The organism is Cohnella ginsengisoli, from assembly GCF_029525555.1.
GTDB classification, from domain to species: domain Bacteria; phylum Bacillota; class Bacilli; order Paenibacillales; family Paenibacillaceae; genus Cohnella; species Cohnella ginsengisoli.
In genome coordinates this window covers 977,188-1,024,442 of the sequence record NZ_JAPDHZ010000004.1, presented here as the reverse complement: position 1 = coordinate 1,024,442, position 47,255 = coordinate 977,188, and the positions used below count along the sequence as shown (strand labels likewise).

General features: G+C 53.5%; 46 protein-coding genes, 2 rRNA genes and 1 pseudogene (1 of these 49 running past the window's edge). 11 read left to right on the top strand and 38 right to left on the bottom strand.

Translation table 11 applies throughout. The annotated features are described in order from the left end of the window. The 6 genes from OMP38_RS25990 to OMP38_RS25965 all read right to left on the bottom strand — a co-directional run. Positions 1-2,520, bottom strand: a 23S ribosomal RNA gene (locus OMP38_RS25990); the annotation flags it as partial. Between the two features lie 233 nt (positions 2,521-2,753). Then, a 16S ribosomal RNA gene (locus OMP38_RS25985) occupies positions 2,754-4,307 on the bottom strand. Positions 4,308-4,870: 563 nt separating this feature from the next. Next, positions 4,871-5,656, bottom strand: a complete 786-nt coding sequence (locus OMP38_RS25980) for an SDR family NAD(P)-dependent oxidoreductase (RefSeq protein ID WP_277567606.1) — start codon at positions 5,654-5,656, stop codon at positions 4,871-4,873. Positions 5,657-5,690: 34 nt separating this feature from the next. After that, positions 5,691-6,452 carry an SDR family NAD(P)-dependent oxidoreductase gene (locus OMP38_RS25975; RefSeq protein WP_277567605.1) on the bottom strand — a complete coding sequence of 254 codons (762 nt, stop codon included), beginning with the start codon at positions 6,450-6,452 and terminating at the stop codon, positions 5,691-5,693. Positions 6,453-6,473: 21 nt separating this feature from the next. Further along, positions 6,474-6,902, bottom strand: coding sequence for a cupin domain-containing protein (locus OMP38_RS25970; protein ID WP_277567604.1), 429 nt, complete (start codon positions 6,900-6,902; stop codon positions 6,474-6,476). A gap of 24 nt (positions 6,903-6,926) precedes the next feature. Beyond that, positions 6,927-7,883, bottom strand: a complete 957-nt coding sequence (locus OMP38_RS25965; RefSeq protein ID WP_277567603.1) for a C-terminal binding protein — start codon at positions 7,881-7,883, stop codon at positions 6,927-6,929. 180 nt (positions 7,884-8,063) lie between these two features. On the opposite strand from OMP38_RS25965, the gene OMP38_RS25960 reads away from it, so the two are divergent. Continuing rightward, entirely contained in the window at positions 8,064-8,744 is a 681-nt protein-coding gene (locus OMP38_RS25960) for a GntR family transcriptional regulator (protein ID WP_277567602.1), read from the top strand. A 26-nt stretch (positions 8,745-8,770) separates the two neighbouring features. On the opposite strand, the gene OMP38_RS25955 is transcribed toward OMP38_RS25960, so the two are convergent. Continuing rightward, positions 8,771-9,049 carry a helix-turn-helix domain-containing protein gene (locus tag OMP38_RS25955; protein WP_277567601.1) on the bottom strand — a complete coding sequence of 93 codons (279 nt, stop codon included), beginning with the start codon at positions 9,047-9,049 and terminating at the stop codon, positions 8,771-8,773. Further along, positions 8,976-9,635, bottom strand: coding sequence for an AraC family ligand binding domain-containing protein (locus OMP38_RS25950; RefSeq protein ID WP_277567600.1), 660 nt, complete (start codon positions 9,633-9,635; stop codon positions 8,976-8,978). The genes OMP38_RS25955 and OMP38_RS25950 overlap by 74 nt, the downstream gene beginning before the upstream one ends. A gap of 117 nt (positions 9,636-9,752) precedes the next feature. On the opposite strand from OMP38_RS25950, the gene OMP38_RS25945 reads away from it, so the two are divergent. Further along, the gene (locus OMP38_RS25945; RefSeq protein ID WP_277567599.1) at positions 9,753-10,700 is read left to right on the top strand and encodes a phytanoyl-CoA dioxygenase family protein; all 948 of its coding nucleotides are present in this window, start codon (positions 9,753-9,755) and stop codon (positions 10,698-10,700) included. A gap of 91 nt (positions 10,701-10,791) precedes the next feature. On the opposite strand, the gene OMP38_RS25940 is transcribed toward OMP38_RS25945, so the two are convergent. The 13 genes from OMP38_RS25940 to OMP38_RS25880 all read right to left on the bottom strand — a co-directional run bounded on the left by OMP38_RS25940 (position 10,792) and on the right by OMP38_RS25880 (position 24,023). After that, positions 10,792-11,559, bottom strand: a complete 768-nt coding sequence (locus tag OMP38_RS25940) for a hypothetical protein (RefSeq protein WP_277567598.1) — start codon at positions 11,557-11,559, stop codon at positions 10,792-10,794. Positions 11,560-11,674: 115 nt separating this feature from the next. After that, a complete protein-coding gene (locus tag OMP38_RS25935; protein WP_277567597.1) occupies positions 11,675-13,018 on the bottom strand; it encodes a hypothetical protein in 1,344 nt (447 codons plus the stop codon). 227 nt (positions 13,019-13,245) lie between these two features. Continuing rightward, the gene (locus OMP38_RS25930) at positions 13,246-14,406 is read right to left on the bottom strand and encodes a mandelate racemase/muconate lactonizing enzyme family protein (RefSeq protein ID WP_277567596.1); all 1,161 of its coding nucleotides are present in this window, start codon (positions 14,404-14,406) and stop codon (positions 13,246-13,248) included. Between the two features lie 95 nt (positions 14,407-14,501). Further along, complete coding sequence (locus tag OMP38_RS25925) at positions 14,502-16,103, bottom strand: hypothetical protein (RefSeq protein ID WP_277567595.1); 1,602 nt, start codon at positions 16,101-16,103, stop codon at positions 14,502-14,504. Positions 16,104-16,204: 101 nt separating this feature from the next. Then, positions 16,205-16,909: a PIG-L deacetylase family protein gene (locus OMP38_RS25920; protein ID WP_277567594.1), complete on the bottom strand. Its 705-nt coding sequence runs from the start codon at positions 16,907-16,909 to the stop codon at positions 16,205-16,207. A gap of 29 nt (positions 16,910-16,938) precedes the next feature. Continuing rightward, positions 16,939-17,790 carry a glycoside hydrolase family 32 protein gene (locus OMP38_RS25915; protein ID WP_277567593.1) on the bottom strand — a complete coding sequence of 284 codons (852 nt, stop codon included), beginning with the start codon at positions 17,788-17,790 and terminating at the stop codon, positions 16,939-16,941. A 114-nt stretch (positions 17,791-17,904) separates the two neighbouring features. After that, positions 17,905-18,507, bottom strand: coding sequence for a glycoside hydrolase family protein (locus OMP38_RS25910; protein WP_277567592.1), 603 nt, complete (start codon positions 18,505-18,507; stop codon positions 17,905-17,907). A 39-nt stretch (positions 18,508-18,546) separates the two neighbouring features. Beyond that, positions 18,547-20,205 carry an SGNH/GDSL hydrolase family protein gene (locus OMP38_RS25905; protein WP_277567591.1) on the bottom strand — a complete coding sequence of 553 codons (1,659 nt, stop codon included), beginning with the start codon at positions 20,203-20,205 and terminating at the stop codon, positions 18,547-18,549. 28 nt (positions 20,206-20,233) lie between these two features. Then, positions 20,234-21,310, bottom strand: a complete 1,077-nt coding sequence (locus OMP38_RS25900; protein ID WP_277567590.1) for an alpha-galactosidase — start codon at positions 21,308-21,310, stop codon at positions 20,234-20,236. After that, the gene (locus tag OMP38_RS25895; protein WP_338130638.1) at positions 21,222-21,722 is read right to left on the bottom strand and encodes an alpha-galactosidase; all 501 of its coding nucleotides are present in this window, start codon (positions 21,720-21,722) and stop codon (positions 21,222-21,224) included. Before OMP38_RS25895 ends, OMP38_RS25900 begins: the two co-directional genes overlap by 89 nt. Continuing rightward, positions 21,697-22,323, bottom strand: a complete 627-nt coding sequence (locus OMP38_RS25890; RefSeq protein ID WP_277567589.1) for a hypothetical protein — start codon at positions 22,321-22,323, stop codon at positions 21,697-21,699. The genes OMP38_RS25895 and OMP38_RS25890 overlap by 26 nt, the downstream gene beginning before the upstream one ends. Before the next feature lie 136 nt (positions 22,324-22,459). Beyond that, positions 22,460-23,074: a type 2 periplasmic-binding domain-containing protein gene (locus OMP38_RS25885; protein ID WP_277567588.1), complete on the bottom strand. Its 615-nt coding sequence runs from the start codon at positions 23,072-23,074 to the stop codon at positions 22,460-22,462. Beyond that, entirely contained in the window at positions 23,061-24,023 is a 963-nt protein-coding gene (locus OMP38_RS25880) for a type 2 periplasmic-binding domain-containing protein (protein ID WP_277567587.1), read from the bottom strand. The genes OMP38_RS25885 and OMP38_RS25880 overlap by 14 nt, the downstream gene beginning before the upstream one ends. A 19-nt stretch (positions 24,024-24,042) precedes the next feature. Between OMP38_RS25880 and OMP38_RS25875 the strand changes: the two genes are divergently transcribed. Further along, complete coding sequence (locus OMP38_RS25875) at positions 24,043-24,276, top strand: hypothetical protein (RefSeq protein ID WP_277567586.1); 234 nt, start codon at positions 24,043-24,045, stop codon at positions 24,274-24,276. Between the two features lie 71 nt (positions 24,277-24,347). Here the strand turns inward: OMP38_RS25875 and OMP38_RS25870 are convergent, their stop codons facing one another. The 6 genes from OMP38_RS25870 to arfA form a co-directional block, all read right to left on the bottom strand. Then, positions 24,348-26,078 (bottom strand): ABC transporter permease subunit, encoded by a 1,731-nt coding sequence (locus OMP38_RS25870; protein WP_277567585.1) that lies wholly within the window; start codon positions 26,076-26,078, stop codon positions 24,348-24,350. Between the two features lie 218 nt (positions 26,079-26,296). Beyond that, on the bottom strand, positions 26,297-27,478 hold the full coding sequence (locus OMP38_RS25865; RefSeq protein ID WP_277567584.1) for a sensor histidine kinase: 1,182 nt from the start codon (positions 27,476-27,478) through the stop codon (positions 26,297-26,299). Positions 27,479-27,503: 25 nt separating this feature from the next. Next, a complete protein-coding gene (locus OMP38_RS25860; RefSeq protein WP_277567583.1) occupies positions 27,504-28,133 on the bottom strand; it encodes a hypothetical protein in 630 nt (209 codons plus the stop codon). Continuing rightward, positions 28,105-29,748, bottom strand: a complete 1,644-nt coding sequence (locus OMP38_RS25855; protein WP_277567582.1) for a response regulator — start codon at positions 29,746-29,748, stop codon at positions 28,105-28,107. The genes OMP38_RS25860 and OMP38_RS25855 overlap by 29 nt, the downstream gene beginning before the upstream one ends. A 96-nt stretch (positions 29,749-29,844) precedes the next feature. Next, the gene (locus OMP38_RS25850; protein ID WP_277567581.1) at positions 29,845-31,056 is read right to left on the bottom strand and encodes a hypothetical protein; all 1,212 of its coding nucleotides are present in this window, start codon (positions 31,054-31,056) and stop codon (positions 29,845-29,847) included. 65 nt (positions 31,057-31,121) lie between these two features. Next, positions 31,122-32,627, bottom strand: a complete 1,506-nt coding sequence (arfA, locus tag OMP38_RS25845; protein WP_277567580.1) for an arabinosylfuranosidase ArfA — start codon at positions 32,625-32,627, stop codon at positions 31,122-31,124. 200 nt (positions 32,628-32,827) lie between these two features. Between arfA and OMP38_RS25840 the strand changes: the two are divergent. The 7 genes and pseudogenes from OMP38_RS25840 to OMP38_RS25815 all read left to right on the top strand — a co-directional run. Then, positions 32,828-33,601 (top strand): annotated as a pseudogene (locus tag OMP38_RS25840) (spore germination protein); the annotation flags it as partial. A gap of 112 nt (positions 33,602-33,713) precedes the next feature. Then, a complete protein-coding gene (locus tag OMP38_RS25835) occupies positions 33,714-34,352 on the top strand; it encodes a spore germination protein (protein WP_420869753.1) in 639 nt (212 codons plus the stop codon). Beyond that, positions 34,349-35,575, top strand: coding sequence for a Ger(x)C family spore germination protein (locus tag OMP38_RS25830; protein WP_277567669.1), 1,227 nt, complete (start codon positions 34,349-34,351; stop codon positions 35,573-35,575). The genes OMP38_RS25835 and OMP38_RS25830 overlap by 4 nt, the downstream gene beginning before the upstream one ends. 77 nt (positions 35,576-35,652) lie before the next feature. After that, positions 35,653-36,684 (top strand): GerAB/ArcD/ProY family transporter, encoded by a 1,032-nt coding sequence (locus tag OMP38_RS25825; protein ID WP_277567579.1) that lies wholly within the window; start codon positions 35,653-35,655, stop codon positions 36,682-36,684. A gap of 145 nt (positions 36,685-36,829) precedes the next feature. Further along, positions 36,830-37,348, top strand: coding sequence for a GerAB/ArcD/ProY family transporter (locus OMP38_RS25820; RefSeq protein ID WP_277567578.1), 519 nt, complete (start codon positions 36,830-36,832; stop codon positions 37,346-37,348). Then, a complete protein-coding gene (locus OMP38_RS36230; protein ID WP_420869731.1) occupies positions 37,278-37,598 on the top strand; it encodes a GerAB/ArcD/ProY family transporter in 321 nt (106 codons plus the stop codon). Before OMP38_RS25820 ends, OMP38_RS36230 begins: the two co-directional genes overlap by 71 nt. Next, the gene (locus OMP38_RS25815; protein WP_277567577.1) at positions 37,564-37,917 is read left to right on the top strand and encodes a GerAB/ArcD/ProY family transporter; all 354 of its coding nucleotides are present in this window, start codon (positions 37,564-37,566) and stop codon (positions 37,915-37,917) included. The genes OMP38_RS36230 and OMP38_RS25815 overlap by 35 nt, the downstream gene beginning before the upstream one ends. 7 nt (positions 37,918-37,924) lie before the next feature. Here OMP38_RS25815 and OMP38_RS25810 read toward each other — a convergent pair whose 3' ends face one another. The 10 genes from OMP38_RS25810 to OMP38_RS25770 form a co-directional block, all read right to left on the bottom strand. Continuing rightward, positions 37,925-38,812, bottom strand: a complete 888-nt coding sequence (locus OMP38_RS25810; RefSeq protein ID WP_277567576.1) for a Ger(x)C family spore germination protein — start codon at positions 38,810-38,812, stop codon at positions 37,925-37,927. After that, the gene (locus tag OMP38_RS36680; protein WP_477100084.1) at positions 38,700-39,143 is read right to left on the bottom strand and encodes a Ger(x)C family spore germination protein; all 444 of its coding nucleotides are present in this window, start codon (positions 39,141-39,143) and stop codon (positions 38,700-38,702) included. Before OMP38_RS36680 ends, OMP38_RS25810 begins: the two co-directional genes overlap by 113 nt. 6 nt (positions 39,144-39,149) lie before the next feature. Further along, positions 39,150-40,733 (bottom strand): spore germination protein, encoded by a 1,584-nt coding sequence (locus tag OMP38_RS25805; protein ID WP_420869752.1) that lies wholly within the window; start codon positions 40,731-40,733, stop codon positions 39,150-39,152. Between the two features lie 125 nt (positions 40,734-40,858). Then, complete coding sequence (locus OMP38_RS25800; RefSeq protein ID WP_277567575.1) at positions 40,859-41,452, bottom strand: TetR/AcrR family transcriptional regulator; 594 nt, start codon at positions 41,450-41,452, stop codon at positions 40,859-40,861. A 38-nt stretch (positions 41,453-41,490) separates the two neighbouring features. Beyond that, the gene (locus OMP38_RS25795; RefSeq protein WP_277567667.1) at positions 41,491-42,402 is read right to left on the bottom strand and encodes an SDR family NAD(P)-dependent oxidoreductase; all 912 of its coding nucleotides are present in this window, start codon (positions 42,400-42,402) and stop codon (positions 41,491-41,493) included. A 184-nt stretch (positions 42,403-42,586) separates the two neighbouring features. Continuing rightward, positions 42,587-43,963, bottom strand: coding sequence for a fibronectin type III domain-containing protein (locus OMP38_RS25790; RefSeq protein WP_277567574.1), 1,377 nt, complete (start codon positions 43,961-43,963; stop codon positions 42,587-42,589). Then, positions 43,935-44,801 (bottom strand): hypothetical protein, encoded by an 867-nt coding sequence (locus OMP38_RS25785; protein ID WP_277567573.1) that lies wholly within the window; start codon positions 44,799-44,801, stop codon positions 43,935-43,937. The genes OMP38_RS25790 and OMP38_RS25785 overlap by 29 nt, the downstream gene beginning before the upstream one ends. Before the next feature lie 190 nt (positions 44,802-44,991). Then, complete coding sequence (locus tag OMP38_RS25780) at positions 44,992-45,216, bottom strand: COG4705 family protein (RefSeq protein WP_277567666.1); 225 nt, start codon at positions 45,214-45,216, stop codon at positions 44,992-44,994. Continuing rightward, a complete protein-coding gene (locus OMP38_RS25775) occupies positions 45,137-45,403 on the bottom strand; it encodes a hypothetical protein (protein ID WP_277567665.1) in 267 nt (88 codons plus the stop codon). Before OMP38_RS25775 ends, OMP38_RS25780 begins: the two co-directional genes overlap by 80 nt. After that, positions 45,294-45,695, bottom strand: coding sequence for a COG4705 family protein (locus OMP38_RS25770; protein ID WP_277567572.1), 402 nt, complete (start codon positions 45,693-45,695; stop codon positions 45,294-45,296). The genes OMP38_RS25775 and OMP38_RS25770 overlap by 110 nt, the downstream gene beginning before the upstream one ends. A gap of 497 nt (positions 45,696-46,192) precedes the next feature. Here OMP38_RS25770 and OMP38_RS25765 point away from each other — a divergent pair, with 497 nt between their 5' ends. After that, on the top strand, positions 46,193-46,924 hold the full coding sequence (locus tag OMP38_RS25765) for a methyltransferase domain-containing protein (protein WP_277567571.1): 732 nt from the start codon (positions 46,193-46,195) through the stop codon (positions 46,922-46,924). 90 nt (positions 46,925-47,014) lie between these two features. Here OMP38_RS25765 and OMP38_RS25760 read toward each other — a convergent pair whose 3' ends face one another. Continuing rightward, on the bottom strand, positions 47,015-47,255 hold the 3' portion of the coding sequence (locus tag OMP38_RS25760) for a GT-D fold domain-containing glycosyltransferase (RefSeq protein WP_277567570.1). Its footprint extends 173 nt past the window's final position; only the last 241 of its 414 coding nucleotides appear in the window; its start codon lies off the right edge, out of view; the stop codon is at positions 47,015-47,017.

Genomic DNA, 47,255 nt, shown 5'->3' with positions numbered 1-47,255 from the left:
ACTTGTAGGTCTCGCAGTCAAGCTCCCTTATGCCTTTGCACTCTTCGAATGATTTCCAACCATTCTGAGGGAACCTTGGGCGCCTCCGCTACGCTTTAGGAGGCGACCGCCCCAGTAAACTGTCCGCCTGACACGGTCCCTTCACCGGATTCACGGTGACAGGTTAGAACCTAGATACGATCAGGGCGGTATCCCAACGGCGCCTCCACCTAAGCTTGCGCTCAGGCTTCCTAGGCTCCCACCTATCCTGTACAGACCGTACCCAAGTTCAATATCAAGCTACAGTAAAGCTCCATGGGGTCTTTCCGTCACGTCGCGGGTAACCTGCATCTTCACAGGTACTAAAATTTCACCGGATCTCTCGTTGAGACAGCGCCCAAGTCGTTACGCCATTCGTGCGGGTCAGAATTTACCTGACAAGGAATTTCGCTACCTTAGGACCGTTATAGTTACGGCCGCCGTTTACTGGGGCTTCGGTTCACAGCTTCGGGTTGCCCCTAACCGCTCCCCTTAACCTTCCAGCACCGGGCAGGCGTCAGCCCGTATACTTCGCCTTACGGCTTCGCACAGACCTGTGTTTTTGCTAAACAGTCGCTTGGGCCTATTCACTGCGGCCCCCTCGGGCTATTCACCCTACCGAGGCACCCCTTCTCCCGAAGTTACGGGGTCATTTTGCCGAGTTCCTTAACGAGAGTTCTTCCGCGCGCCTTAGAATTCTCTTCTCGCCTACCTGTGTCGGTTTGCGGTACGGGCACCTTCTCCTGGCTAGAGGCTTTTCTCGGCAGCGTGAGCACGGAACCTTCGGTACTGTAATTTTCCCTCCCCATCACAGCTCAAGGTATTAGTGTGCGGATTTGCCTACACACACCCCTCACTGCTTGGACGAGCTATTCCATCAGCTCGCGTTCTTGCCCTCCTGCGTCCCCCCCATCGCTCGTAACGGATTACGGTGGTACAGGAATTTCAACCTGTTGTCCTTCGACTACGCCTTTCGGCCTCGCCTTAGGTCCCGACTTACCCTGAGCGGACGAACCTTCCTCAGGAACCCTTAGGCTTTCGGCGGACAGGATTCTCACCTGTCTTTTCGTTACTCATACCGGCATTCTCACTTGAATGCAGTCCACCGGTCCTCTCGGTCCGACTTCAACCCGCATTCAACGCTCCCCTACCCAAGTGCCCTTTTTTTTCTTTTCTTTTTTTGGTTTTTTTTTTCGGGGCGTTTTTTTTGATACCCCTAAACCACCTTTGGGGTTTTTTTTGACGAAATGTCCCGGTCTTCCACCAGAACAAAGTGAAGACTACGACATGCCATAGCTTCGGTGGTGTGTTTAGCCCCGTTACATTTTCGGCGCAGAGTCACTCGACCAGTGAGCTATTACGCACTCTTTAAATGGTGGCTGCTTCTAAGCCAACATCCTGGTTGTCTTCGCAACTCCACATCCTTTCCCACTTAACACACACTTGGGGACCTTAGCTGATGATCTGGGCTCTTTCCCTCTTGACGACGGATCTTAGCACTCGCCGTCTGACTCCCGAGCATACATCCATGGCATTCGGAGTTTGACTGGACTTGGTAACCCTTGGCGGGCCCCGCACCCAATCAGTGCTCTACCTCCATGATGCTAAATCTCGAGGCTAGCCCTAAAGCTATTTCGGGGAGAACCAGCTATCTCCGAGTTCGATTGGAATTTCTCCCCTACCCCCACGTCATCCCAGAGCTTTTCAACGCTCACGAGTTCGGGCCTCCAGTAAGTGTTACCTCACCTTCACCCTGCACAGGGGTAGATCACCCGGTTTCGGGTCTACGACTACGTACTAAAGCGCCCTATTCAGACTCGCTTTCGCTGCGGCTCCGTCTCTCCGACTTAACCTCGCACGTAAACGTAACTCGCCGGTTCATTCTACAAAAGGCACGCCATCACCCCTAGATCGGGCTCTGACTTCTTGTAAGCGCACGGTTTCAGGTTCTTTTTCACTCCGCTCCCGCGGTGCTTTTCACCTTTCCCTCACGGTACTGCTTCACTATCGGTCGCCAGGGAGTATTTAGCCTTGGCAGATGGTCCTGCCGGATTCCCACGGGGTTTCTCGTGTCCCGCGGTACTCGGGATCCGTCTCGGAGGGGATAGACTTTCGGCTACAGGGCTTTTACCTTCTATGCCGGACCTTTCCAGATCTCTTCGCCTAACCTATCCCTTTGTAACTCCATGTGAGACGTCCCACAACCCCTGAGAGCAAGCTCTCAGGTTTGGGCTAATCCGCTTTCGCTCGCCGCTACTGACGGAATCACTCTTGTTTTCTTCTCCTCCAGGTACTTAGATGTTTCAGTTCCCTGGGTGTGCCTCCTTATGAGCTATGGATTCACTCATAGGTGACTGGGCATGACCCCAGCCGGGTTTCCCCATTCGGACATCCCCGGATCAAAGCCTGCTTACGGCTCCCCGAGGCAATTTCGCTGTTCGCCGCGTCCTTCTTAGGCTCCTGGCGCCTAGGCATCCTCCGTGCGCCCTTAATAGCTTAACCTGTCGGCTAAACCACACAAGGCATTGCATGAGAATTTCTAATTTGCGCATTTCGTTTCGCTATCCGGTTTTCAAGGTGCAAACGAGCGATCGAAGATCGTCTCGTCCGTGCCGCAAGAGGCAGCGTTTCGCTAGAAACGCGTTCGTACGGTACGCACTGAAGGATTTCTCCTTCAAAACTGAACTCGAGCGTTAAACCAAACGGACTTCGTAATGCCCCGAAGGGCTCCTTAGAAAGGAGGTGATCCAGCCGCACCTTCCGATACGGCTACCTTGTTACGACTTCACCCCAATCATCTACCCCACCTTCGACGGCTGGCTCCCTTGCGGGTTACCCCACCGGCTTCGGGTGTTGTAAACTCTCGTGGTGTGACGGGCGGTGTGTACAAGACCCGGGAACGTATTCACCGCGGCATGCTGATCCGCGATTACTAGCAATTCCGACTTCATGCAGGCGAGTTGCAGCCTGCAATCCGAACTGAGACCGGCTTTGGTAGGATTGGCTCCGTCTCGCGACTTCGCAGCCCGTTGTACCGGCCATTGTAGTACGTGTGTAGCCCAGGTCATAAGGGGCATGATGATTTGACGTCATCCCCGCCTTCCTCCGGTTTGTCACCGGCAGTCGATCTAGAGTGCCCACCCAAAGTGCTGGCAACTAAATCCAAGGGTTGCGCTCGTTGCGGGACTTAACCCAACATCTCACGACACGAGCTGACGACAACCATGCACCACCTGTCTCCTCTGTCCCGAAGGAAAGGTCTATCTCTAGACCGGTCAGAGGGATGTCAAGACCTGGTAAGGTTCTTCGCGTTGCTTCGAATTAAACCACATACTCCACTGCTTGTGCGGGTCCCCGTCAATTCCTTTGAGTTTCAGTCTTGCGACCGTACTCCCCAGGCGGAGTGCTTAATGTGTTAACTTCGGCACCGAGGGGTGGACCCCCCCCAACACCTAGCACTCATCGTTTACGGCGTGGACTACCAGGGTATCTAATCCTGTTTGCTCCCCACGCTTTCGCGCCTCAGCGTCAGTTACAGTCCAGAGAGCCGCCTTCGCCACTGGTGTTCCTCCACATCTCTACGCATTTCACCGCTACACGTGGAATTCCGCTCTCCTCTTCTGCACTCAAGTCTCCCAGTTTCCAGTGCATCACGGGGTTGAGCCCCGCACTTAGACACCAGACTTAAAAGACCGCCTGCGCGCGCTTTACGCCCAATAATTCCGGACAACGCTTGCCCCCTACGTATTACCGCGGCTGCTGGCACGTAGTTAGCCGGGGCTTTCTTCTCAGGTACCGTCATCGAATGAGTAGTTACCTCATCCTTATTCTTCCCTGGCAACAGAGCTTTACGACCCGAAAGCCTTCCTCACTCACGCGGCGTTGCTCCATCAGGCTTGCGCCCATTGTGGAAGATTCCCTACTGCTGCCTCCCGTAGGAGTCTGGGCCGTGTCTCAGTCCCAGTGTGGCCGTTCACCCTCTCAGGTCGGCTACGCATCGTCGCCTTGGTGAGCCGTTACCCCACCAACTAGCTAATGCGCCGCAGGCCCATCCCAAAGCCACAGCTTGCACCGTGTTTCTCAGCCCGGTCATGCGACCCGGCTGCCTATCCGGTCTTAGCATTCGTTTCCGAATGTTATCCCGGTCTTCAGGGCAGGTTGCCTACGTGTTACTCACCCGTCCGCCGCTAACTCAGTTTGTAGCAAGCTACAAACTAAATCCGCTCGACTTGCATGTATTAGGCACGCCGCCAGCGTTCGTCCTGAGCCAGGATCAAACTCTCCATAATAGCGTTTTTGACGAAAGACGTTTCGTTAGAAACGACGATAGTCAAAAGACGCACAGGTAGTTCGACTTGCTCATGATAAAGCTGGTATAACTTTTGCTTCAGCCCCGAAAGGCTTCAGCGTCCGTTTGTTTTAACGCTCGATGTTCAGTTTTCAAGGAGCAATCTTTTAAAGCTTGTCCGCTTCGTTTCCGAAGCAGGAATTACATCTTATCAATTCGATTGGCTTTCCGCAATGATCAATTTTTTCCATTTCCCTATTCTTCATTCGTTTAAGGGAACTGTACTGCATGTAAGGACCTGCGGGATACTTATGATATCATTCACGCATCGCGAATGCCACATTCAAATGTTGGATCGATTTCCATGACAGAAAACGAAGCTTATGGATTGCAGCTCTCCAAAATGAAACGAGGTAAGTTTACACTAGCTTACCCCGCTTATCTTCTAGAAGCAGCACCAGACCCTTGTCGGTGTCGACAGCTTCGATCAGGACGATTATGGTACGACCGAGGTCTTTGCCGCTTTGAGCCAAAAATCGTCAGACGCCGCTCCACGCCGATAGATCATGATGGAAAGAAGGCACTTGCTCCGGACCCTGGTACGCGGAATATCCCCCCATCGACGTAAAGTACCGTACCCGTAATGTAGTCCGCTTTGGAGGAGCACAGAAACAGAACGGCGTCGGCGATATTCTCCGGCGTGCCTAGGCGCGCTTGCGGCGTTCTCCGCACCATATCGTCTTCCTTCAAGATACCGGCGACGAACGCCTGATTTAATCCATCTGTTCGAATATAGCCGGGGGCGACGGCATTCACCCGAATCCCGTCTAGCGCCCATTCGCAGGCGAGCGTCCGGGTGAAGCTATCCACCGCCGCTTTGGAGGACGCATACGGAAGGCGCCGGCTGACCCCGCCCGTGCCAAGAATGGAGGAGATATTCACCACCGAACCGGCCCTCTGTTTCAGCATCCATTTACCGGCTGCCCTCGCGCACAAAAACATCGATTTGACGTTCGTATCGTAAATAAAATCCCATTCATCCTCGGTAAAATGAACCGTAGGTTTACGGATCGTCGTGCCGACATTGTTAATGAGTACATCAAGTCGGCCGTATACCCGATGGATCTCCGAAAAAAGGCGTTCCACATCCGCGGCGGACGAAACATCCGTCCGAATGCTCATTGCCGTTCCTCCCATGTCTTCGATCTCGCGCGCCGCTGTTTCCGCAGCGCCGCCATCAATATCCGAGATCACGACGGATGCGCCTTCCCTGGCGAACGCGAACGCAACGGCCTTCCCGATTCCGTTGCCAGAACCGGTTACAAGAACGACTCGATCTGCAAATTCCAACTTAATCATCCTTTCGATACGTTTGGCGATTCCTTCAGGTTCTTAGGAAAAACCGCGTGCTGGATCCGCCATCGACGGTTAACACTTGCCCGGTCACGAAGTTCGAGTCCGAGGATGCGAAAAACGCGGCGACCTTGGCCACGTCGTCCGGGTAACCGATCCGGCCGAGCGGAATCTGTTCGCCGATCGCTACCGGATCGTGCCCCGGATCCTCGTGAAATTTCTCTACGTCCGTGGCTCCCGGAGCGATCGCATTGACCTGGATGTTGTATCGTGCCAGGTCGAGCGCAAGCTGCCGGGTCATGGCGTTAATGCCGCCTTTGGATGCCGCATAGGCAGAATACTTCGGCATCGTCGTATTTCCGTGAACGGAGCTGATGAAAATGATCTTTCCCCCGCCCTTCTTGACCATGTCTCTCGCGCAAGCTTGAGCGCAAAAGAAGCCGCCCTTCAGGTTCGTGTCCAGCACCTGATCCCAGCGTTCTTCGGTGACTTCGAAAAAATCGAAAGTCGGATCGATGGCCGAGTTGTTGACCAGAATATCGACGCCGCCCCATTGCTCGCGGATGGCCTCCATCATCCCGTCGATCTGCCTGACCTCGGAGAGGTCCGCCCGAAGGAGCAGCGCTCTTCTGCCCATGGAGCGGATCTTTTCCGCCGCTTCGACGGCCTGGCGTTCACTGCTGCGATAATGGATGACGACGTCGGCGCCTTCCTTGGCCATTTCCAGCGCGATTCCACGTCCGATGCCTCTTCCCGCTCCCGTGACGAGCGCGACTTTTCCTTGCAGCTTCATCGAGCAGCGCCTCTTTCTACATCAAATGGAGTCATGGATCGTCACGTAAGACTTGCCCCACTCCCGAATGCGCTGATCGTATACGGGGTTGGCGCCTTCCTCCGGATGCTTGGGCCAAACCGTAAAAATGACCAATTCCTCCGTATCGCTCTTATTGGCAATGGCGTGGTAGGAGCCGCCCGGAATGAACGCGACGTCGCCTGGCAGCAGATCGTACTCCTGACCATCGAGACGCACCATTCCTTGGCCTTTTATGACCAAGTAAAATTCGTCATAGTCGGTCGGGTGATTATGATCGGGATGACTGGCTCCCGGCGCCACGATTCCCATGTTGATCTGGGTATTATGCGTATCCGAATTCGTACGGTCGATGAGCATTTTGGACGCGTACGTTTCGTCGACGAACAACGTTTTCACTTCGGATGCGCGGATCACGTTTGCTTTACGCATGGGTCATTCACTCCTTATTCGTCATTAAAATTTGTTCACGATCGAGGGGACGGGCCGGCCTTCCAGATAATCCATCATGCGAACGGCAAGAAAATCCCTTAACCGGTTCTCGGATTGCTCAGAGTACCAGGCCGCGTGTCCGGTAACGAGCGCCATAGGGTGATGGAGCAAAGGGTGATTCCTTTCCGGCGGTTCCGTTTCCATGACGTCCAGCGCCGCGAAGGACACGATGCCTTCGTCCAATGCGACGAGCAAGTCGCGTTCGTCGACGATCGGCCCCCGCGAGACGTTGACGATGGCCGGCTGCTTCCGCATGCGGGCGAACGTTTCGGCGCGGAACATGCGCCGGGTTTGTGCCGTCAGCGGACAATGGATCGTGATGATATCGGACCGTGCAAGCAGTTGATCGAATCCGGTCATTTCCGCGTTCTTCGGCAGATGCGCATGGGCGAGGTAGGGATCGCAAATCAAAATTTTGCAGCCGAATGGGGCCATCATCTCGATTACTTTCATGCCGATTCGCCCGGTTCCGACGACGCCGAGCGTCGTCTCTTTGATCGCGCGAATCGGCTTGAGCGCTTGCACTTTGCCCCAGTCGCCTTGTCTAGGCAACGACGAAGCGATCTGCAATTTTCGGTTGGCCGCAAAAATGAAGCTGACCGCATGCTCCGCGACTTCGTCGACGCAATAATCCGGCACGTTGATAACCGCTATTCTCCGCCTGGATGCGGCTTCGAGATCGATATTGTCGACGCCGACGCCGTATCGTCCGATCACTTTTAAAAACGGCAGACGGTCCAATAATTCATCCGAGACTTGTTCGAGATTCACGATCAACCCTTCGACATCCGTTAGCGCGGCCGCAAGAGCCAGCGGGTCGTCGCCTTCATAATAGTCGGCTTGATAACCGGCGGGCTCGAACAGTTCTCGTTCCCTGCGGTCGCCGAAAATACCCGCACCCCATATCGCAAGCTTTCTCACTTCCCGCTCTCCTCTCCCGCGTGGTTCTTCCAAAGCGCAACTCGCAAATAAAATATACAACACATTTAATTTGTATACAATATTAAAATATAGTATTCAAAATATCTGTGTTGAATTCAATCCGCCTACCGAAGTACAATCCTTTTATGGTGAAAATTTTGAGCGGGAGAGGGTTAGGAAATGAGCAAAGTAGACGATCCGCTTGCGCGTTCGCTTCAGGCGAAGGAGATCGTGAAGCGGCTGAGGACCGATATCATTCTCGGCGAATACAAATCCGGTTCCCGATTGATCGAATCGAAAGTCGCAGATCGGCTCGGCTGCAGTCGGGCGCCGATCCGGACGGCTTTCCAATTGCTTTCGCAAGAGGGGCTGGTGCTGAACCTATCGAACGGCGGCACCGAGGTCATCGGCTTCACGTCCAAACAAGCCCGTGATTTATTCGAGCTGCGTCTGCTGCTCGAGCAAAAAGCGCTCGAACAAATATTGGCCAATCGTTCCTTCCACTTCCGTCCGCTTTTGGAATCCATGGAACACCTGGAACAACGTCTGTCCGTCCCCGAGATCGCGCCTTCGAGCGCGGAGACATCCATTCTCGACATCCAATTTCACCGCAGTCTGGTGATGATGGCCGACAACAGCCCCCTGCTGGCGGCATGGAATACGATGGCGAACGTGTTCCAGGCGATATTGGAAATCACGAATATGACCAGCGCGACCTACCGGCAATTTTACGAAAGCCACCGCCGGTTGGCGGACTTGGTCATCCAAAGGAATCCCGACGCAGCGGACGAGCTGACTCGGCATATCGTGAATGCAAAAGAGATTATCATCGCTCGGCTGGAACAGAACATGAAATCGTAAGCCGCATCGCCATCTTTCCTGAGCGGTTACAAAAATCGGCTTCTTTTGCGGTAAGCCCCGGGCTGCAGACCCGTATTCGTTTTAAACCATTTGCAAAAATGATGAACGCTGCCGAACTTCATCCGCTCGGCGATCGCGGTGGAGCTAAGCTCCGTCTCTTCGAGCAATCGTTGGACTTGGGCCAATCTCGCCTGATTATGATAGTCGCGCGGAGATTGCCCGAAACATTGCTTAAACAAACGGGAAATATAATCGTGGCCGTATGGCAGCCCTTCCGTTATCCATTCGGTCCGATAGCTCTCCATTGCCTTGTTCTGCAAGCTTTCTTTTACGCGGAGGATTCGTTTGTCCTGCGGCATCGCCGTAGACGGCTTGTCGATAACCCATCGTGCGACTCTGGCCAGAAGCTCGGTGATCAGTCCCCTTAACACCAGGGCGCTCAGCGTCCGGTTCCCCCCGATACTCCTCGACCAGCCGTTCGAAGTAGGGCAGCGGCCAAGCGCCCGTCTCCATTCTTGCGGGGAACGGGACGGAGACATCGGGGTTTGTTTTTTCGAAGCGATCCCAATCCACGTCTTGGATCATGCGCAGCACATCGTCTAGGCCGGCGTGTCCGGCATAACCGAAATGCAATCCATACAACACCAGCGGATCGTCGTCGCTCGAGCGGAACCAATGCGGCTGACCGGGACCGTAGGCGAACAAACAACCGGAATAGACGCGGTACGATTGGCCGCCGATCCGCGCGCTGCCTTTTCCGCTCCTCACGAAGATCCATTGGTAATCCCCGATCGTCCGCGGCCCGAAGGATTCGCCCGGACTGCTGACCCACCGATTCGCAAAATGAACGACCGGCTGCGCGTTTTCGACAGCCTTGATGAACGATTCCAACCGTGGACCCCTCCCTTCTTCCATTCCGGTAAATGACAAACCTGTGCGCTGCCATCTAAATGATTTTGGCGTTCCCGATGCTATGATGACAACATCAAGAGAGGAGGAACACACCCAATGAATATCGCAATGGACAACGATCGAAAACCCGTCTCCGGCACGTTCGCGGACGCAAGCCCGCTCCTTGGCCAACCCGATCGACTGCGCGCCAGGGCAAACGAAGATGGCGTTCTGTTCTTCAAAGGCCTTCTCCCGCGCGCTCGCGTGCTCGAAGTTCGCCGGGGCGTCTTGGACATCTTGGACAGCTTCGGCGTGATGGATTCGAAGTTCCCGTTGATGGACGGGATGGCCGACGTCGAAGCTGTCAATCGGTATTCTTCGGAAGAGCTGCAATGGAACGGCGTAGGCGTCACGTTGGAGATGTACCACCGGATTCAAAAGCTCGAAGCGTTTCATGCCTTGGCGCACTCACCGGAAATCCTGGCGATCTTCTCCACCCTGTTCGATGAAAAGCCGTTCCCGCATCCGCGGAATATCGGCCGGGTCATGCTTCCGCATCGCGAGGCGAAAGTTACGCCCTCCCATCAGGACTTCCTTCATATCCAGGGCGCGTCTAACACCTGGACTTGCTGGATGCCGCTGGGCGACGTGTCGAGACAACTGGGCGGCTTGGCCGTGCTCAAAGGAAGCCATCAAGCCGGGCTGCTCGGCGTATCGAGCAATCCTGGAGCCGGCGGACTGGAATCGATCCTGTGCGGACTCGATTACGACTGGCAGACGATCGATTACGAGGCCGGAGACGTGCTCGTTTTTCACAGCCACACCGTTCACAAATCGATGCCGAACCAGATCCCGGGTCAAATCCGGCTATCGTGCGATTACCGCTATCAGCCGGTTAGCGAAGTCATTGAACCTTCTTCTTTGATGCCCCATGGCCCTTATGAATGGGATGAGCTCTACGAGGGCTGGGCCAACGAGGAGCTGAAACATTATTGGGAGAGCCATGAATTCCGGTTCACGGAATTCGACCACGCGATCCGATGGCAAAAAGAAAAAATATGCTGATTGCTGAGAAGCTGCGAACCGAAAATTCGGCGTCGCAGCTTCTGTCTGCGCTTACAACAGAATCGGTTTCAGTATTGGCGTCAAGGCGTCGCTAAGCCATCCCCTCTTCTGCGGACAGCTGCAAGCGCATTTTCAACTCCCGTTTTGGGTTCGGAAAATGCAGCTTATCGCCGCTGATGGTTCCCTTCCATTCCGGATCTTGACCGTCGCGAATATGATCTTCCCCATACAGCATGTGAACCTTTCGGATGGCGTAGCCGTTCTTCAACACGATCGTGACATCGATCGCTTGAATCCCATCCGGGAGCTGAGCTTCGACCTGCATCGTATCAAGCGAGCTTCTGATTACCTTAAATGAAAGCTCTCCGAGATAGGTCGCTACCCGGTTCACTTCGATCCGCTTCCCTGGATCCAGCCATTCTGCAGGCGCACAGGGCAGCAGCTTCATCGTACGATCTTCCAGCATGTAAAGCGAATTCAGAATCATCTCCATAACGCGGCCGTTGCCGCTTCCGTTCGGCTGCCAGGGCGACAGCCAAGGCAGCTGCGGACAATAGCGTTCATGGACGTGAAGGGTGTCCAGCGTCGTCGAAAAGGCCATCGTCGAATAAAAATAGCGAAGCGCCTTCTCCCGTTCTCCGCGCAGGGACCATACCCGATGCCAGATCCGCTCCGCCTGGTTGACGTAGTATAAGTCGATCGGCGAGCCCGCATATTGCTCCTGAAGCTTGCCAAGCACCGCGTCTTCCATTTCAGGCAATTTCACCGCGAACAAGTCGCCCATGGAAAAATAGCGGCGCATATAATACTCGATCTCCGGAACGATTGAATCTTCTGCGCCGATGATACCCGTGTCCAACAGGCAGGCTGGTCCGTCGATCGCATATACGGCCTTCCTATCCCCCGGCTTCGTATACGCTTCATTAGAAATCCACCGGATCTGCTCGCCTGGGGGATACGAAAAGGTGGCCCGCCTAACCGCCGCTTCCAGACATGCCCGATAATCCTGCGCTTCCGCCGTGTAAATCGCCTCGTCCGTATAGCCCCAATCCTTCAGCGCGAGCGCCGTCAGATGCAGGCCATGCCACGTATGCGCGTCCGAGAAAAAGAAATGCCCTTGATCCGGCCAATCGTGAACGCGTCCTTTCGGCAGCAGGCCGTAGTGCGCCGCTCTCGTGCCGTCTTCTTGAACGATCTTGGTCGCGCTGCGTTCCTTTTTTGATCCACTCGCAAGCTTGAACGATAGCCGGCAGATGCTCGCCGAACCACGATCGATCCTTCGTCGTCAAGTAATAATCCGCCAGCAGCCCAAGTACCGCTCCCGTCTCGCACATCCAGAAAATATGCGCCCGAAAGGAACCATCGGGAGACACGATGTCCCCGGCAGGCCCCTTGCTGCCGGCCTGCGTGCTTAAAAAATACTGAAGCGTTTTTTTAACCGTATCCCCGTAGCCAAGCCGATTCAGCATTTTCAAATAGCCGGATACTTCCCAGGAATACACGGCCGTATATTCGTTGAACCCGCCCTGTCCGGGCAGCGCGGATCCATCCGCCCTCTCCGCGATCAACTGCAAGGCGTTGGCTTGGGCCGTATCGAATATATCCTGAATCATCGGCTCCGGTACTTGAATGTTTGCTTTGCCCATTAGCGCCAAGTTCCATATCTGCCGGCCTTGTTCAATCGCCGTTGCTTCATCTAAGAAGCTCTCATTTTGAATGGAAGCCATTTCATTCGTTCTTCCGGTGACCGTATCGAAAATTTCGATATGGATTTTCTTTGTCTCACCGGGAGCAAGCTCCATATTAAATTGAAGAATGTTGGCGAATTCGCCGGCTTGTGCCTCATACGACACGTTCGTGCGAGGCGCCGCGTCATACCGGAGGATCGCAACGCCCCGCCCATCGCGAAGGAGCCCGCTGAAGGACCCGGTTGCCAGATGCTCAAGCGCCATTCCCTTCAACCATGGCGCAAGGACTTGATCGTAAGGGACATAATCTTCGTTGATATCGACATAAAAGCGCTCATGCATGTCTTCAACGCTCGCAAAATACCAATCCGCCGATCTGGCGCGGGTCGGATGCAAATTGGCTATCGACAGATAGAGATGGACGCGGGCGCCGCCATCCGGCTCCGGTACGGTCAAGCTCGTTAATCGATGGTCAAAGCCGGATTGCGGCAGCGATGAGAATAAAATCGGTTCCTTAGGAGACAAGTACGCTTGCTCTACGTTGCGAAAATCGAAAAATTGCGGAGGCCCGCCTGCTGTCGCGCTTAGAAAAAAGCCGTGTCCTCTTCGGAATTGGCCTTTCCGTGCCAATGCATCCTTTACGATTAGCGTTAAATCCGGTCTGACTTCTACCAACGAATCGGCCAATGGCGGATGAATATAAATTCGTTTGGAGCGCGTCCTAGGGTACCGCCCCGATATTTGCGACCAATTGGGTTCGTGCGGACGGGCAAGCGTCATTTCTATTCCCTCGTTGTATAAGTATTCGGTCTTGGGATTCGTCGGGACGAAGCCGTTCATGCGACCGCCTCCATGGGTTAGAGCAATTGGCCGATCCGCGGCTGGAATTGCGGGTCCTGCGGATCGTAGAACACCATCTCGCGTTCGAAATTCGCGCCGAAACGGTCCAGCTTCGCGATGTCCAGATCGATGCCGAAGCCGGGGCGGTCCGGAACCGTTATTTTCCCGTCGTTGAAAACCAGCTCCTCGCGCAGCAGGTCGCCCGTCATGAACTTCAGATGCGTGTCGTTCGCAAACGGGAAGTTCCGCGAGGAAGCGACCATATGCACGTTGCCCAGCGTCCCGATGCCCGTCTCCGCCCAGCTTCCCGTAGCGCACCAGACGCCGGCGTGGTTGGCCAGGTCGACGATCTGCCTGGCCTTCAGGATGCCGCCGGCTTCGGACGGATAGACGAGGAAGCAGGCGCAGGCGCGCTTGTCGATCAGACGCAGCGCATCTTCATAGGTGGCGCAGCCTTCGTCCGCGATGATCGGCACGTCGACGGCGCGCGCGACGGCGGCCATGCCGTCCACGTCGTCGAATCGCGTCGGCTGCTCGACCATTTGCAGATCGTACTTCTCCATCTTGCGGATCGCCTTGATCGCGGTCGGCACGCTCCAGTTCTGATTGGCGTCGATGCGAATCTTCATCGCCGGCCCGACCGCCTCGCGCACGGCTTTGACCCGCTTCGTATCCAGGTCGATGTCGCGGCCGACCTTCAGCTTCAATTCCGTGTAGCCGGCGGCGGCGAACTTGCGCGCTTCCTCGGCATTGACTTCGGGTTTGTCGATGAAGATGTAACCCGAGAACGCCACTTCCTGCTTCACCTTGCCTCCTAACAGATTGTAGACGGGCGTGTTCAGGATTTTGCCGCGAAGGTCGAGGAGCGCCATCTCGATGCCGGCCAAGCCGTAGTTGCCGATCTGCTTCCAGTTGACGCAATATTCCTCGAGTCGGTGAAGAATCGATTCCAGCTCCATTGGATCGCGGCCGATGACGAACGGAGCGAATTCCTTGTCTACGACCGATTGGATGACCGGAATCGTCGGTCCGACCGACTCGCCGATCCCGATCAAGCCTTCGTCCGTCTCGATCTGCACGATCAGCGAAGGCGCGCTGTACCTTGTCCCCCCGGACCATTTTTCGCCTTTGAAAAAGGGGATTTTGATGGCTTTCGTATGGACGGCGACGATTTTCATTGTGATTTCCTCCCTATTCGTGATTGAGGACAGCCTTTCTTGAGGCGCATGGGTCGAATACCGGCTGTCATCCGGCTACCCCGCCGATGCTTCTCTTAGCGCGCGAATGCCGTATCGTATAACGTCAAGGCGCCCGTGCCGTCAAGGATCGCAAAGGACAAGGGCGCAAGCCGAATGGGATACTGGCGGTCCGCCCACCGGACGATCCCCTGATTTTCCGTTTCCAGCAAGTTAAACAAGATGCACTTGTCGCTTTCCTTGAGCCACACCAAGCCGATCTGATTCCCCTCTTCGAATCGCGGGAAAGCCCAGGAGCCCTCCGCCAACAGCCGCTGTAGCGAAGAGATTTGCCTGGCGGCAGGCCTTGCCGCCGCTCGATCATCCCAGAAGGAAATGTTGTCGGCGGAAGTCTGCAGCCGCTCCAGGACATCCTTATTTTTCATGGATGCCGCTTGGTCAAACACGACCTGTTTATAGCGAGGCAGGTGCGCCTGCCATTCCGCCCCTAAAAGATAGTCTCCGAAAAATAGCAGCAGCTCTCCGCCCTCGCCGCTCTGGTCCGCACGGACGGCCTTGACCGGCAATCCCGCCAGCAAAGGCAAACTCGTCGGCACGAACGCTTCCGCATAAGCGCCATGCGTACCGTACGCCAGATGTACCGGAAATTCTCTAGGCACCTCGGCAGTCTCCCGGTCCAGCTCGCGCAAGACCGGCAGCGCATCCGCGATCGCTTGCCAATAGCTCTCGTCCAGCACCCACGTACCGCTCATGAACAGCACGTTCTCGAGGCCCGCCGCAATGGCCAGCTTCGCTTTATAGACTAGGTTGTGCGCCTTTAACGAGCGAGGCGGAAAAATCGTCGATTCGCTATACGCGTATTTCTTATCGATAAAGCTCAAGTGATACAGAATGCCGAGCAGTTCTTCCGCTTTCGCATGAGACGTCGTGAATCTGGCATCGTTAAATTGGTACTCTCCCACCCGGAACAGCGCGTGCGGCATTTGCTCGCGAATCGAAGGAATATCGATCCCGTGCCGCTCGTCTCCGAAGTGCATCACCATAATGCCGGGCTGGACGCCTTCGATATCCGTTGCCTTCACGACGTCCGTCACTTTAACGCACTGGAACGCGACCCAATCCTCCATGATGGCCGTGTTCCGCCGCTGCGTCATATGAACGAGCAACGATTCCCTCGTCTCCTGACGACCGTAGGCGCGGTTGAATTCCGCCACGCAAGCATCGCAGTAACAGCCTTCGATAAATTCGTTGAAGTTGCCGGCTCGCAGATCGTCGTCCAGAAATACCTCTTTGAAACCCGCATCGCGCAGCTGCGTGGCCGCTTTGCCGTTGTCCTCGATCAGGCACTGATCGATGGCTCCGCAATAATAGACGGTCTGGCCATGGATATCGACCCGATAGTGCCAATGCTTGGGGATCTCCAGATCCAGGTCGGGATCCTCCGGATTCAGCGCGTTGCCGGGGTGACCGATCGGGATCGTGACCGCGCCGACCTCAAGGCCGTGCAGCTCGGCGAACGCCTTTGCCTGTTTCAGCTCCTCGATGTCGACCATCTTGCCGGAGAAAAATCCCGCGATCCAAATCTTCTCGATGCCGGCTCTTCTGATATTCGCGATCAAGTCATCCCGCGTTGCCGCGTCCAGCAAAGGTTCATGCGCCATACTATACTGCAGCTTCATCTTTTTCACTCCTATGAAATGGCTGTCTAAGCCGGCTTCCCCGGCTTTACTTTAGCATCGGGAACCTCCGGTCTTCTTGTCGTTGCGAGCCGACGATCGCCTTAAGGAAGCAGGTGCGGACTTCCCGGTATAGGGAACATGGGCAAGCTGCGGAAGCCTTCCGCATATTTGTAGCCCGGCGCAACGCCGCGCATGGAGGCGACTCTCGCCATGTTCGAGACGATATCGGCGCCGTACACGTGCTGCATCCAGACATCCTGGCTTTCATGGCATTGAAGCATTTTTGATTTGACCTCGAACGCATCGGTAATATCTACGTATACCTCGGGTTGAAAATCGACGGCGCCGACGTTCTCGTATAAGAAAACATGCGGCACTTTCGTCATCGCCGGATATTCCGTGACGATCAACGGTACGGTCACCGGGATGCGGCAGTCGATCGATATTTCCGAACAAATACGGTGGTCGGGGTGATAATCATTGGGACTGTGCACGAACATCACGTCCGGATTCGCTTTGCGGATGGCATTGATGAAGGTCATTCTGGATTCGCGGTCGTGGAACAAGAACTCGTCGTCGTAATCAAGCCAGATCAGACCGGCTCCGATGACGTCCGCTGCGGCTTGCGCCTCTTTTTTGCGAACGGCCGCGATTTCTTCCTTGGTGAGCGTCGGCGAGCCGACATTCCCGTTGGTGGCCACCATAATCGTCACTTCGTCACCGCGTGCCGCGCACTTCGCCAACGTGCCGCCTACGCAGCATTCCACATCGTCCGGATGGGCGCCGATCGCTAAAATCCTCATCATCCGTTACCTCCTTGTGTTTCTATTTAACGTTAATAGGAATTCGACGGCATCATTTCCCATACCTGTATCGTGTCGAAGGAAGCCGTGCCGCCCTCGGTGAAGAGGTAGACGCCCGTGCTATCCGATCTCTCGGGGTACACCCGTCTTGTTATCGCTTGGCGTTCATTGGCGAAGATCTCGATCACGCCTTTATCGATATAAACCGTTAATTCGAGCTGCTCGGATTCCTTCAGTTGAAAAGGCGCGGCTTCCCTTGCCTTCCAGCCCCCGGCGCCGCTGCGCGTCGAATCGAATACAAGCTCTTTCGTGGCGGCATCGTAGTAGAGCAGCGTGACTTCCTCTTCGTCCGGGGAAGTACGCACCTTCAGTCCGGTCTTCCGGGCGGCTCCGGGTACGATCGTCAGCTTAATCTCGGCGGATTCGCCGTTGATGCCATCCAGCTCCAGCTTTTCGCCTGCGGGGAGTTCGACGGACGGGAAGCGCTTGCCGTTATATCTCAGCATGGCAAGTTCGTCTACAGGCGCCATCCGCAGCGTATCGTCCTCTCCTAACCACAACGTTCGCGGCACGCTGTACACGCCGGACCATCCAAAGCTCGATTCGTCTTCCAGATTATCGATGATCCACACCCATACGATCTGCCGGCCTTTATCGTCCATCAACGCTTCGGGAGCGGCGAACGCCCTGTCTACCCAGGTCATGCGTCCGTGACTTTCCGGCCATAATCGATCGTCGCGGTATTCCCCCGATGTAATACTGGCAGCCTTTGTTATGCGAAATGAAAAGCTGCAGGTATTTGCCGCTCGGCACTCCCCCCATGCCTGCTCAGCGGAAGCGGGAAAAAGCTCGCGCACATGTCGTCTTCCGATTCCAGCGTCCATTGGTTCGAACGATCTCTTTCGTAGAATCGACCGGCGTATTCCCAGTTCTTCAAATCCGTCGATCGGAATAAATCCGTCCAGTCGCCTCTCGCCTCAAGCGGAGAATCTTCGCTTCTACCGTAGTCGCCGAGCACGCACAAATTTCCGGTTTGCATATAATACACGCCGTCTTTTTTCCAAATGTTGCTTGGGTCGCAGCTCCCCCGCATATACGCGCTCGCCGTTTTTGCCGACGACCTCCGTAATGCCGTTTGCCGTGCTTTGGATGGCCAGCGTATCGAATTTTTCCCACTGTTCGTAGTGTCTGTCCGAGCTCCTCGCAATGCCGACGCCGCCGCCGGCCATCGTCTCCATATCGGTCGCCAAGCTCGAATAAGAAAGGTAAGCGGTACCGTCGTCATCGACGAAGGCGCCGCCGCTAAACGCGCCGTTATCCCCGTCGCTTGGGATCAGCGCGTCCGGGTGGTGGCGCCAATGGACCAGATTATGACTCGAAATATGGCCCCAATTAAAGGCGCCGGTCGTGCTCGTACAGTTTTCATAGAGATACATGAGATGATATCTGCCGTTCGCATAAAAAGCGCCGTTCGGATCGCCAGGCAATCCGAATCCTTCGGGCATGGCAAAGTGATAGCCGGGACGGTAGCGGTCGCCGAGCAGCATCATTCTGAACGCTTTGACTGTCCGGATCGATTCTTTAATCGTATTAGGGTCCATCGCCGTTTCCTCCAGCCCGTCCGCAGCCGCATTTGGCGGCTATAAGAGCATTTTTAATATAGCGCCGCTTAACACGCGATCGAACAGTCCCCAGTTCCGATCGACGATCCCGTAGGGATGGTTGACCATGTTGCCTTTAAGCTCCGTCATGAAATACTTGCCGAACGTATGGAGATTGCTGAAGTAGCCGTAGCCGCCGACAAAAGCCACTTCGTATTCGGCGGCCAGCCTGCGGTACAGCTCGTGGTATCGTCGGAAGCTGCTTGATGAACCGTTTCCGGAGAACAGCGGGTTAGCGCCGTTATTCGTAAGGAGAATACAAGGAATGCCGGCATCGCGCATGCTTTGCAAAAGATAGCGGGCGGCCTCTTCGGTCTCCTCCGGACGGCCGTAGCATACATCGTTGATAAAATACTCCATCACGATCAAATCTGGCGCCACGCTCAATACCTCATGCCGGAAACGGTGCCTGCCATGACGCATCTCCTCTCCGCCATAGGCGATGACCGAAGTCGAGATCGCGGCTCGCGGATAGGTTTGCCGAAGCGCGCCGACGACTTGCGCGGGCCATAATCCATGGCGCGCGTTGCTTGCGCCGAAGAATGCGATGCGAACCGGAAGGCCGGAAGCAAGCTTATCCCTGAAGCCATCCAGATGACCGCGCCGCTCCAGGGGAATAACGTCCAGCGGATCGCTCCCGTCAAGCGCTTGCCTGCGGTCGAAGATCATTTCCGGATAGGCCGTGACCTTATACGTTCCGGATAAGTCCACGTTCGCATCCGATCCCGACGGAGAAAAATCCAGCTCCAGCCCCCAGCTCACCGGATATCGGTAGGCGGATTGCAGCAGCAGCGGCACCTTCCGGTCGTGCGGCAGCGGCTTGGCTTCCGTCCATCGCAATTGATCTATCGTCAAGTTTTGGCTTGTGCCGTAATCCTCTCCCGTTGCCCCGATTCTGACCTGGTAATGTCCTTCGGAATCGCCTTCCGCGGCCCCAACCTCAACCACGTAGGTCCGCTCTACCATGTCCTCGTAACGTCCCGTTAAAACCGGCAGCCAATCCGGCGATCGGAGAGATGACGAGCGATCCGCGGCGACCAAGCTCCCGCCGCCATGAATGCAAGATTGGCCCCAGCCCGTGAAAACATGGGCCAACACAAATCCCGTGGCCGCCGCCGGCGGCTCGGGCAGCAGCAGCTCGCGCGACTCCGGCGCTTCGCTGTCGCCTTCGACGACGCGAATCGTACCGTCCTCTTGCAGGACGATGGCATCATATCTGCACAACCATACGGCGTAGTCGATCGACAGCTCTTGATCGGCCCCGATCTCCCCTTGCGGATGGCGCTTAATCGTGCCCCAGTAGCTGTCTTGCGTATAATCGGCTTCCGGAACGTAACGCTTCTCCCGGTCTTTCGAGTACACCTGCAGCGAGCCGGGAACCATGCGCTGATAAGGCATTCCCGCGGTGCCGCGTATATCCTCGCCGTTCCAGCCGCTCGGGGAAGCCGTGCCTTCGCCTACGATCCGATAGCGTTGGTCGTTATACCGCCGTTGTCCGGCAGCGCGAATACAGATCGTAGCGGTTTCGGCCAGCTCGACGACCCGGTTGCCAGCCGCGATGCGCCCAGGCTCGACGATGACGTTCATCGATGCCGGCCTCGTGTGAATGACGGCAAGACCCGAGTAGCTTGTTTTCATGAATGACGCCTCCCTGCTCCTTGTCTACTTACTCTGTTCGATTCAGCAATATCATCTGCGAGGTTAATGCCGTATCCAGTTCGATCGTAAGTCCCTCTCTCGATAATGCGTAGCCTGCGACAACGAACTCGCTTCCTTCCGGCTCGATCCGCACGCGGTAGCTCGCTCCTTTATCGAGACCTTTAAATTTAAGCGCGTAGCGATTTTCCTCCGCGTTAATGAGCCGGAACACCGTCGCCACGGCTTTCGCCCGGTCCTCGGAAACGTATTCCAGCGCGGCCCACCCCGTACCGTCCGCGCCGGGGATGACCGGCGTGTGATGATACACTTTTGCCGTCCGGTGAAAGGTCCGGATGAAATTTTTGTAGATGCCGATATATTTTTTGGCGCAGGCCATCGTCGCGGGACTCGCGTCCGTCAGGGAAGGCGCGACGCCGCAAAGCATCGGATGTCCCATCATTATCACGTGCATGTGCGTGTCCAGATTCCCTTCCATACCCGGCGAATAGGATCTGTTGATATATTCAGGCGGGAGTGCCATGCTCATGCCGTTCAAGATCCGCACCGTCCGCGGCATCTTGAACCAATCGGAAACCCAAGTCGTGGTGAATCGGCTAACGATGCCGATATCCGTCCGGCCGCCTCCGCTGGCGCAATTTTCGAGTTGGAGGTTTGGAAATTGTGAGCCGACCCGATCGAAAATCTCGTAAATGGCCTCCATATGCTTCCAATGCGTGTTCTCGTTCCGGCCGTCCTGGAGATTAAAGCCCCCTTCGTTAGAGCTTGAATTGTAATCCAGGCGGAACATGTCCAATTGATATTTTTCGACGAGCCGAACGATTTCGGAACGGACGAAATCCTTCACCTCCGGCTTCGACAGATCGAGCACTCTCGGGAACGTATGGCCGTACTTCGTTAAAAACCAATCGGGATGATCTTCGGCAAGCTTCGATTTTGATCCGGCAGTCTCGATTTCTACCCATAACCCGCATTTCAAGCCCTTTGATCGCGCATATTCATAGACGGGAAACAGGTCGTTCGGAAGAATATCCGCCGCGTACCAATCGCCAGTCGTATTCCCCCCAATCGGCTCCCTCCGTCCCATTGTTGCCGTACCATCCGGCATCGATCATAAAGAGCTCGGCGCCCAGTTCGGCCGCGATGTCGACCTCTTGCTTGAGTCCTTCTTCGCTCATCTCCGGCTGCTTATAGCCGGGCACCATATAACCGGCTTGGTTATAAATGACGGGCTGCAGGCCATCGCCGGCCTGTCGCAGGACGGATTGCCTCAAGTAGGCGTGCAGGTTCTGGATCGCCGCATCCAAGTCGGCATGGCTCGCCCCGAAATGCATGTCCGGCGCCGCGATCGTCTCGCCCGGCGCGATCAATCGGGCCGGCGAGGGCGTAACCGGTTGAACCTCGAAGTTCAGGTTAATCTTGTTCGGAAGACGGCTATCGTTAAAGTAGTCGGCGAAAAAGGCTGTCTTCCAGTTAGAGGACCAGCCCATCTGGCACACGAAGTAGCCGCCGTTGATATTGTTGCGCAGAATAAAAAAAAGGGCTGCCGTGCCCGCTCATGCCGAAAGTCGAATTAAAGAAAATGCCGGTATTTACCGGGACGTCCTGCCAGGCAAAATTGCCCTCGTTCGCCCAATACAAATCCTTGAACCGCCCGACCGAATAAGGCGCGACCGTGTCGTCTCGCAGATTATCGGCGACGTTATCCGTAATGCTCCAAAGGCATCCTTTTAACGGGGTCACATTCGTAAGCCCAATTGCCGTCTCTTCCGATAAATTGACGATTTCCATCGATCTACTGAAGAAGCCGAAGCCGCAGCAGCTCGTGATGACTTTTAACTGAATCGGTTTCCATGCATGCTTTAGCATCAAGGTTCCAGTCGTGTTCCCGAGCTCGTCCCGATCCGATGCAAAATCGCTAAATCTCCATCCGTAATATAACGATTCGCCATCGATCGTCAGATCAAAGGAAGGTTTATCCTTGAAGTCGTTGTAATCGTATATCGTGGTGCCATTATCTTGAAAGCCGGCAAACAGCAATCGGCCGTCCATCAGCTTTTCGGTGTAAATCGACAGCTCCGACTTGTATTCGAAGCGCATGTTCTCAAGATCGGCGATGATCGAAGTCGAATTTGCGGACACTTCATTCCCTCCCGTTGATTTCCTGATCTACGCTGGTCCAGTAGAAAAGGGACCACCTGAAGGCAGTCCCTCTTCAATTGCGTCGATCCGAATCCTATTCCAGGTTGTTCTCTTTCACGAACGCTTTGGCGTCGTCGATCAGCTTGTGGAATTCGGCATATGCTTTGTCTACGCCCATCGCTTTAAAATCATCGATGGCTTTGTTCTGCGCGGCTTCGAAGGCTGCGTCGTCCTTCGCCATAATATACTTCGCAACGTTCGCCAGGAAGTACGTTTCTGCCTTCGTCATCACTTGTTGATTCGGCTGGGACAATTGTTTTACAAAAGCAGTGAAAGCAAAGTATTTCGAATCGGTAACGGCTTTTCCGTCTTTAATCAACTTGTCGTATACTTGCCCCGGGTACAGTTCCGCCCCGAATTGCTGAGCCAATTCCTTTTCGGCAGGCGTAACCGTAGACGGATCGATAACCAGTTTCAGGTCAAGCGGATAGCCGTCTTCTGCCGGCCATGCTTCATGAAGATTGGACAACTTGTTCAGTGTCGTCGTACCTACGCTTTTCAGATAGTCGCTGTATCCAGGATCGGAAGGCTTCGCCATCTTGCCGATCAATTGCGGCTTGCCGTCTACGACATCCCAATCTACGCCTTTGACGCCGGTGAACAGCAATCTTCCGCCTTCGTCGCCGCTAAGGAAATTAAACAACTCCATCGTGCGCTCCGGATACTTGTTGGCCTTCGTAATGGCGCGGGCCGGTCCTGAGGAGATTGCCGCCCGGCGCGTCTTTCGGATACAACGCCATGTAGCCGGGGAACGGTCCGGGCAATTGCAGCAACTCCGCATCGGCAACGCCGGTATTCGCGACCAGATCGCTGCCGCCCATCCAGAAGCTTGCCGCCGAGTTATACACTTGGCCGTTGTTCAGCTTGGCGATGTATTGATCGATTTTTTGCGTGAACCCTTCCGGATCGAAGATGCCCATGCGGTATGCTTTGTTGAAGAACTTGATGCCGTTCCAGAATACGCCGTCTTTTTGCAGGAAGTTGTCTTGAACGTCTCCGTTTACTGCGCCGATGGAAGTATCGAACGACCAGTTGTTATACCCCATCGAGAACGGATAAGAGATAATATAAGGGAACATGTCGCCGCCGGCCCATGCCGAGAACGCATAGGCTTTCTTGCCGTCCTTCGTTGTCGGGAACTTGTCTTGGATTTCTTTATTCACTTTTAAGAAATCGTCTTCATTCGACATCGCCGGCGCGCCGATCGCTTTATACAGATCCCATCTTGTATAGAATCCGGCAAGCGCGCTGCTCAGCGGGACAGGATTGTCGCTGGCTTTATTCACCCGAACGGGCAGGAAATAAACTTTTCCGGTGTTGTTGCTTGCCGACGCTTTCATAATTTCCAGCGCTTGCGGCGTGTTTTTCTTAATATTCGGGCCGTACTTATCAATCAAGTCGTCCAAGGGAATAACCTGACCGCTCTGAATCAAGGAGTCTACCAAGTCGGAGATCCCGGCAGTCGATAGGATATCAGGCAAGTCTCCGCCGGCAACGAGCGTTTTCGCTTTTACGGCGTCGCCCGTGATTAGATCCAGCGTAATTCCCAGTTTTTCTTGAATAACCTTGGCAATGGACGTATTCCATACGCCATTCAAGCTCGCGTCCGAACCGCCAATGAATACCTTTAACGTAATCGGATCTCTGGGAAGATCGGTTCCTGCCGAAGGATCGGCTGCCGGACTTGATGCAGCTGCTTGGCTTGATGCGGGCGCAGTGCTTGAAGCTGGCGCGGACGATGAAGCATTGTTCGTTGCGTTGTTGCCTGAACACGCCGTCATGGTTAGAAGGGACATGCTGGCAACCAGAGCGAGCAAACTCGTTTTCTTTTTCATCCCTGACATCGAATAACCTCCCTAGTGATTGACTTGCCGTTTTATCTATTGATACATGGTTTTCTAGAAAAAACCATCATATCCGAATTAACCTTTCACTGCGCCAAGCATAATGCCCTTGATAAAATTCTTTTGCAAAAACGGATAGACGAGGATGATCGGAAGCACCGAAATGACGGTGATGCTCATCTTGATCGTCTCCGGCGAGAGCTGGAGCTGCCTGCCCGAACCCGAATTGGCCGTCATGGCCGCAAGATCCTGAGACAAGCTTTGCGCTTCGTTCAGATAGCCGTACAAAATGACTTGAATCGTCTGCAGATTGGCTTTCTCGACCAGCAAGTAATTATCGATCCAACTATTCCAGCAGCCCACTGAGGCATACACGGCTACGGTTGCGATAATCGGTTTAGAGAGCGGAAATATAATTCTGTTAAAGACGGTCATAAACCCGGCGCCATCGATCTGAGCCGACTCTTCCATCGAAGAAGGCAATTGCTCGATATAAGTCTTGACCAGGATGATATAAAAGGCGTTAATGATTCCCGGAAGGACATAGAGCAGGAAAGAATTGCGAAGTCCGTACGTTTTCATCGTGATATACCACGGAATCAGACCGGAATTGAGATACATGGAGGAGATCACGATGCGATACATGAATTTGCGGTAAGGCATCACGTGTTTGGTAAAGAGATAGGAAAGCATCGCCGAAAAGTACACGCACAAGACGGTGAATATCACTGTTTTTTCTACCGAAACCAGAAAAGCATGCGGGATCGTATTTAAACTGAATATTTTAATATAGGCGTCGATATTGAAGTTGCCCGGCCATAGATAGATGCCTCTTTGCGCCAATCTGGGTTCGCTGATCGAATAAATGAAGACGTAGTAGAACGGATAGATGCAGATAAAGGAGAACAGGGCCATAAAGACGTAGTTGAATTTATCAAAAACGCGTTCGCCCAGCGATTGTTGTTTGCTTATCACAGGATCGACTCCCCCCTTCGTTTTCTTGGAGAGATAGTTGACGGCAAACAACAGCGCAATGCCGAGCAAAGACTTCACCATCCCCAAGACAGTCGCATATGAATAGTCGCTGACAGCCCAGCCGACTTGGTAGATGAAGTAATCGAGCACATTCAACTTATCCGCTACGAGCGGGTTATAGAAAACGAGGAATTGATCGAGTCCGTTGTTCAACAAGTTGCTGATTTGCAGTAATAGGAGGACAAAAAAGGTCGGACCCAGTCCCGGAATCGTGATGTACCGCATTAAGCCGAATTTGCCGGCACCGTCGATGCGGGCCGCCTCGTATTGCTCGCTGTCGATCCCGGCAATCGCGGCCATGTAGATGATCATCGTCCATCCGATCGTTTTCCAAACATACAGCCCCGCCTGGAAAAACCAAGCGGCACCGTTGTTGCCCATGATTCCGATAATAGGGACATCGAAATGTAAATTTCTCAACAAGGTATAATAGAGCCCATCGCTTGAAAAAACGGCGAACGTGAGGGAAAATACGACAATCCAGCTTATAAAATTAGGCAATGTGGTCACGGTCTGAATAAATCTCTTATACTTGCCATGCTTGACTTCATTGATCATGACGGCTGCAATCAAGGGCAAGGGCGTAACCAGGATCAAGAGCAAGCTCATGGCCAGCGTGTTTTTGAGAACCCGGTAAATTTCGCTTCGTTCGTTATAAATCTTAACGAAGTTATCGAAGCCTACGAACTTCAGCTGCGAGAAACTTAGTGCCGGATTGTAGTTATAGAAGGAATAGATCCAACCGAATAACGGTACGAAGTAGAACGCGATCACGTAAATCATAAACGGCATGGCGATTAGGAAGTACTTCCACCCGATTTTATTCTTTTTTGGGTAGCATGGTTTTGTTCTCCTTGGCTTCAATTGGTCTGTACGTTAATTATAGAAAACGCTTACAGTTATAAAAATGAACTTTCCGGCGAATTACACAACAAACCTGCGCGCCTCCTCGAAATCTTTGACCGCAGCCCCAAAAAAAGTTGTATTTTTTTTTACGTTTGTTGCACTTTTGGAATCGTGAATTTTAATTCGGTTCCCGCCTGCTGCTCGCTATGAATGACAATGCCGTATCGGTCGCCGAAGTGAAGTTGGATTCTGCGGTTCGTATTGTATAAGCCGATTCCCTTCTTTTCTGCAGAATGTTCGCTGCTGCTGCCATGGATAAGAGATTCCCTTTCCTCCTGCAGCTTCGTTTCGGACATGCCTTCGCCATTATCGGAGATGGTCCAGACGATTTCGTTTTTATATTCCGTTGCCGTAATCGTTACCGTCCCGCCGTTACGGTTTTTCAGACCGTGCGTAATCGCGTTTTCGACCAACGGCTGCAGCAGGAATCGGAGGAATTGGTAGTCCATCACCTGCGGTGATATATGTTTTTGGAGTTTAACGCCGCCCGCCATTCGATAATTCATGATCTTGATATAATTTTCGATATAATCGATCTCTTCCCGGATGGTGCAAAGCATGCCCTGCTTAAACATCGGCTGCAAATAATCGCCCAAAGTCGTGATGCTTTCCACGATATTGTCCGCCTTGACCATGATGGCCATCCATTTGATCGTATTTAACGTGTTGTAGAAAAAATGGGGGTTGATCTGCGACTGCAAAGCGCCGATCTCGATCGTCCGCTTCTCTTCCTGAATCGATTCCTTTTGTTCAATCAGTTCTTGAATATTTCTGGACATTTTATTGAATTGCGCAATGAGAATCCCGAGTTCGTTCTTTAAATCCAGTTCCAACGTGAGTCCCAGATTGCCTTGCCCCATTCGTCTTACGACGGTCGTCAGACTGTTCAAAGGCTGCGTTATTCTGCGGATCCAGTACCTCGACAAAATGGCTGCCGAAGCCAAACTGAATATAAACATCGTCACGACGATGAGCCTCAGGGTCAAAATATCGCGGATAAAAAGGCTTACGGGGATCTCGTTTACGAGGATCCAATCCAGTGAGTTGATCCGATACGACATAATTTGTTTGCCGTTTCGTTCTTCGCTGGCAAACTTATCGCCCGTGAGCGCAGGATGATAAACTTGTTCGGGGACAGCCCCGGCTTGGCCGATTTTCTCTTCGTTTCCGTGAGACACGACTCGGCCCGTTTCATCGACCAGATACAATTCGTTATTTTCGATATCGTTGGCATGATTATAAATATCGTTGAAGTATTTCATATTCATATTGAGGACGAGCGTCGCCGAATGGTTATTTGAGTAAAAGCTGCGCGCGGCGGTGATGTAGTGAGTCGGCGCAGCCGTCTTCCCCGATCCCGTACTCGTATCTGCGATGTTGAAATCCTGATCGGTAAATCCCCCCGAACCAGACGAGCGTCTGCGCCGTCGACTTCATCTTGCCGTAAATTTGATCCTGGTAAAAGGCATTCACTTTACTGCTTGAGTCGAATAAAATATCGTTTCTTTGCGCAGTTGTTCGTATCATAAAGCCGTTGTCGCCAAAATAACTGATCGAATCGATATATGAATTGTCCGAGAGCGCTTCCGAGAAAAATTGAAATGCCGCAGCGACCTGCACGACGCTGTCCATCTCCCTCATGCTCTTAAAATTAATCAAATTTTGCAATTCAGCCTCTAAAAAGAGCTGCCTGGAAACCTGATCCACTTCGTTGACAAACACCGACAGATTATAGTCGTTTTGCTTGAACTGCTGCTGATTTGTATCGATCGCATTTTTTTTCAATACGTTCAGGATGCCGTAGTAAGCGATCAGCGAGCTGATCGTAAATATAAAGAGAAAAATGATCAGGAAAGAGACGACCAATTGATTCGCCAGGGAATTTCTGTTTGCTCTATTGAACAGTCTCATCATCCGCGTCATTTTCTCGATCCTCCCTGCTGTCCACGAACCACTGCTTCCTGAATTCATGCGGCCGCATGCCCGTAACCCTTTTAAAAATCCGGCTAAAATAACTGTCGTCTTTGTACCCGGTCTTTGCGGCGATTTCGTAGGATTTCAGGTGCGTATTCATTAACATGTTTTTGGCCATATCGATCCGGTAGGCGTTTAAATATTCAATAAAGCTCGTCTCCAAATGCTTTTTGAACAGCCTGCTTAAGTAGCTCGGATTCATCTTTACTTGATCGGCCAGCTGCTGGAGGGAAAGATCTTGATCGTAATGGGCTTGAATATATTTGATCGCCTCGGCGATTTCTTTGCTGATCGCTCTTTTTCGCTCATGATAATATTGAACATTAAGCAAATATTGCGTAAAAATGGCGATATTTTCGTCCAAAGTCGTGCTCTGATGAATTCGGCCGGCATAGTCGAGCGCCATGCTGGAGATGTCGTCGGCGTAAATATTGAGGTTAACGGTCGGCCAGTGAATCCAGCGAATGAATACCACTTGAATGTCCTGCCTTGCGATTCGCTCGAGCTGTCCCAGCGAATGGATGCCCGTTTCGATTTCCTTGAAGTACCGGTCGTTAAACGGCTCCTGTTCGCGTATCATCTTTTCGAGTTTCGCGGCGACGTTTTTCGAGATGCGTTCCGCGCTCATGAGATCGGACCTGATATAATTAACGTTACCGAGCACAAATCTTAAATCCAGCATTCGGAGGCATTCCACGTACATATGCTTAAGCGCTGAATAGCCATTGTTAATGGAACTGATCCCGAAAGTGACGGATGCGTTCAGGTACGTTTTGACGACGCTGCTGATATGCGACAGAATATCCTGAAGCTGCTGATAAATGTTCGACTCGCTGACGACATCCTGGAAGCTGAACGTCAAAATATATTTCTCGTCCCGCTCGTAGATGACTTCTCCCCGGTTGTAGCCGGCCAGCAGCTCGCTCATCATATTCAGGATGCTGAATCGGATCAAATTACCGTGGCTGTCCTTGAATTTGCTTTCCATCTGCTTGAAGTTGTCGATAGCCATCACGCATAAGATGAGCCGCTCCGGCTCGAGACGGAAGCGCAGTTCTTTCGTTATCGCGGCGAATTCCGCATCCGAATAGCGTCCATAAGACAAGTAGTCCTTCATTGCGTTTTCCTTAAGGTTGATGGCATTCAGCTGGTCGTGCTGCGGCTCCGACGGCGATCGGACGCTTTTCGTTTTCAATTCGGCCTGCACTTTCTGCAGGACCTTCTCCATCTCGTCGATGGACATCTTGAACTTGAGGATATAGTCGGTCACGCCGAACCGAATGGCCTTATGAACCCAATCGAATTCCTCGTAGGCCGTCAAAATAATGATCTTGGTCTGATTGTCGTTTTCTCTGATGCGGGAGATCAGCTCCATCCCGTCCATGTTCGGCATTCGAATATCGGTCAGAATGAGGTCGGGTTTGGCTTGCTGATAGAACTCCCATGCGGCCTGCCCATTAGAGAAGTCGGCGATGACCTCCATGCCTAATTTCGCCCATTCGAGCGAGTTTTTCAGGCCGATTCGCACCAGCATCTCGTCTTCGACGATGATGACCTTGATCATGGCTCGCACCTCTTCTATTCAGGATGCAAATGAATGTAAATAGAAAGAGCCTATTCGAATATAGAATCGGCTCTTTCATACTGGATCATGGAAGGATTATGATTCTGGCGCTTTCGTCAGTTGGACTTTCAGCACACGGTCGCCGTGCGCGTACCGGCCTCGGGCCAAGCCGATTTTCTCGCCGCTGCCAAGCCGAACGATCAGGCCCGAAGCGTCCAGCTCGACCGGCTCGTCCTCGGCGATCTCCATATCCGGATGAGCGTGAATAAAGACGATGCCGCGGTCCTGGACGATCCCATAGTCTCCGGGCAGGATGGCGTCCAAAGCCATGCCGTATAGCCGTTCGCCCGGAGCCCACCGCTTCACGCCGTATCCGTCTCGCGATACCAGGCTCCCTTTATCGATGTCTGCCGCCCCGGTATTCATAACGAAACGATGGATCGAAGGATCGCTAATGGACCACTTGCCTTCGCAAAGCTCATCGAATGCGGTGGGAACCGACGTGTAGCCGAGGTCCGTCGTCGTAACGGCTTCGACGTAATCGATGGCATTGCCTCGGAGTTCGAACGTAAAGCTGGATTGGACATACGGACGCAGCCGCTGGACGGCAACGCCTTTGATATAAAGATAGCGGAGAAACTCCGCCCGGCAGCCCTCGATGACAATGGTATCATTGCCGTAGGTGATCAGCTCGCCGATCACGATAAAAGGACAGATGCAGTTGTAAAGCTCGAAACGGCAGCCCTCTCCGGCATACGCCTCGAAGCCGTTATGCATCCATAGCATGCCGTTGGAATGAACGCCTCTGGCGACGACCCGTTGGCCTTGCCGCAGGCCGCAAGCGAGACCGTTCTGATAGTTGCCCATGTCCGGCGTGTTTTCGTTGATCAATGTGCAGTCGACGAGCTCGATCGTACCTTGCACATATTCGTCGTCGATGTGCACGGGCGCCTTTAAGTTATAGCTGACGATGGTCAGATTCCGAAGCGACGCATATTCGATCCTTTGTCCGTAATAGGCCGAGTCGAACACGTTTTTCGCGTCGCTGTAGTCGTCGTCCCGCTTCACGATCCGCACGCCGCCCCGTGATTGTCCAATAAGGTCCACGTAATTTTTCAAGCCTAGATACAGATTTCCGTCGTTCGAGACATCGTAGGTGCCGTTCAATATCCGCAGCACGTAACGCTTACCCGCCGAGTTATCCGCGATGTCGTCAAGCGCAGCCTTGATCTCCGTATAATCGCAGTCCACGTTGACGATGCCGCCGGCTTTAACGATTTTCTCCACGAGCTCGTACTGGACGCTCATCTATTGCTCATCGCCTCCACTTCGCGCCAGCAACAACCGTTCGCGATTGACGTTGCGACTAGGCGTTACGTTTTTTTCAACCGAATGACATTCCACGAGAGCTTGGGCAGTCTGATCCGGAGGCAGCCGTCCCGCAGCTCGGCGCCGCTCTCGGCATGCGGCGTTACGTTGCGCGGCTCGCTCGCCGTATTCCTTGCTTTCGGATCCGGATGGGCCAGCGCCACATGCTCGACGATCCGGTAGCCGGCGAATTGCCGAAGATCGGCTTCGACCTCCAACGCTTCCGCCAGGTCCCGATTCACCGCGAAAATCGTCAGCTGCTCCGCTCCCTCGTCGTATACGACTGCCGACTCGAGGCAAGGAACGTCGGTAAACTGCTTGCAATCGTACTTGGGACTTCGAATGATCGGCTTCAGAGAGACGCCTCGGCCGTACACCGATGCATGCTGATAGGGGTAAAAAATCGTCTGCCGCCAGGCGATTCCTTCGTTTACAGTCATAATCGGAGCGATTACGTTCACCAGCTGAGCGATGCAGGCCATCCGAATGCGGTCCGCGCGCTTCAGCAGCGAAATGATCATGCAACCGACCACGATCGCGTCTTCCATCGTGTAGATATCCTCGATCTGCGGCGGCGCGATCATCCACCGTTCGAGCTGCCGATCGGCGTCCGCGCTGTGATACCAGACATTCCATTCGTCAAAGGAAAGCATCATCTGCTTCTTGCTGCGCTTCTTGGCCTTCATGTAATCGCAGACGGCGATGACGGAATGAATGTAATCGTCCATCTCCAGCGTCTTCGCGACGAAGCTGGCCGTATCGTCCTTGCGGTTCCCGTAGTACGTATGAAGCGACAGGTAGTCGACCTGATCGTACGTGTGGTCCAGCACGGTCGCTTCCCACTCGCCGAACGTGGGCATGTCGCGCATCGAACTGCCGCAAGCGACCAGCTCGATCGAAGGGTCGACCCATTTCATGAGCTTCGCCGTTTCGAGCGCCGTTCGACCGTATTCGTCGGCCGTCTTGTGTCCGATCTGCCAAGGGCCGTCCATTTCGTTTCCCAAGCACCAAGTCTTGAACTTGTGGGGCGCTTCTTGTCCATGGGAGCGTCGCAGATCGCTCCAGTACGTGCCGCCGGGGTGGTTGCAGTACTCGATCAAATTGCGCGCGTCCGCCGGTCCGCGCGTACCCAGGTTAACGGCCATCATGACCTCGGCGCCGACTGCTCGCGCCCAAGCCGCGAACTCGTTCGTTCCGACTTCATTCGTCTCTAACGCGCCCCAAGCCAAGTCGAGCCTGCGTTTGCGCGCGGAGAGGGGACCGACGCCGTCCTCCCACTCGTAGCCGGACACGAAGTTGCCGCCGGGATACCGGATGACGGGGACGCCTAGTTCTTGAACCAACGCCATTACGTCTTGGCGGAAGCCCTGTTCGTTCGCCTCCGGATGGCCGGGTTCATAGATGCCGCCGTACACCGCCCGGCCGACGTGCTCGATGAACGAGCCGTACAACCTGGGATCCACGGTGCCGATGACGAATTGTTTGTCTACGATCAATTCCGCTTTATTCATGCGCGACGGATGCTCCAATCCAAATGGATATCAGGTAAGTTGTCTGACCAATTTAATGATAATATATGTGATTTCGCATGCACCGTCAATAACTTTCCCTCTCTACCCTCTATATCGTCGCGGCAAGGCGGCATTCCTCCAGGAAGACGCAACTGGATAATTTCGGCATATATGGGCAACGTAACGATGATTGATGTTCGATGCCAGGAAAGGAGGTGCAAAAGTTGAATACATCGGAGAAGCCTGCCGAGCCTGCCATCGTAGAAAGGCTTCGCCGCCGGCTTGGGGGAAGTTCGGACTTTATCGTCAGGCTCATTCATGAAGGCACGGAAAATCATGGTGCATATGCCGTTTGCTATATCGACGGGTTAGTGGATAAAAACTTGCTCGCGTTTCTACTGGAAGCCGTCGTAGCGGAAACGCGCGAAGGCGCGGGATTGCCGCAGGACCTCGCGAGGTCGCTGACCTCGCGCATTCCCGTCGGATCGTTGACGGCCCCGGAATCCGAAGAGGCCCTCGTTCAAGCGATGCTGAACGGGGAAGCCGTCATTGTCGGAACTGAACTTGCCTTCGAGCTCTCTGTCGCGATCCCCGGAGGTCCCTCCCGCTCCGTCGAGGAGCCGTCCTCGCAGACGGTCGTTCGGGGACCGAAGGACGGCTTTACGGAAAATTTGGCGGACAATGTATCCCTCGTTCGAAGAAGGCTGCGAACGCCCGATTTGCGAATCGAGAGTCGCTTCCTGGGCCGCTATACGAGAACGAAAATCGCGGTCGTATATATAGAAGGCATCGTGCAGCCGGTCATTCTGGAGGAGCTTGGCCGCCGCCTGGACGCGATCGACATCGACGGTGTCCTGGAGAGCGGCTATATCGAAGAATTAATTCAGGACACCTCGTGGACGCCGTTTCCGACCATACAGAATACCGAACGGCCGGATACCGTCGCAGGTCATCTGCTCGAAGGACATGCCGCCATTTTGGTCGATGGCACGCCTTTTTCCCTTATTCTTCCGGTCACCTTTTTCAAATTTTTTTTTGTCGAGCGAAGACTACTATCAAAGGCACGATATCGCATCGTTTGTCCGTATGATCCGGTTCATCGCTTTTTTCGTCAGTCTGCTCCTTCCTTCGCTTTATATCGCGGTGACGACCTTCCAGCAAGAGATGATCCCGACGACGTTGCTCATCAGCCTGGCCGCGCAGCGCGAAGGCGTGCCCCTGCCCGCGCTGCTGGAGGCATTGCTCATGGAGCTGACCTTCGAAGTCATCCGCGAGGCTGGGATCCGCATGCCCAGAGTCATCGGTCCCGCGATCTCGATCGTCGGCGCTCTGGTGCTGGGACAGGCCGCGGTACAGGCTGGATTGGTGTCGGGCGCGATGGTCATCATCGTCTCCTTCACCGCCATCGCGAACTTCGTCATTCCGGCGCTCGGCATGTCGGCGGCCATCCGTCTGATGCGTTTCTTGCTGATGGCGCTTGCGGGCTCGTTCGGCTTATTCGGGGTTCTTGCGGGGATGATCCCGCTGCTCCTTCATCTCGTGGCGCTCCGTTCATTCGGCGTTCCTTATCTTTTGCCGATTGCGCCGTTGAAATGGATGAATTTCAAGGATTTGTTCTATCGGTTGCCTTGGCGTGCCCTCACCGAGCGTCCGGCCGTGTTCGGAAGCCTCAATCCGAGGCGCCAGCTTCGCCGTGGCCCCAAGCGGAAGGGGGCTGGCGAATGAAGCGATGGCGACTCCTCCTCTGCGCGACGACGGCTTGCTGTATGCTCGCAGGCTGCTGGGACCGCAGAGAATTGAATGAACTGGGCATCACCGCCGCCACGTCGGTCGATCGGTCGGACAAGGAATGGATCGTGACCTATCAAGTGATCGTACCTTCCGCGATGTGGACCGGCGCGGGCGGCGGCGGAGCGGCGAGCAGCTCCCAGTCGTCCGTACACGTCTTCACCTCGCGCGGCAGCACGATCCGGGAAGCGGCCGGCCGCGCGAACCTGGAGTTTACCCGTCAGCTTTACTTCTCGCACACCGACGTTCTCGTGTTGGGCAAGGAAGCGGCGCAGCATGGAATATCGGAGGTGCTCGATTTATTTTTGCGAAGCTTCGACTCTAGAGAAACGGTATTATTGACCGTCACCGACGGTGAAGCTTCCAAGATTATGCGGAAGCTCGTCCCGCCGGAAAAACTGCCGGGCCGGGCGATCGCCTCCATCCTGGAGACCGCTCAAAAAACATCCGGACGGACGCCGGCCGTTAAAATATTCGACGTAGCCAGGAGCATCTACTCCGATTCAAACGCGATTTTGGTGCCGGAAATCGGCTTGCGCCGCGTGGACGGCGGCAACGAGAAGGATCTGGAAGGCGTCGATGCCTATAAAACGACCATCGTACCGACGAAGCTTCGCCTGCTGCGGCTTGGCGTATTCAAAGGAGCCAAGCTGGTCGGCTGGATCGACCAGGAAGAGAGCTACGGCCTGGACTGGTTGAACAATCGAATCAAAAAATCGATGATCGCATTCCCTTGCCCGGGCGCGAAGTCCGAAGAGGAACATGCCGTCTTTCAGGTGCGAGCCGCCAAAACGCATGTTGTGCCCGTCAAGGCGAAGGATACGTTCCAAATCAACGTACGCGTCAAAGCCAAAGGCGCGCTGAGCGAATCCTCGTGCACGAGAAGCCTGACGGATCCCGCCACGGTCTCGGCCATGGAAAAGCAGATCGAAAAAGTCATACTGGACGACATCCGTTTGGGCTGGAGCGCAGCGCAGCGTATGCATGCCGATCTGGCCGGGTTCGCGGACAAGATCCATCGGAAATATCCGGATGCATGGCAAAAGGCAAAGCAAGACTGGGAGCGGCAGCTCGAGCAGGTGGAATTAAACATCCGGGTCCAAGCGACGCTTGAAAACACGGGCATGCTCAATGATACGGTGAGCGAGAAGCTGCCTTGACCGAGCAGCCGGGCGGGCCTACCGCGCGAAGGGAGTTTTAGCGGATATGGATAATGAAATAAAAAAAACCGGCGGGTTTGATCGCTTGTCTTGCCTTGTACGAGATCGGCAGCACGACGCTATTTCTTCTGGCTGCCGATGCCAAACAAGACGCTTGGATCGCGATGACGATGGCTGCCGTCGTCGGCTTTTTTCTGCTCGCGGTGTACTTGGCCATGCACCGGCAGGATCCCGATCGCGATCTGTTCGCGTTATGTCGCGCTTATTTGGGCAAATGGACCGGCATGGCGATCGGATTGTCGTTCGTCGGCTATTTCGCTTATGAAGCCTCCCGCAATCTGCGGGATCTGGTTGAATTGACGTCTCAGATCTTGCTTAACGATACGCCTTTGTTCGTTATCGCTTTGATCACGATCTCCGTCGTGGCCAATACGGCACGGTACGGCGCGCGCATGTTGTTTCTCTGTTCGCTTGTCCTGTTTCCGTTTGTCGTCGTCGGCTATCTGCTGCTCGTTTTGATGCTGTCCGGCCAACATCTGATTCACGCGGCAAGTTTGCTCCCCGTGCTCGAAAACGGCTGGCACCCGGTATTCAAAGCCGCTTTTCCGCAGCTGGTGTCCTTTCCGTTCGGTCAAACGATCCTGTTCCTCGTTTTTTTTCCGCTCGTACGCTCCCAAACGCCCGGTTTTACGCGATCCGTCTACATGGCATATGTCGGCGTTTCTATTTTTCTCATCGGCATGAACGAGCTGATTCTCTTCGTGCTTGGGCAATCCATCGCCGAGAAAGTCACTTTTCCCTTATTGGAGAGCGTTCAACTCATCGAGTTTTCCCAAGTGTTCGAGCGCATGGATATTCTGTTCGTATTCGTTCTTTTCCTCGGCCTTGGCGTCAAGCTGGCTGCTTTTTTTTATCGGCGCCGCGACAGGCCTCAGCCAATTGACGGGCATCGGATACCGGAAAGGCGTCTTTATGATCGGCGCGGCGATTTTCGGCCTCTCCTTTTTTGTCGCCCAATTATACGCACCACATCTGGATGGGGAAGGTCGTTACGTCCTGGTTCACGATTTTTCAAGTCGCCCTTCCGCTCCTCCTGTTCCTGGTCATGAAGATCGATGGCGGCAAAAAAGAGATCGAGATCCGGACAAGGCTGACCCGCCGAGTCTTCTCCAGGCAGTGGATTGGATTCTTTTCTGAATAAGTCAGGCATAATCTGGAAAACTAAATAAGCTACCCTTATAACGTTTCCGGGAGTTGCTCATTATTTCGAACTATCAACTGTTCGCGATCACCTTCATTTTCCAATTGGGCACGACCATCATCTTTGGCTTCGGCGGCTCGGCCGGTCGCGATGCCTGGATCGGCGAACTCATTTCCTGCGGCGTAGGCGCGTTGATCATTTTGATCTATATCGCCTTGATGAAGTTGAATCCAGGGTTAACGCTTGTCCAATGGTTTCCAGCCCAATTCGGAACCTGGATCGGAACGCCTGTTTCTTTTCTGTACCCGCTCCTGTTTATTTACGTCGGCGGACGGATCATTGCGGATGTCCGGGATATGGTCTCGACAGCCTTGTTGCCGGATACGCCGTATGTTTTAACCGCCGGTCTATTTGCCGTCATTTTGGCCTACTGCGTCTATGGCGGTATAGCAAGCGTCTCTCGATTGGGAGAGATCTTCCTTCCCATCGTACTCATTTTGTTTGGTTTGGAGGTCATTCTCCTTTTTTGGTTCGGACGTTTTACATCTCCATTATTTACAGCCCGCTTTTGAAAAAGGCTGGAGGCCCATCCAGAAGGCCGTATTTCCGGCCGGCATCACGCAATCGTTCGGGGAAACGCTCGTCTTCGCCATGTTCTGGACGCAGACCAAACAGCCGGGAAAGGTAATGAGGATCACCCTTCTGGCCACGATCCTTTCCGGCGTCATGATTACCTGCTTCGACGTGCTCGCGATTATGGCGTTCGGAACCCTGTTTTCAGGTTTTTTTGTACCCGCTTTACACCTTGCTGAGCGTGATTAGCGTCGGACAATTCATCGAGAACCTGCAGATGTTCGGCGTCCTTTATTTTTTAATGACGGCGCTTTTAAAATGCGTCGTTCTCATTCTCGCGGCGGTAACGGGAATTCAACAATTGACGAAAATGAAAAGTTACCGCGTCCTTGTCATCCCGGCATGCGCCGTCGCGTTAATCCTTGGGCTGACGATGTCCAAAAACATCGCCGAGCATATTTATCGCCATCACTTTGAAATACTCGTTCCCTATATTTGGGTGCCCATGTTGTTCGTTGTGCCCGGGATGCTGCTTATCGTGTCCCTGTTGCGTCGTTTAACAAAATAAATCTATTTTATTTCTTGATCTCATTCGGGTTCAATTGCAGCGAAGGCCCGGTAACGCCGATCCGCCGAACCGTCATTTTAGCCTTCAAGGTAATCTCCGACCTTTGAAACTCCTCTTTCCAATCGTCTTTTATGGACTTCCACAGGGCCAGATCCTTCCGGCGGATCGCATCGCTAAAGCCGAAGACGTCCGTTCCGTATTCCTTCTGCACGTCGGTAATCGTCTTCAGCGCGACTTCTTCGGTATGCCTGTTTAAAGCCTTTTCCAAATCGGAAATATGCTTGGTGTTCGTTAGATCCAGATCCGTATTATTCTCGCGTATCGCTCCTTGTCCCGTCAAAGTGACATGGATTTTTAACCGCCCGCCTTGATAAGCGGAAATGATTTTGCTTTTGGTTTTGACGACGTCCATGCTGACGTTGCCCTTTCCTTGCGGCAGCGTTTCGGACACCGTCATTCTCCTCAGATTGCCGGATACCCACCGCATGGCGCGTCCTTCTTCCATATCGATGTATCCAACCATCTTTAACTCCTTGTTAAAAATAGCGGTGCCTACGATTCGGAAGCCCTCCCGATCCGCTTTGGACGGTGCTTGTCCTTGTTGTTCTTCCGGAACGTCAGGCTCCATGCCGATGGCGACGACAGGCAATGCCGGACAAGCGCTGTCGCTTGACGCGGCGAGCAAGAAGTTCAGCAGCCCCATTTCTCTGGAAGCCGTCCCGATTTGGTCGTATTCCCCCAATACGCCGATTCCGGGTATGTTCTCTAGCGGATACGATACTTTAAGAAAATTTTGCGCGGTGTCGCCCTTGACGATAAAAATGTCGGTGCGCAGCTTGAGATTCGGGTCCCGGCTGTAGGTATCGAAGATTTCCTTGACGCCCCTTCTGGCCATGGACTCCCCCGATGACGATGACCCGCCGGTGACCTCGGAACATTTCCCTCGAGAGCTTGGTTTGCATTCGCTGGACGGCATCAAGCGTATTCATGCCGTCGCTTGCAAGGACAAAATACGGCTTTCCTTTGCTAGCCTGGCTTGAAACGTCGTTCTGTCCGCCGTTGATTTTCGACGGAATGATGGCTTGCGCGCTAATCCGGATCTTCTGATCCGGGGCATTATCGATCCCCCAAGCCAGCTCGATGGCAATATCGTTGACTTCAGAACTGTCCCAGCAGCCCGATATAAAAAAAGAGCGAGAACGCCAAGCAGAGGCAAGCCGGCGCATTCTTGTTCATTGCCCCTCCTCCTCTCGCTTCGGACTTGGCCGCTGGCCTTCGGGAATTCGCTTTGCATTGGCGCCGGCGGTGAACGCGGGACGCATCGTCATCATCCATCTGGGCGCGCGCAAGAATATATCCTTGATCGCGTGCGGCACCGGCGACACCATCGGACTCATATACGGAACGCCAAACGAGCGAAGGCCGTTGAGATGTATAATCATGAGAAACACGCCGCTTACGATGCCGTATAGACCGAACATGCCCGCCAGAATCAACATCGGGAACCGAAGAAGCCGATACGCGGTCCCGAAATTGTATCGCGGAATGGCAAATGACGCGATCCCGGTCATCGCTACGACAATGACGACCGGCGCGGACACGATGCCTGCTTGCACGGCGGACTGCCCGATGACGAGCGCCCCCACGATGCTGACGGCCGAACCGACGGCCCTGGGCATGCGAATGCCGGCTTCGCGAAGACCCTCGAACATAAACTCCATGAGCATCGCCTCGACAAAAGTCGGAAACGGGACGCCTTCCCTGGAATTGGCGATACTCATGAGCAGGTTCGTAGGGATCAGCTGTTGATGAAAGGTAGACAGCGCGACGTACAAGGAAGGCAGCATGAGGGCGATATTAAACAAAGAGTAGCGAACGAATCGAATGAACGTCGTATAAATGGATCGTTCGTAATAATCCTCTACTGCCTGCAGGCCGGTCCAGAACGTCATCGGAGCGATCAACACGAACGGCGTGTTATCGATCATAATCGCGACTTTCCCTTCAAGCAGGCTTGCGCATACGACATCGGGACGCTCGGTGTTTTGAATCTGCGGAAATGGGGACCAGGGCGCATCTTCAATAAATTCTTCGATAAAGCCTGATTCCAGCACGCCGTCCATTTGAATTCGGCCGATTCTATTTCGGACTTCGTCCAAGACCGTTCGTGAAACGATCCCTTCGATATAGACGATCGCGACATCGGTTTGAGACACTCGGCCCAGCGCGATGGATTCCATTTTCAGCTTAGGGCTGCGGATTCGCCTGCGGATCAAGCTCGTATTAATGCGCAGCGTTTCCGTGAATCCGTCCCTTGGTCCTCGGACGGACACTTCGGCTTCCGGTTCTTCGACCGCGCGTCTTTCGAAGCCTTTCAGTTCCGCGACGATTGCCCTGTTTTCACCGTCGATCAACAGGCCGATATTCGCTTTCAGAATGCCGTCGATGACTTCGTTAATCGTAGATACCGTTTGGATTTGCGAGACGGCAATCAATTGCGCTTGAATGATTTCCCCCGATATGGGAATGCCGTTCGACACGTTCCCGGCTGAAAGTCCATTGTATATAAGCGGCTTCAGCACGACTTGTTCCAACGTTTTGGTATCGACCAGTCCATCGGTATAAATCAGCAATAATTCGGGGGTGGTACGGATTGGACGGAATACGATATCGGAGCATCCTTGAAAAGCTTCCCTCAGCGCTTTCTCGTTTACGGAAAGTTCCGCGCTTAATTCCGCATGGGGTTCGGAAGGAAGATGGGGCGTGTCGATCGGCTTCGCTCGCTTGCCGCGAATCGACTGGCTTCGACGCTTGATCCGCAAAACACATCTCTCCCTCGGATAGACTGACCGCCGGTTCAGTGGTGTAGTATATCCAACGGACCCAAAAATAACAAAGAAGAGGCGCCGCGCGCCGCCTCTTCTTCGCTTAACCGATTCTTTTATTTCGTCAAGATATTCAGCAGCCGGTCCACTTCCTGCGTCCAATCCATGCCCGTAGCCTTCGCATCTTGAAGCATGAGACCGTTAACCACTGAGAGGAATAAAATCAATCGCTTGTAGGGATCGCCTTCGGCGAATTGTCCTTCTTGCTGTCCGCGAACGAAGATCGGGATCATCTGCTCGATCGTATCCTGGGGCGAATACCGCTCGATCGCTTCTCTCGCCTTGTGCGGCACGCCTTCCGACGTTAGCGCCTGTTGAACGAGCAGGAAAAATTGCTTGTGGTCTTCATCCAATAGATGAAGCGTGAACGCCCTTAATTGCTCAAGCGGCGAACCCGGAAGCCTGCCGATATGCTGGATGGCTTGCCGGGATTCCTCGATCGCCTCTTCCACGAGAAGTCCGAAAATCTCGTCTTTGGATTCAAAATAGCGGTATGATAATCCTTGGCTGATGCCGGCCGCCTCCGCGATCATGCTCATCTTCGTGCCGGCGAGGCCCTTCTCCGCGAATATTTTAAGAGCCGCCTTTTTGATCTGATCCTTGCGTTCGTCGATCGCTTGTTCGGCTTGCGCCTTCGCTATTCTTGGCATCTATGATCCTTCTTCCTTTTTGCGCGTCGCTCCGCGGGTTAAGCCTGAGAGACAAGGATTTGCTCCGCGCTCATTTCCCACAGCTTCTTCGCCGCTTCCCGATCGCTCGCTTGTAGCGACGGCGTCCTTATTTGTTTGCCGGCATAATAACGCCCGCTCTCCAGGTTGTTGGCGTCCGTATCCGCCAGCCATACGAGCGTCTCCGCGCCCTTCTCGGGAGATTGGGCAAATCGCTTCATGACGGCCATCGTCATCCGGGCGAGCCATCCGTTATCCGAATTGAAATTCGTGTCGACCAGCCCCGGGTCGAAACAATACGCGGCGACGTTCGTGCCCTTCAAACGATTCGCCAGCTCGGCAGTGAACAAAATGTTTGCCAGCTTCGTCTCGCCATACCGGAAGTTCGGGCCGCCCCTCATTTTGCCCCAAAACCCATAGCAACGAAGACCGCTCAAATCATCGTATCCGATGCCTTTCCTGGCCATCTTATGGCCGTGGGACGACGTGGTAATGATGCGAGCGTCGTCGCTCAACATCAGTTTATCAAGGAGCAGTGACGTTAACAAGAAAGGCGCGATATGGTTGACCGCCCAGGTCATCTCCAGCCCCTCCTCCGTCAACTTGCGCGCTACGAACATCGCGCCTGCGTTATTGATCAGAATATCGATCTTCGGACATTTGGCCGACATCTCTCTTGCCGCCCGGCGGATGGATCGCTGAGAGGACATATCGGCGATGAAGACGTCTACCGTAATCCGATTGCCCGATGCCGCCCGCAGCTTTGCCGCAACCTCGTTACCTTTGGCGGCATTGCGCGCGACGAGGCCCAAGTTCGCCCCTCTCGCGGCTAAGGCATGCGCAGCCGCCAATCCGATCCCGCTCGTGGCCCCTGTAATGACGACATATTTCCCTTTTACGTTTTGACCTTCGGCTTGTTGCTTTCCGCATATTTGCCGTTCCTCCTCGTTTTGATGAATGAACCGTTCACTTATTAATATTGTATGAACGATTCACTCATTTGTCAACGCGGATAATTAAAATATTTAGCCCTTTCATAAAAAAAACGACCCCGTGAGCGAAGGCCCGCGGGACCGTTTGTATGCTGGCGTTATATTCACCTACAATGCTGCTTCCTTACATTCGAACGCTGTACAAGGAACCTCCGTATACGCGATACCAGGCGTCAAACCGGTACGGATTACCGCTCGGCTCACTAAAGATATGCTCGCGGTATTCTAACTTGCCTGGACCGCTGAAGGTGCATAGGAGTTCACCTTCCCGACCGTAAAGGTACGTGGTGCCATTTATCGTATACATAACCATGCCTTCAGGTATCCCTCTCGTTTCGTATGGCGTCTGCCCCTCCGAATACTCGGTAACCGTACCGTTTTTCCAAATGTATGTCTTGGTCGAACCGCTGCTATCCAACGTATAAACAATGCCTTCTGCCGTTAACGCGGCATTCGTAATCGTACGATCCGACCCGGCGGCATCGTAAACCTTGACTTGGCTTTTATCGATACGGTTGAACAGCCACAGGACGCGATCGCCGGCTTTTTTCCAAACGATATAACTTTGATCCAAGTCCAGAATCGTTCCGTCGAAGCGGTACAGCAGCGTTTCTGGCTTTGTAGTCGGTTTGACAGTGGTGACCGACACGCTCTTCTCTATACTTTGGTTGCCGGCCGCGTCGACAGCGACCAGCGTAAAGAGGTAAGAAGTATTGGGCGACAACCCCTGCGCTTCATAGCTGTTCACCGACCCTTCTAGGGTAGATAGCGGCTTGTTGTTCTGATATAGCAAATACTTGACTACGCCCTCTTCGTCCGTAGCCGGCTGCCAATTCAGTTTTACGCCGTTAAAAGTCGCTTGGGAAGACGACAACACGTCGCCCTGCGGCCATGTTGGCGCTTCTGTGTCGCCAGGCGTTTGAAACTGCACGGCAAAGATCGTATCGCCCAATAAGTAATAGAGCTGACTATTTATCCTTCGAACAACGCCGGCGTCTCCAGCGATCAGATGAAGCTTGTCCATCCCGTGCTGATATTGGTAAAGTTTTTTCGAATTTGCCAGAAGCAAGGTGCCGGAGCTATCTAAAGAATGAATCGTAGCCTCCGCATTAAAATGGCTTGCCTGCTTCGCCGTACCGTCGGGGGACTGCAAATAAAGTTGCCGTACATCGCTTGCGTTCGGCTTTTGGAACGCGATCCAGCCGTCGTTCGCCTCGTATCCTGCATGCGGCAACAACCTTGTCGCAGTCGTTCCGGGAACCACGACAGTCGCAGTTCCCTCCGCGTATTTCATTAAGCTGCCGTCGGCCAACGTGAACAAAATGACTTCGCCGTCGGTCACCGGGCCGCGCGGAGCACCGGGATACGCCAAAGCAGTCGTCTTGCTGCCCGTTAGCGGATCGTAGCGCAGAATTCGGTCGCTCTCGCCGCTGGTCTCCGGTTCAAGCAGGAGCGTACCGCTCGGCTCCAGCTCAAAGTTGAGATCGCTTGGGTATGGCATATTGCGGACGGTCCCGTTCGCGGTATCGACCCAGTGTAGCGTCCCCAAGTCCGAACTCGCTACATAGTTCCCCCCTCGCCTGCCAAACCGATCCCGACTCCACCGGTATGGACATCAGCGACTGTCCGTTCCACCAAAATAGCTTCAATTCATACCAGCCCGTGTCGATGAGAAATGCAGCTCCTGCAGGCGTTAATTTAAACCCGTCGGATCTGTCCGTCGTAACGCCCGTGAGCAGTTCCGTTTCGGTGCCGTCCGTGCGATTCTTGATGATCAAGTCGCCGTCCCGAACAAGCAACAGGCGAGACGCATCCGCATCCAAGATCTGGGCGTCCGGTTCACGCTCCGACTCTGCCAGTTCAGGGCTAGTTTCGATGTGAACGGTTCGATGCACGTTTACCCGGCGATTGTCGTCGCCGCTTGGCGTAGTGCCATCCGAAATGGAATATTGGATGTTCAGCGTCCTGCCGTCATACGGCGTAACATCGAATACGCGGTCGAACTTGCCTGCGCCTTGGTCGCTCTCGATGATATCCGGATATCGGAGATCCTCTCCGATTTGCACTAAAAATGAAGGCTGCGCGAGGTCGTCCTCGGCTTCGGCAATGACGTGCATGCTGTTGTCGCGAATGACGGCGTGATTGCTTGCCGGTTCCAAGCGCGTTACGACCGGAGGCTGATCGACGACGGATGGGTCCGCTTTCAGCTGATTAAGCGTTACTGACATGATTTCTTGTGCAGCTGCTTCGGCACCGGCATTGGCGGCGGATGCGTGGTTGGGCATCAGCGGCATGAGCATCAAAGCACCGCAAATCAGGAGCATGGACCGTCGGTTCATTTCAATTCACTCCCATGGACGTTTTTATTAAACATACCATAATCAGGGAATTTGAAAATTACTCCAACGAGCCATACGTCAGGACTAAAAAAGTATCATTCTTGCCGAAAGTCGCAAAAAAAAAAGCTGCCGAATCATCCGGCAGCCATGCGATTTGTCGCGGTTGGATCGAACCCCTCTTCGCGGGGCGTTAAGCCGCTGCCGTATCAGTCGAACGAATCAAACTCTTTGGCTTCGCATACTCAATCACGATACAGACGATCAGGACGGCCAATAAAATACCGGAGGCGATCTGCGTACCGTTTTGGAGTCCGAGTCCGCCTTTGTCATGAGGCTTAATTAAGAAATCCCCGAAAGTCGCTCCGAAAGGGCGAGTCAATATGAAGGCCAACCAGAACAAAACGACTCGATTCATCTTCGTAAACCAATAGGTTAACAGGATTAGTACGATGAGTCCGCCGGTCAGCATGGCGCCTTGCGCGATCGTCAGGCCTAAGCCTTCTTCCAAAAAAGCTTCCGCCGCCCGCCAGCTTGCCGACGCCTTCCTGTTTGTGCGATAAAAAGTCTCCTGCAGCCGTACCTAAAGTATTGGAAACGAGAATTGCAATCCAATATAGAACTTCGACGCGTCTGGTCGCGATTTTTTTTAACGTTCATGTTCGGCTCGATGAAGTACCAGACGATAAAAATGACGATCAGCAGGCTTACTAATAGTCCGGCGCCCTTCATATACCCCAATCCTAGTGAGCGGTCCATGTAGTCGGAGAAGGCCGTGCCCGCAAGACTTGTAGACAAAATAACGATCCAATAAACAGGGGGGACATATTTCTTGACAAACAATTGAATCGCCAAGAAAACGACGAATATTCCGATAAAGAACAGGAACGGCGTCAAATAATGATCTTCGGATCCCGGTACAGTAATTAAATCGCTCCCGGTCTCCCCCCAACGTTGTCGCGGCGATTTTCATGATCCAGAACAAAATCGCCAATTGAGGGATCTTATTAATCGAAGAGTTTACGATTTTCTTTGTCGTTTCCATCGGGATGGATTTCTCCTTTCAGTTTGAAAAAAATGAATCAGGTACCGAATATGGCAGTATCCCATCTCCTTTTTGATGGAAAGCGTCAATTGAGGATCTACAATGAAAATAACATGGAAAAATAAACAATCTATTAACTGACTCTTAACAGATCATGTTCTAAGCCCATGTTCTGTCATTTGGATACCCTCCATTGTTCCATCACTGGAAATCCTGCTGAATCGCCGCGTTGAAAACTAGGGCGTATTCCCGCTCTCTAAGCCCGGACAAGTCTTAACGGTTACGAATAAAATGACCTATCGACAGGTTATCGCATTTCAAGCGTGAATGTGAAAAAGGAGAGATTCGATTGGATCATCCGTTCTTCCAACAAGCGGTCAGGAAAAACTATTACCTAAAAAGCGGATACGTGTCCCGTGAACAGCCTCGGTATTGTTATGATACCTTGATGGAAGGCGTATGGCAGCCTCAGGTTTATGCACTGGCGCGCGAATTGGGAATGACATTAAGATGTAAATACGTGATCGATATAGGCTGCGGGACCGCATCGAAGTTAGTCAAGTTGTACCCTGATTTTCAAATCATCGGAATCGATTACGGCGAAAATCTGCAAGCTAGCCGGAGCATGTACCCCTTTGGAACGTGGCTTGAACATAATCTTGACAGCAGGCACAAGCTGAATTTTGAAAAGTCGATCCTCAAAGACGCTATTCTTGTTTGCGCGGACGTGATCGAACATTTGGTTCAACCGGTCCATTTTCTATGTAATCTGAAAGAGTGGATGGAACATGCTGCCGTATGTCTGTTGTCTACGCCGGAAAGAGACATTGAGCAAGGAGCCGATCATAGGGGACCGCCTCCAAATCCATCCCACGTACGAGAATGGAATCTGGATGAACTCGCAACGCTGTTCCGTTCCTTCGCCTTCGATATTAAATTCGCGGGACTGACCGTATCCGAAAACATTACCCATACCAAACGAACGTCGTTGCTCGTGCTGGGAAATAACGATCCTTATCATGCAAAATCGGCGCTGCTGGAATCCCGGGAAGTCAGGAAGAATATAATGCGTATCATCTAAATACAAGTGAGCTTCCCTTCCGGAGCGGGCGATTATTCCGTGTGCCGGAAGGGAAGGCGATTTGCAGCATTTTTTTCTTGAAAAAATTCGTTACATTTCCAGAAGAGTGGACATGCTTACTTGCGTAGATAGCCAATCTTCCCCCTCGATTTTTCCGGTAATCAACGTTTCCATGCCCTGTCCGATATCGAAGGCGACCTTTCCTAACGAACTTGCGATATAACTCGCAAGAATAACGGCGTTGATGCCCGCGGCGATCAAACACAAGTCAAAATCGATCGCGCTTATTTCCTGCTTCACGCGCGGGATGTCCTCATATTGATTGATTTTG

Bases quoted from the DNA above. Each gene is read 5' to 3' on its own strand.
- OMP38_RS25975 (WP_277567605.1), bottom strand. From the start codon at position 6,452: ATGAAGCTGCAAGGAAAAGTCGCGCTCGTCACGGGAGCGGGAAGAGGC.
- OMP38_RS25970 (WP_277567604.1), bottom strand. From the start codon at position 6,902: ATGCGTAAAGCAAACGTGATCCGCGCATCCGAAGTGAAAACGTTGTTC.
- OMP38_RS25960 (WP_277567602.1), top strand. From the start codon at position 8,064: ATGAGCAAAGTAGACGATCCGCTTGCGCGTTCGCTTCAGGCGAAGGAG.
- OMP38_RS25955 (WP_277567601.1), bottom strand. From the start codon at position 9,049: ATGGAGAGCTATCGGACCGAATGGATAACGGAAGGGCTGCCATACGGC.
- OMP38_RS25945 (WP_277567599.1), top strand. From the start codon at position 9,753: ATGAATATCGCAATGGACAACGATCGAAAACCCGTCTCCGGCACGTTC.
- OMP38_RS25930 (WP_277567596.1), bottom strand. From the start codon at position 14,406: ATGAAAATCGTCGCCGTCCATACGAAAGCCATCAAAATCCCCTTTTTC.
- OMP38_RS25925 (WP_277567595.1), bottom strand. From the start codon at position 16,103: ATGAAGCTGCAGTATAGTATGGCGCATGAACCTTTGCTGGACGCGGCA.
- OMP38_RS25920 (WP_277567594.1), bottom strand. From the start codon at position 16,909: ATGATGAGGATTTTAGCGATCGGCGCCCATCCGGACGATGTGGAATGC.
- OMP38_RS25915 (WP_277567593.1), bottom strand. From the start codon at position 17,790: ATGGACGCTGGAATCGGAAGACGACATGTGCGCGAGCTTTTTCCCGCT.
- OMP38_RS25910 (WP_277567592.1), bottom strand. From the start codon at position 18,507: ATGGACCCTAATACGATTAAAGAATCGATCCGGACAGTCAAAGCGTTC.
- OMP38_RS25905 (WP_277567591.1), bottom strand. From the start codon at position 20,205: ATGAAAACAAGCTACTCGGGTCTTGCCGTCATTCACACGAGGCCGGCA.
- OMP38_RS25900 (WP_277567590.1), bottom strand. From the start codon at position 21,310: ATGGGACGGAGGGAGCCGATTGGGGGGAATACGACTGGCGATTGGTAC.
- OMP38_RS25890 (WP_277567589.1), bottom strand. From the start codon at position 22,323: ATGCGCTTCGAATACAAGTCGGAGCTGTCGATTTACACCGAAAAGCTG.
- OMP38_RS25885 (WP_277567588.1), bottom strand. From the start codon at position 23,074: ATGGAGTTGTTTAATTTCCTTAGCGGCGACGAAGGCGGAAGATTGCTG.
- OMP38_RS25875 (WP_277567586.1), top strand. From the start codon at position 24,043: ATGAATACCTTTAACGTAATCGGATCTCTGGGAAGATCGGTTCCTGCC.
- OMP38_RS25865 (WP_277567584.1), bottom strand. From the start codon at position 27,478: ATGAATATGAAATACTTCAACGATATTTATAATCATGCCAACGATATC.
- OMP38_RS25860 (WP_277567583.1), bottom strand. From the start codon at position 28,133: ATGACGCGGATGATGAGACTGTTCAATAGAGCAAACAGAAATTCCCTG.
- OMP38_RS25855 (WP_277567582.1), bottom strand. From the start codon at position 29,748: ATGATCAAGGTCATCATCGTCGAAGACGAGATGCTGGTGCGAATCGGC.
- OMP38_RS25850 (WP_277567581.1), bottom strand. From the start codon at position 31,056: ATGAGCGTCCAGTACGAGCTCGTGGAGAAAATCGTTAAAGCCGGCGGC.
- arfA (WP_277567580.1), bottom strand. From the start codon at position 32,627: ATGAATAAAGCGGAATTGATCGTAGACAAACAATTCGTCATCGGCACC.
- OMP38_RS25835 (WP_420869753.1), top strand. From the start codon at position 33,714: ATGATCCGGTTCATCGCTTTTTTCGTCAGTCTGCTCCTTCCTTCGCTT.
- OMP38_RS25830 (WP_277567669.1), top strand. From the start codon at position 34,349: ATGAAGCGATGGCGACTCCTCCTCTGCGCGACGACGGCTTGCTGTATG.
- OMP38_RS25810 (WP_277567576.1), bottom strand. From the start codon at position 38,812: ATGGCCAGAAGGGGCGTCAAGGAAATCTTCGATACCTACAGCCGGGAC.
- OMP38_RS36680 (WP_477100084.1), bottom strand. From the start codon at position 39,143: ATGCGCCGGCTTGCCTCTGCTTGGCGTTCTCGCTCTTTTTTTATATCG.
- OMP38_RS25800 (WP_277567575.1), bottom strand. From the start codon at position 41,452: ATGCCAAGAATAGCGAAGGCGCAAGCCGAACAAGCGATCGACGAACGC.
- OMP38_RS25790 (WP_277567574.1), bottom strand. From the start codon at position 43,963: ATGCCATACCCAAGCGATCTCAACTTTGAGCTGGAGCCGAGCGGTACG.
- OMP38_RS25785 (WP_277567573.1), bottom strand. From the start codon at position 44,801: ATGAACCGACGGTCCATGCTCCTGATTTGCGGTGCTTTGATGCTCATG.
- OMP38_RS25780 (WP_277567666.1), bottom strand. From the start codon at position 45,216: ATGAATCGAGTCGTTTTGTTCTGGTTGGCCTTCATATTGACTCGCCCT.